Here is a 57,671-nt window from a genome sequence, read left to right as displayed (position 1 = left end):
CCCCGTCGGCCGAGAAGTTGGCGAGGGTGTTCTCCCGGTTCGTAAACTCGAAGCCGATCGTACGGTCGGAGTGCATGCGGATCGACGCATACCATGTGCCGGTACGGTAGATACCGCAGTCCGAACGGTCGTAATAACGCGGCCCGCGCAATCCGTCCGAGCGGTTCTCCGGCTCCAGTATCCTTTTGGCGAACCGCCTGAAAACCCGGTGTCCCGGTCTTTTCAGCGCCGCGATGTTCTCCGCGGCGACGGTTGCCGACGAAGCTTTTCCGGGACCGCTGTCGATAAACACCTGCCGGCCGCAGAAACTCGGGTCCATCACACCCCGCCAGATGCTCCGGCAAATACCCTCCCGCATCAGTTTTTCGATGACGGCGCACTGCACGTCCGAGAACATATAAGGCGTCCCGTCGAGAACCCGAAACCAGAACGAGAGGCCCTCGGCATAGGCCAGTCCGTAATTCCCGAACTGAATCTGGGGTCCGTGCTGGTGAAACGACCAGTCGTCCTGAATGCCCTCGCCGTCGGTGACGACGATCTCCTCGGCGATCTGATCCCGGGCCTCAGCGACGAGTGCCTCGTCGTCCGTCAGCAGCCCGCGCATCAGGTTGTTCCCGGCCAGCCATACCTTGTTCTGCCCGGTGCGGCCGAAGCGCGAACGCTCGATGATCCGCAGCCCCTGCTCCAGTTCCGGACCGGAAAGTTCGCCGCGGATCATCAGCAGAATCGCGGCGAGTTTCTTGGGAACCCCGATCTCCCCGTGCCACCAGTTCAGCGACGACGGCTTCTTCGCATACCAGTAGGCAAGTCCCTTGTGCAACAGGCCGCCGATACGCCTGTCGCCATACCACACCGACGCAGGGTCGGCATAAAGTTTCGCCAGGGCGTACATCCGCGTCAGGTGCAGCGACGGCTGCCACCGCCCCCTCGTCCGGTCGTCGTAATCGATGTCGGACCAGAATCCGCCCGCATCGAAAAGCCCGAGCAGGCGCCGCACCTCGTCATCCGGAAGGTGGACCGACGTGTAGAGTTGGAGCAGCAGCACGTCGTTCGCCCTCCCGTAATCGGAATAGCGGACGAAACGTTCGGTCGCCTCCCCGTCCGGGGCATAGGACATCACCGACACATCGACAAAGGCTTGCCTCACACGGTCGAGCGAACCGGCCGGGCAAGCGCGGGCCATCGTCAAAAAAAGCAGGGCGGCCAGAAAGGCCGTACGTAAACCATTCATAACAGTTACCAGAAACTTGTGAAACACCGCCGTTCCGAAGACAGGGAACCGACGCGGAAAGCGGCATGACAAATATAAGTCTTTTTAAACCAAATATCCCCCGACGACGACCCGGAGAAGCGACTTTGACCGGATTCTACTCCCCTTTGACCGGATCGAATCCTTCCCGGAAGAATACAAAATCTAATTTTGGATGACGGAAAAACCACCAAAAAAACTACTGTCTGACATGAGAACCCGAACCTATCGCACAGCATTGCTGTCGACCCTCCTTCTCGCGGGATGCATTCCCCGGGAGACAATGCCGGAACTGACCGATCGCGTCTTCGCCGTAGCCGCAGCCCAGTACGAACAGCTCGAAGGCCGGCTGACCGACGAGACGCTTCCGAAATCAGTGGCCTCCGACGGAAAATTCATCCCTTCCAACATCCGCTGGTGGTGCAGCGGATTCTATCCCGGCTCGCTCTGGTATATATATGAGTATACCGGCGACAAGACATTCCGCGAACTGGCCGAAAAAAACACCTTCAAGCTCTATCCCCTCAAACAGAAAGGCACGGACCACGACCTGGGATTCCAGATGAACTGCAGTTTCGGCAACGCTTACCGGATCACCGGCGAGCAGAAATACCTCGAACCCATCCACACCTCGGCGCGAGTCCTCGCCGGGAGGTTCTCGCCCGTGACGGGCGTCATCCGCAGCTGGGACTTCGTGCGCAAGGGCCGTGACTGGAAATACCCGGTAATCATCGACAACATGATGAACCTCGAACACCTCTACAACGCAGGCCTGCTCTTCGGGGACGACACCCTGAAGAGCATCGCGGTGACGCACGCCAACACGACCCTCTGCAATCATTTCCGGCCCGACTTCACGAGCTATCACCTGGTGGACTACGACCCCGCAGACGGCCGCGTCCGCCGGAAGGAGACCGTGCAGGGCTTCAGCGACGAATCCGCCTGGGCGCGGGGACAGGCCTGGGCGCTCTACGGCTACACGATGATGTTCCGCCTGAGCGGCTACGAATGTTACCTCAACCAGGCCGAGAACATCGCCGGCATGCTGTTGGAGCGGCTTCCCGACGACGGCATTCCCTACTGGGACTTCGACTCCGATCGCATTCCCGACGACCTGCGCGACGCTTCGGCCGCGGCGATCATGGCCTCGGCGTTCGTCGACCTGAGTTCGCTGACCAACAAGCCGGAGGAAAAAGGCAGATACCTGAAAATGGCTGAAAAGCAACTGCGCAGTCTCGCCTCCGACGCCTACCTCGCCCGTCCCGGAGAGAACGGGAACTTCCTGCTCATGCACAGCGTGGGGTCCCGTCCGGACAACCACGAAATCGACGTGCCGCTGACCTACGCGGACTACTATTTCCTGGAAGCCCTGCTGAAATACAGCCGTACAACCCAAACAAAACCTAATAACAACTAACACCGTGTGTAATTATGAAACAAAAACTGACCAAACTACTTTGTTCGGTGTTTCTCGTTGCCTTTGCGATCCCTGCGATCGCCCAGTCGTCCGGAGGCAGCAGCACCCGCACCATTACGGGAAAGGTGACCGACAGTGAGGGGGCGCCGATCATCGGCGCGGTCGTCATGGCGTCGCAGCGCGAAGCCACGACGACCAATTCCGAAGGCAGGTACACGCTGGCCGTCCAAAGTCCCGACGCAGTTCTCCGATTCTCCTGCATGGGCTACCGGCCCCGTTCGGAAAACGCAGCGGGCCGCACCGTCGTCGACGTCTCGCTGGAGACCGACAACCAACTGCTCGAAGATGTCGTGGTGGTAGGCTACGGCGTCCAGAAGAAGGTCAACCTGACGGGGTCCGTCGCGTCGATCGACTTCTCGAAGACCAGCGAGAGCCGCTCCATCATCAGCACTTCGGCGGCGCTGGCGGGCCTGGCGGCCGGTATGAACGTCACGCAAAGTTCCGGCCAGCCGGGTTCGGACAACGCGACGATTCGCATCCGCGGCGACGGCTCGTTCACCTCCGGCGCCAACGGCCCACTGGTGCTCGTGGACGGCGTGGAGTGGAGCATGGACAACGTAAACCCGAACGACATCGCGTCGATCTCGGTGCTCAAAGACGCCGCCTCGGCCTCGATCTACGGAACGCGTGCCGCCAACGGCGTCATCCTCATCACCACGAAAAACGGCTCGTCCGGGAAAGCCCAGATCAGCTACTCCTACAAGGGCATCCTGCAAATGCCCTACAACGACCTGCACTTCGTTTCGGATTACGCCCGGCACATGGAGCTTATCAACGAGTCGTGCGACAACATCGGGACCTCGCGCATCTTCTCCCAGTCGAACATCGACCTCTGGCGGGAGAAGTCGGCCGATCCCTACGGGGTCGGTGAAAACGGCGTCCCGAACTTCGCGCTCTACCCCAACACCGACTGGTTCGACGAGATTTTCGAGAACGGCTACTCCCAGGAGCACAACCTCTCGATCTCGGGCGGGTCGGAGAAGATCCGCTACCTACTCTCGCTGGGCTACCTCGACAATCAGGGCGTCATGGGGCGGTTCGGCATCGACTCCTCTACCCAGAAGGTAAACTTCCGCACCAACCTCGAAGCGGACGTCACGAAGTGGTTCACGGCAGGTGTCCGGCTGTTCGGACAACGCCAGGAATACGGGTTAGCCAACATCTCGGGAGCCTTCAACTCCCTGTACCAGACCACCCCGGGCGTCTATCCCGGCTCCGTCAACGCCTGGGGCCGTCCCGCCCTGGCCGCCGAGGAGTCCTCGAACGCCAACAACATCTTCGGAATGATGTACGGCTCGGGCGGCTACAACAACTCCACCCGCGTCAACGGCTCGGTCTACGCCACGATCCGCCCGTACAAGGGCGTGAGCGTCGAGGCCACGGTGAACTACTCCCCGACCTTCGGCGAACGGCACTCCTACGGCCGCGAAAACGGCTACTGGGACTACACCACCGACACGCGCTATTCCAGTTCCGACCTCTCGAACGCCGGGGTTTCGAACACCACCTCGCGGAACTACTACCTCTCCTCGGAGCTCCTCGCCCGCTACACGGCCACCATCGGCGACCACGACTTCGGCGTGCTGTTCGGCTATTCGGCCATGGAATACCGGACCTGGGGCTGGGGCGTGAGCAAGCAGGGAGCCACGGACTGGACGCTGAACGACCTGGGGACCTACGAAACGCTTTCGGGATCGTCGAGCACGGCCAAAAACGGCTGGGGCCTGCGCTCCTACTTCGGACGTATCAACTACACCTACAAAAACCGCTACCTGTTCGAGGCGAATCTCCGCGCCGACGGCTCCTCACGCTTCGGCAGCAACAACCGTTACGGCACCTTCCCCTCGTTCTCGGCCGGATGGAAAATCCACGAGGAACGTTTCATGGAGGGGACCGAAGACTGGCTCTCGAACCTCAAGCTGCGCGCATCGTGGGGCAAGGCCGGCAACAACCAGGGCATCGGCAACTATGCCTGGCAGGCGGTCTACGCCACACAGAACGTCGTGGTGGACGGGTCCGGCTCGAAAGGGCTCTACATCTCCTCGCTGAGCAACGCCGACCTCAAGTGGGAAACCACCGCCACGACCGACATCGGCCTCGACATGGGCTTCTTCGACAACCGGCTCACGGCGGAGATCGACTACTACCGCAAGAACACCACGGACATCCTCTACACCCCGACGATCTACATGACGATGGGCGAGGTGTCGGGTGTGCCCTCGAACTTGGGCAGCGTGGTGAACAAGGGCGTCGAGCTGGCGCTGAACTGGAAAAGCCGCATCGGCAAGGATTTCAGCTACTACGCCGGGGTGAATTTCTCGTACAACAAAAACCGGGTCACCAGGTTCAAGGGCAATCTGGTCAAAACGTGGACCGACGGGGTATACACCAACAACCTCTCCGACGTCACGGCCGGCTACGGCAGCGGTAAGCTATGCGAGGGGCACGCTCTGGGCGAGCACTACCTCCGGAGGCTCTACAAGGGCAATGGACGCGGTTACAGGGGCGGCGCCGTCGACGTCAACGCCGGACCGAAGGACGGCATGATCCGCACGCAGCAGGATTTCGAATGGGTGCAGGCCATGCTCGAAACGGGCTACACGTTCAACGGCGTGACGGCCCTCAGCAAGGACCAGCTCTGGTACGGCGACCTGATCTACGCCGACCGGAACGGCGACGGCAACTACGGCGACGACAACGACATGGACTTCAACGGCCGCACGAGCACGCCGTCGTACAACCTCGGCGTCAACCTCGGATTCGCCTGGAAAGGGCTCGATTTCAACATGACATGGTCGGGCGCATTCGACTACTACATCATCTGGAACGCCCTCTACTACAACGGAACCCAGACCACGAACGGACACGGCATCAGCGAACGGGTGGCCGACAACCACTACTTCTTCGATCCGGAGAATCCCGCAGACGCGAGGACCAACCTCAAGGGAGCCTATCCGCGGCTGACCTTCGGCACTCCCGGCGACAACCGCCAGGCCAGCGAGTTCTACGAGTACAAGGGCGACTACCTAAAGCTGAAGAACGTCCAAATCGGCTACACGCTCCCCTCCCGGATCACGAAGAAATTCTACATCCAGCAGTTGCGGTTCTTCGTATCGGGAGAGAACCTGCTTACCATCACCGACTACCCGGGCCTCGACCCGGAAAAAGGTTCCGCCATCGGCTATCCCCTCATGCGTTCGGTTACATTCGGAGCACAGATAACATTCTAACGACTATGAAAAAGCTATATTATACGATCCTTGCCACCGCAGCGGCCCTGACGACCGCTTCATGCGTGGACCTGCTCAACACGGCCCCTGAAAACCAGATCGCCAGCGAGAACATGTGGACCACGCCCGAACTCGCCTTGAAGGGCATGAACGGACTCTACGAGACGTTCTACAACCGCAAACAGAGCAACGGCACGCAGGTCCGCTCGGAGAACCTCGACGGACTCAACAAGTACGGCATCGAAGCCCTGGGATTCTGCACCGACTACTACGCCAACAACTACCCGATCTACCTGCTCTACAATCAGGCGAAGCGCGCCAACGACTGGCAGCTGGCGCACGAATGGAGGTTCTGCTACACGATCGTGCACGCCGCCAACGACGCCGTCACGAACCTGCACAAGGCCGGACTGGACGCCCCGACCTACGAGCGTTACCTCTGCGAGGCCCGGTTCCTCCGGGCCTGGGCCTACTCCCGGCTCAACAAGTTCTGGCAGGGCGTCCCGGTCTACCTCGAGCCCATCTCCAACGAGCAGTGCACGCGGACGCAGGAAAGCGCCAAATACGTGTGGCGCGAAGTGGTGCTGCCCGACCTGAAATACTGCATCGACAACGCGTCGTTCCCCGACAACACCCTCGGGGAGGGCAACTTCGGCCGCCCGTCGAAAGGCGCCGCCTACGCCCTGCGCGGCATGGCCTACATGTGGCTCAAGGAGTGGCAGAATGCCGCCAACGATTTCGAGAAGGTCGGCCAGTGCGGCTACGACCTCTGGCAGGGAGAGTACATCGACTTCTTCAGCCCCGACAACGAGCGCGACAACGAAATGATCTTCGCCATCCAGTACGACGAGGAGTCTGGCTACTGCGACAACATCCAGCAGGCCGTGGGTGCCCGCGACACCTACGGCGGCTGGGACGAGGTGAAGCCGGCGTCGGATTTCGTCGACTACTACCAGAACGACGACGGCACGAAGTTCAAATGGAGCCAGGTTACCGGGCTTGAGAACTGGGACCAGCTGACGCCCAGACAGCGGGCCGTGTTCTTCTGCCGCGACGGGCTGAAAAGCAACGCGAAGTTGGCGTCGCAGAAGACTCAGGCGATCGGCATCTGCGGACAGGACATCTTCGACCGCTACTACCTCGACAACGGCAACGAGGCCCGGATCAAGGCCGCCTACGACAAGCGTGACCCGCGGCTCAAGCAGACGATCGTCACTCCCTACGAACCGGTGGACTGCTTCACGGCGGGACTCAACGGCGACGAGAACATGATCGGCAAGCAGCTCCGCTGGCCGCTCTACCTGCAGGGAACCAGCGGCGGCGACTTCTGGCTCGACAAGCGCACCTCGGCCTACTACTGCTACCGCAAGTACGTGCGTTTCCTCAAGGGCGAACTGATCGACCGGCAGCGCTGCTACACGGACTTCCCGCTCATCCGCTACACCGATGTCATCCTGCAATGGGCCGAGGCGCTGATCGAGCTGAACGAGTTCACCCCGGCGAAGGACCTCATCGACCAGGTGCGCGCCCGCGCCCACATGCCGGGCATCACGATCGGCGACCTCAACGCTATGCGCGAGGCCGTACGCTACGAGCGCCGCGTGGAGTTTCCGGTCGAGGCGGTGAACTTCTTCGACGAAGTGCGCTGGGGGACCTATAAGGAGACCAAGTTCCAGGGACAGGACGTCCACGGCGGCCAGTCGTGGTGGGGCGACAACACGGTCGAGTACGCCTGGTACTGGGACGACTGCCTCTGGCCGTGGTCCGTACCGCAGGGCGAGTTGCAGCGGAACGCTTCGCTCACCACCCGCCCAGGCTGGGTCTATTGATTGTTTAACCTCAATCCGTTTATCGAAATGAAAAAAATTCTCATACTGTCGGCCGCGCTCCTCACCGGCTTTTTCGCCCTCTCCTGCGGGGATTCCTCGTCGGAACCCGAAGACGACCCCAACATGCCCGCCGTGAAGATCGAGGTCGGAAACATCGCCGACAACAAGGCGACCGTCACCGCGGCGCTGGAAAAAGGCAACTTCTACGGGGCCAAGATCGTGACGGGCGTCCGCGTCTCCACCCTCACGCTCGACTACACGCGGGAAATCCCGCTGATCAAGTACGTCGAGGCGAACGGCACGGCGGCCGAACTGCCCTTCACGACACAGCTCACCGACCTGATCTTCGAGCAGGACTACTTCTGCGCCGTCATCGTCTACGACCGCACGGGCCGCGCCTGCCACTCCGCCTACCTCACCTTCACGGCCGAGGGCGATCCGGAGGGAATCAGCAACGACAATTCGGCCGGAAACCTCGAAGACAACCCGCAGTAAAACCCAAAACGAGCAAACGATATGAAAAAGCTACTTTATAGCGTCTCAACGGCCCTGCTTCTCCTCTCCTGTAGCACGGAAGACCCGTCGCTGGAGGCCGAACCGGGCAAAGGCGGGAACGTGATCACGTTCGTCGGCCGGACCTTCCCCGAGACCCGGACCGAAATCGGCGTGAAGGACGGCAACTCCTACCCGGTCCTCTGGTCGTCGGGCGACCGGATCGGCATCATCTCCCCGGTCGAAACCCTTTTCCAAAACGCCAGCGCGACGCTGAACGCCAGCGACGCCGGCAAGAACAGCGGCATTTTCGTCCTCGAAACCGAAACCGCCGTGGAGAGCAGCATGGACCTGATCGTCTACTATCCGTACAGTTCCTACACGACCTACGGCGACGGCGCTCTCCATGCGTCCGTTCCCATGGAACAGCGTCAGACGTGCCCGGGTGACTCCTCCCACACGGGAAAATACACCCTGGCCTACGACAAGACCACGATCGACCCCGCCGACGCGGCCCCGGGCAAGTCCCCCTCGGCGTCGTTCTCGCTGCGGCACGCCGTGGCGTACGTCCGGCTCGTGATTTCGAGCACGGAATACGCCGGCTACAAACTCAACGGAGCGTCGCTGTGGTGTGACGGCGAGGCTGTCTCCGGCGACATCTCGGTCAACGTCGCCACGGGCGAAACCCGGACCGAGACCCCGCGCAACTACGCCACCGTCGTCGTGGAGGAGCCACAGGCCCTCTCCTCGGCGCAGGAGCTCTGGCTCGTGACGCTGCCCGTGAACCTAACCGGCAAGGAGGTTTACGTCTCCGTGGCCATGACCGACGGTACGAAAAACGTGACCATCCCCGTCAAGGTCGACGTAAAGGAGCTGAAGGCGAACGCCGTCAACACGATCACCGTGGCGAACGTCTCCCCGGCCGACAACCGGTTCGCCTGGTATCAGCCCGAAGAGACCCGCTACCTCGCAGAGGGCTGGGCCTACGGCGAGGCCAACACCTTCGTCACGAGCACCGACGGCGAGGAGATCACGGTCGATATCAGGGCGCGCGGCTTCTTCAACGGCTGCGAAGAGCCGAAATACGCCAAAATCATCTTCGCCAACAACCTCTCGGGCACCAACTACACGCTGGCGATCAACGGCAAGCGGAACAACCCCGACTCCCCGGCCGACTATGCCGAGGAAGTAGAGATCGGAAGCGACTACAAACTGACGCTCAAGACCACGAAGGGCAGCTATCTGGGATGGTTCGGCAAGGTGGGCCTCCTGAACGCCGAAAAGAAATTCATCTGGGCCTTCACCGTCTGGTATCTGCCGGGAGGCATCACAGGACACCCCTACAAGAGCGGAGTGGTCATGGACCGCTACATCGGCGACAGCTACGCCCCGAACTACAACAACTGGCACGGCGTGGGAGCCTACTTTCAGTGGGGCCGCCCGTTCAGTTTCTCCTGGGGCAGCATCACCTACACGGTCGCCTCGACCAACGTGACGGACCTCAAGATTTCGGCGACCAGTCCGGGCGTCTTCTTCAAGACCGACGGTTCCTCGAAGCACAACGGCGACTGGTGGCTCGGCGACTGGACCGGCAAACGCACCGACCGCAAGGATGACTTCTGGGGCAACCCGAACGACACGGCAGAGGCCGGATCGCCCGCGAACGGCACCAAGTCGATCTTCGATCCCTGCCCCAAAGGCTGGATGGTGGCCTCCCCGGCAGTCTACAAGGAGGTGCTCGCCGGCAAGGAAAACACATTCGAAAAGAATAACTCGGTACAGTCGATGATCTACAAATACGACGGCACGAACAAGGCTTACTGGCACTTCAGCGGCCTGAAATGGGCCTCGTCGGGCGGAAACCCGAACAACAACTCCAACGACATCCTGGGCGTCTGGTCCAATTCGTCCTACCACGGATACGAAGCCTCGGACCACAACGTTTACCAGCTCTACTACCGCACGTCGCAGGGCACATGGAACGACAGCGGCGGCCGTGCGGCCGGCATGTCGGTACGCTGCATGCAGGACACCGAAAACCGTTGACAACCGGAATCCGGAGGAGCGCCCGGCCGTCGGGCCGGACACTCCCCGGTTTGCGAACAAAATATTTTACAGCCATGAAGATATTGAAAAAACTGCTTTGGTTCGTCGCGGCGGCATGCGTTCTCTCCGGATGCGCCGACGACAGAATGATCTACAAACCCGGAAGCGGATCCGAGAACAGCGGAAACGGCGGCGGCGGAGAGCAGCCGTCCGGTCCGGGCGACTATTCGAAACTCACGGCGGCCAACCACCCGCGGATCATCATGACCGAGGACGACGTGACGGCCATCAAGGCGAAACTGGCCGCCGGGTCCGACGCCAACCTGAAGAAACTCCACGAGTGCATCATGGCCTACGCCGACAAGGCGCTCACGGCCAAGGATCTGGTTTACGAAGTCACCGGCAAGCGGCTGCTGTCGGTCTCGACCGAGGCGGCCAACCGGATCATCTCCTGCTCCTACGCCTACCGTCTGACCGGGGAGGACAAATACTTCGAAAAGGCGGAGAAGGACATGCAGACGGTCTGCGCCTTCAAGGACTGGAACTCCGCGACCCACTTCCTCGACGGGGCCGAGATGGCCCACGGCGTGGGCATCGGCTACGACTGGCTCTACAGCCGGTTGAGCGACGCGACGAAGAAGAGCGCTGAGAAGGCCATTCAGGACTACGCGTTCTACTGCGCCCTCAACGGCAAGTGGAACCTCAACTTCTACACCTCGGCGACCAACTGGAACCAGGTCTGCAACGGCGGACTGGTGGTGGCGGCGCTGGCCGTCTACGAAACCTGTCAGGACGACGCGAGGAGCATCATCGACAAGGCGATCAAAAGCAACGCCTCGGTCATGCCCGAGATGTACAACCCCGACGGCAACTACCCCGAAGGCTACGGCTACTGGGGTTACGGAACGGCCTTCGAGTGCATCATGCTCGCAGCGATGGAGTCGTGCACGGGGACCGACAACGGTCTTTCGGCCGTCGACGGTTTCAAAAAGACCGGCAAATGGATTCTCTTCATGGAGGGTATGAACAAAATGGCGTTCAACTACTGCGACTGCGCGCCTTCGAGCATCGCCTTCCCGCCGCTGTGGTATCTCGCCCACAAGTTCAACGACCAGTCGCTGCTGTACGGCGAGCTGATGAAGCTCAACGACGGCCGCTACACCTCCTACGACTCGCCCAAGTACTTCCCCATGGCGATCGTCTATGCGAGCAAGTTCGACCTGAACAGCATTGCGCCCCCGGAGGAGAAGGTGTGGAGCGGCAAGGGCATCAACCCCGTGGTGCTGATCCACGGCGACTGGACCTTCACCGACACCGACAAGTTCCTCGGCATCAAGGCCGGGCGGGCGAATTACAGCCACGGCCACATGGACGTCGGGTCGTTCGTCTACGACGCCTGGGGCACGCGCTGGTCCGCCGATCTGGGCCTCCAGAGCTACGGTACGGTCGAAAACATCAATCTGCCGGGCTACACCGGAGGTTTCGGAAGCTACGACCAGGGGGCCTTCCGCTGGGCCGTCTTCCGCTACAACAACTACAACCACAGCACCATCACCATCAACGACGCTCTCCACCGCGCCGGAGGCCGAGCCGAGATCTCGAGCGTCATCAACACCTCCGTCTCGAAGGGCGCCACGATCGACATGACGGACATCCTTTCGTCCGAATGCGAAAGCGCCACGCGGACCGTAACGCTCGAAAACGACACGGACCTCGTGGTGAAGGACATCGTCAAGGCCAAATACAACAAGGCGGCCGACGTACGGTGGACGATGGTCACGCGAGCCATACCGACCGTCGAGGGCAACCGGATCGTATTGCAGGGTACGTCGAAAAAACTCTACCTCAAGGTGACCAGCCAGAACAACGCCAAAGTCACCCTCAAGACCTGGTCCACTGTCGGCGAATCATACGACGCGAGCAACGCGGGCTACTACGAAGCCGGCTTCGAGTCCAAGGTGACCTCCGGCCAGACGGACACCTTCACCGTGACCCTCTCCCCGAACGAATAAACCGAAAACGATGAAAATAACCCTTCTGTCGATCTTCCTGTCGGTCGCGGCCCTGATCCGGGCCGCCGCCGGCAACGACGGTCTGAACATGCTGCAGGCCGAATATTCGAAACCGGGCATCGCCGAATCCTTCGCAGCGGGGAAAGCATGGTTCCCGTTCCCCGCCTACGAAGACCGTGCGGGCTGGGCCGCACTCTTCGGTCCCGACACCGAGAAAGTCATCCAGCGGGGCGAGCAGTTGCTCGACTACCAATGGCAGCACATCCCCGCCAGCGCCTACCTCGCCTTCGAGCGGACGGGCGACCGGCAGGCCATGGAGAGACCCGAAGGGGCCAACCGCGGCGCGATGATCGCCCTGACCCTGGCCGAACTGGCCGAAGGGAAGGGACGGTTCATCGACCAGCTCGCCAACGGCGTCTGGCTGGCCGCGCAGCAGCCTTCGTGGGTGCTCTCGGCGCACCAGGGGCGGCAGCGAAGCAAGCGGTCGCTTCCCGACGCCCGCGAACAGCTTATCGACCTCGCATCGGGGCGTTACGGCTCCATCGTCTCCATCGCCTATCACTTCTTCCACCGGGAATTCGACAAACTTGACCCCTCCATCTCGGTCGCCGCGGAGAACGCCGTCCGGCGAAACATCCTCGACCCGTACCTCGATCCCGGACAACGGCACGCCAACTGGTGGCTGGGACTGGCATCCAAGGGATCGATGCTCAACAACTGGACCCCGTGGTGCAATTCGGACGTGATCCTGTGCTTCCTGCTGATGGAAAAGGACCAGGAGCGGCTCGACCGGGCCGTGGCCCAGTCGGTTCAATCCATGGACCTGTTCCTCAACTACATCCAGAAGGACGGGGCCTGCGAGGAAGGCCCCGCCTACTGGGGCGCGGCGGCCGGAAAGGTCTACGACTACCTCCAGATCCTGTACGACGCCTCGGACGGCACATTCTCGCTGTTCGGCAACGAACGCATCCGGAAAATGGGCGAGTTCGTCTCCCGCTCCTACATCGGCAACGGCTACGTCGTCAACTTCGCCGACGCCGGAGCCAGGCTGAACAACCCCAGCGAACTGATCTGGAATTACGGTCATGCGGTGGGCAGCAGGGAGATGACCGATTTCGCGCTCTACTGCCTGGCCGACCCCGCGAGCGGGAAATTCCGAAACCCCGTCATCACGGGCAACGACGCCTACCGGGCGCTCGAAACGGTGCGGTTCAACCCGCTGATCCGCGAGGCCGCGGATTCGCTGAACCGCCTTGCGGCCGAAATCGCTCCGGCAGAGGTGCGCCGCAACCTGCGGCGCGGCGTACCCCCGGCCACGTGGTATCCCGAGACCGAAATGTGCTTCATGCGCAATCCTTCGGGATGGTTTCTCGGAGCGAAGGGCGGCTACAACAACGAGAGCCACAACCACAACGACGTGGGGAGCTGCGTCGTCTATGTCCGGAACATCCCGGTACTCGTGGACGCCGGCGTAGGGACCTACACCAAGCAGACGTTCAACCACGACCGCTACAAGATCTGGTCGATGCAGTGCGACTGGCACAATCTGCCGATGATCAATGGGACCGCCCAGCCCGCCGGCGCACAGTACCGGTCGAAAAACACGTCGTGCAACCTCTCCAAGGGGATGTTCTCGCTCGATCTGGCCGACGCCTATCCGCCGGAGTCGGAATGCCAGAAGTGGGTCAGGACCTACCGTCTCGCCCCGAAGGGCGCACCCTCGGTGACGATCACCGACTCGTTCGCGCTCGACGCGCGAACGCAGCCGGACGTGGAGCATTTCTTGATCAAAGGATCGGTCGTCCTGCCGGGCGGAACGCACGAAGGGCGGACGCTGCCCGACGGGGAACTGCTGATTCTCTGCGACGAGGGGCTGGTCGTGAAGATGACCTTCCCGGCGTCGCTGAAAGCCTCGGTCGACGTGATGGAACTCACCGACCGGAGGTTCTCCGGCGTGTGGGGTCCGAGCCTGTGGCGGATCAACCTCGCCTCGCCGCCCGACGCTCCGGCGAAGGGCAGCTATGAATTCCGGATCACCGAACTCGGCAAAAAGTGACGGCGATGCGACACCGGACCCTCCTCTTGATCGCCGCCGTGACGGGCCTGCTGGCCTGCGCCTGCGGCGGAACCGAGGCCGAACGGCTACACCGGGCCGCCATGCGGGAGTACCTCGATCCGATCCGGCCCGGATACGAAGGGCGAAATCCCTTCTGGAACGCCTTTGCGACGAAGTTCATCTACGCCCCGGCCTTCGGATTCGAACCGATGGAAAACGCCGTGAAATACCGTTTCACTGTCTCGCACCTCGGAACCTCGATGGTCGAGTCGCCCCGTTATCGCAAGGACACCCCGACCGAAGACCCCGAACCCCGGCGGGTCCTCGGGCCGGGCGTTCCGACGGGACGTTCGTGGAGTTTCGAGGCGGACTCCCCGCAGCAGAGCCTCGCCCCGGTATGGAACGACATTCCGGCAGGCCGGGTGCGAGTCACGGCGGAGGGGCTGGACGCCTCGGGACAGGTCCTGGGAAAGGCCGGGGAGCGGGAATTCCTGCGGGACTTCCCCTTCCGGCCGCCCTACAACGGCAACGTGAGGCCTTACGCCGAGGCGGCGCGCATGGCCGCCCTGTACATCCACGAACTCCCGGCGATCCGGCACTGGCTCACCGCCGCAGAGCCGGACATGACCTACCGCCACAACACCTACGCATGCAAAATCGTGGGGGCCACGATCCAACTGGAGGTGCTGGTCGCGAAACTGCTACCCGCGCACCGGGAGGAGGCGCTCGCCATCGCCCGGAACGCGGCCCGGTTCCTGATGGACCGAAGCCGCCCCGAAGGCGCCCCGCTGGCCTTCTTCCCGCCGACCTACTACTCCGACCTGATCTCCTCGTCGCGGGCCGAAAACCGGGGCAAGACGATGACCATGGAGGCCTGCGCCGCCGGAAACGCCTTTCTCGACCTCTACGACGCGACGGGCAACCGGATCTACTACGACCGGGCGCTGGCCATCGCTGAAACCTACTCCAGGCTGCAACACGCCGACGGCTCGTTCCCGATCAAGGTCGATTTCGAGACCGGGGAGCCGGTCAACGGCTGCAAGGCGATGCTCACGCCGGTCATGGAGTATTTTGGACGGCTTGAAAACCAATACGGCGTCACCCGCTACCGCGGCTACCTCGCCCGGGCGGCGGAGTGGATGCGCCGCAACGCGCTCGAAAGTTTCGACATGACCGGACAGTTTGAGGACATGACCGTTCTCGGGCAGCAGCCCTACCAGAACCTCACCAACTGCGCCTCGGCGCCCTACGCCTCGTGGCTGCTCAAAAAGCCCGGCCGCACAGCCGCGGAGCTGGCCGACGCCGTCGACCTGATCCGTTTCAGCGAGGACCAGTTCGTATGCTGGGACGTGCTGCCCGACGACAACGGCGTCCGGACGCTCTGCACGCCCTGCGTCTACGAGCAGTACGGCTACCGGGTTCCGGTCGACAACAGCACATGCGTGGTGGCGAACGCCCTGCTGGACCTCTGCGAGGCGACGGGCGACCGGCTGGCTTTCGCCAAGGCCAAAGCGCTAGCGGACAACCTCACCGTGGTCCAGAATGCGCTGGACGGGCTGATCCCCACGTCGCTCGACGTGCGCGAAGGCGCCAAGAACCGGATACGGGGTTTCTGGGTCAACTGCACCTACGCCTCCATTCTAACGCTGCTCCGGATGGCGGAACTCACCGGGGAGACCGCCGGTTTTCCCGCAGACGTCCCGCACGCACGCTAACGCAGGAAACGGGCCCGGAATTCCCGAAACCGGATATTTTTCGGTATCTTGTGCCATCAATCCGACGCTTTTCCGATGACGAAAAACTACATAGCGGCTCTGGTCCTGCTCCTGGCGACAACCCTTCCCGGGTCAGCGATCAATCCCTACCGGCGGTACGATGCAAGAAACGGGCTGTCCGACAACAGCGTGAAGGACATCTGCCAGGACAGCCGGGGCTACATGTGGTTCGCCACGAAGGACGGGTTCAACCGCTTCAACGGCTACCGCTTCGACGTTTTCGGCTCGTCATTCTCCGGCGAGCACCTCAACATAGACGTCATCTGCCCCCATTCGGACGGAATCCGCATCTGGCTGGGGTGTACCGAAGCCCTCATGCTTTTCGACCCGCGGGACGAGCGCCTCACGCGGTTCGACGCCCGGAACAGCGAGGGAAAGGGCATCCGGAACTGCATCAGCCTGCTGTACGACCCGCTGGGCGACCTGTGGATCGGAACCGACGACGGGCTGTTCCGCTGGGACGAACGCATCGGCCGCCTCTTCCGCTACGAACTGGAGGAGAGCGACGGCAGCACGTGCCGCGAGATCCGGACCATCTTCGAGGACAACGGCGGCGAAATCTGGGTCGGGACGACCGCCGGACTGTACCGCTACCACCGCAAGACGGACCGCTTCGGCCGGAACGCGAAGCCCAAGCCGGAGAGTTCCCTGCTGGGCGACAACGAGATCACGGCCATCGTCGAGGCCGAAGACGGCAAACTGCTGATCGGCATGCAGAACGGCTACCTCGGCGAATTCGACATTTACACGGCCCGGTTCACGGAATTCCCCGCCTTCGACGCCGAGGGAAAGCAACTCTCCGTCACGCGCATCCACACGATTTTCCGACGGGACATGAACCGCTACATGATCGGTTCGGACAGCGGACTTTTCTTCTTCAGCCGCAAGAACGGCCGCTGGTCGGTCTCCGGAGACAACCTCGCCGACGAAAGCATCTACCGGTGTTTCCGGGACCGCGAGGGCGGCATCTGGATCGGAACCTATTTCTGCGGCGTGAACTACCTTTCGCCCCGGCAGGACGAAATCCTGTGGTACTACGACGACGGCCATCCGGAGTCGCTCGACGGCAACGCCGTGAGCCAGTTCTGCGACGACGGCCGGGGAAACCTCTGGATCGCGACCGAAAACGGGGGGCTGAACCATTTCGACGTCCGCAACCGGAAATTCACCAACCACACCGCCCGGAGCCATAACAACCTGCATGCCCTCTGCATGGACGGGGACGACCTGCTGATCGGAACCTTCTCGCAGGGGCTTGACCTGATGAACCTCCGGACCGGAAAGGTCGTCAACTACCGGAACATCCCCGGGGATTCCGCCTCCCTGTGCAACGACTACGTCTACGCCATCTTCCGGGCAAGTGACGAAACCCTCTATGTCGGGACGATGTCCGGCATGTGCACCTTCGACAAACGCCGGGGACGGTTCTCCCGGGTGAAGATCACCGAAGGGAGATTCATCTACGACATCGCCGAGGATACCGGGGGCAACATCTGGGTCGCCAGCAAGGTGAGCGGGATATACCGCTATTCGCCCGGCGACGGGACCTGGAAAAACTACCGCCACGACGAACTCGATCCGCGTTCGCCCGCCGACGACAGGTACATCCGGGTCTACGTCGACACCGGAGGGCAGGTCTGGTTCTGCGGCGAAAGCGCGGGGATCTGCCGCTACGATCCCCCGACGGACGGTTTCGAGAATTTCGGCGCCGACGACAATCTGCCGAACGGCATCTACTACGGCGTGCTGGACGACAGCGCGGGCAACCTGTGGCTCTCCTCCAACCAGGGCATCCTCAAATACAACCCTCAGCTACACACCTGCGCGCGCTACACGATCGAGGACGGACTCCAGAGCAACCAGTTCAATTTCCGGTCGTCGCACAAAGCCGGGGAGGGAACGTTCTTCTTCGGAGGAATAAACGGCTTCAACTACTTCTCTCCGTTCAACATCTCGGTCAACAAGGTCCGGCCGGAGATCGTCATTTCGTCGGTCCGCATGCACCGGGCCGACAGTTTCTCGGTCGGTTCGGAGCGGCAGACCCTCCCCGACGGGAACCTGCGCATTTCCAGCAAAACGATCTCCTTCGACATCAATTTCGAGTGCCTGAGCTACGTGGCCCCGGGGCAGAACCGCTATGCGTGGAAACTGGAAGGGTTCAACAGCGACTGGGTCTACACCGACCAGCACTCCGTGTCGTTCATGAAACTGCCCGCGGGCCGCTACGTCTTCCGGGTGCGGGGCTGCAACAACGACGGCTACTGGAGCGATGCGACCCGCAGCCTGGAGATCAGCGTACAGCCCCACCCCTTTCTCAGCCCCGTCGCCAAGGGCGTCTATTTCCTGCTAGTTGCGCTGCTGATCGTCGCCGCAGTCCGAGTCATTCTCCGGCGGCAGGGCGAAAAGAAGGAAAAGGAGCTGATCCAGACCAAAATGGCGTTCTTCACCCAGGTGGCCCATGAGATCAAGACGCCGGTCACGCTGATCAAATCCCCGCTCGAACGAATCATCGAAACCGGCAAATGGAACAACGACGTAACTTCCAACCTCGACATCATGAAACGGAACGTCGACCGGCTGCTTGAACTCATCCGCCAGTTGCTCGATTTCCGGAAGGTAGATAACGAGGGATTCCGGTTGAGCCGCCGCGAAACCGACATCAGCCTGCTGGTCGAGGAGACCGTCGCACGGTTCCGCAACTCGACCGAAAAGATCACCATACGCACAGACTGTCCCGACGCGCACGTCCTGTTCTATGCCGACGGCGAGGCCTTCACCAAGATTTTGAGCAACCTGCTCGCCAACGCCCTGAAATACGCCCGCTCGACGGTCGTGGTCGTCCTCCGCATTCTGGACGACGACCGGGGACGAACGCTCCGGCTATCGGTCCGGGACGACGGGGACGGCATCCCGCCCCGCATCCGGGAAAAAGTGTTCGACCTCTTCTACCAGAAGAATCCCGATTCGGGCAAGGGCTTCGGAATCGGGTTGAGCCTGGTAAAACTCCTCGTCGAAAAGCACAACGGCCGGGTGTACGTCGACCGGCACACCGTCGTGGGCTGCGAACTTACAGTGGAGATCCCGGATTCCGGAGCATTTGCGAGGGGGGGGGTCCGCACCCCCGAACCGGCCGAAGAACCGGCCGATAACCCGGAAGACCGGCAGCCGGAAGCGAAGCCCTTCCACATCATGATCGTGGAGGACACTCCCGACCTGCGTGAGTTTCTGATCAAGAATTTCGAGGACACCTACGGCGTCCTTTCGGCGAAAAACGGCGCCGAGGCCCTCGCCATCCTCGAAAAACAGGCATGCGACCTGATCATCAGCGACGCCCTGATGCCCGAAATGGACGGTTTCGACCTGTTGATGAAGGTCCGTAACGACGAAATGCTGTGCCACATCCCGTTCATCCTGCTCTCGGTGGTCGACTCCGTGGACTCGAAGATCAAGGGACTGGAATACGGGGCCGACGTCTATATCGAAAAACCCTTCTCACTGGGTTACGTCAAGGCGATGGTGGAGAGCCTGCTCGAAAATCGGAAACGGGCCTTCCGCCACTTCGCGTCACGGCCCGGATTCCAGTACGAGAAAGACGATATGGGCCGCAACGACCGGCAGTGGCTGGACAAGCTGACGGGCATCGTCCGCGAGAACCTCACCTGCGAGACGCTCTCCGTGGACCTGCTCACCGAGAAAATGGCCTTGAGCCGTTCCAGCCTGCAACGGAAACTGAAAGGGCTGACGGGCGTCTCGCCCAACGAATACATCCAGCTGGTACGGCTGAAAACGGCCGCGCAGCTGCTCCGTAGCGGCGAATACCGGATCAGCGAGGTCTGCTACCTGACCGGATTCAGCAGCATGTCGTGGTTCGCCAAATGTTTCACGAAGCAGTTCGGTATGCGCCCGAAGGATTTCATCCGGCAGAATCAGGACGGGAAATCATCCGGATAAGAGTGCGGGAGCACTGTTTTTGAACAAAAATGCTCCCGCTCCTGCCGCTATCTGCGGAGAGTCCGGTTTTCAGGGTTTGGTTACACGCCACTCGCGGGGAGCCTTGAAACCCTCTTTGCCCTGACCGTAGGGCAGTTCCGGATGAGCCGGACGGATCGAGTCGTAGCGAATGATATAATTGCGCAGGCGTTCGGCCTCGGCCGCATGGTCCGCAATCTTATTCTGCCGTTCATAGGCGTCTTCGGGATAATAGACCAGAAAGTCCTCCCTGAGGTTCATCGGCCTGCTGCCCTCTTTGAGAATCAGCTTGTAGTCGCCGCTGACCGCCGCGCCGCAGCCGAGGTACAGATCGCGGGAGAACGAAGGAACCTTGCCCGTAAGCACGGGAAGCAGGTTCACGCCGTCGTACGGACGCGGAGGGTTCCCGGCGCCGACCAGCACGGCGATCGTAGGCGCCATGTCGACGAACGCCGCAAGCTGCTCCGAACGGACGCCTTCCACAAAATGCCCCTTCCAATATAGAACGGCCGGAACACGGACACCGCCGTCCCACTCGCGTCCCTTATGGCCGCGCAGCGGGGCACAACTCGACCCGCCGGGCAGGTTCGGGATTCCGCCGTTATCGCTCATGAAGAGCACCAGCGTGTTTTCCAACGCTCCGCTCTTCTTCAATTTTTCGAGGATACGGCCAACTCCTTTGTCCATCCGGGTCACCATGGCACGATAAGTATACGCCTCCTTTTCGCGGGGTTTCAGCGCGGCGAACTTCTCCGGCGAAATATGTTCGGCAATCTCGTCTTCGGGAGCCTGGAAAGGCGTATGGGGCGCATTGAAAGCCACGTAGAGAAAGAACGGCCCTTCGGGGGCATACTCCCCGATACAGCGCACCGCCTCATCGGCGATCAGATCGGTCGAATAGCCCTTGTCGTAACTCGACTCCCAGTCGTCGTGCCAGTCCAGTTCGCCTTCGCGTTCGTGGGTAAAATAGTCGAGGGCCCCGTTCAGGAAGCCGTAGAAACGGTTGAATCCGCGGTTGAGCGGATGGTAAGCAAGCCTGCCATGGCCGAGATGCCACTTGCCGACGATCGCCCGGTGTTCGTAACCGTTGGCGGCCAGCAGGTCGGCCAGCGTCTGCTCTTCGGGATCGAGCCCGTAGTCGCGCCAGGGCGGAATCACGGTCCGCCGGATACCGAAACGACTGGGATAACGCCCCGTCATAAGGCCCGCACGGGTCGGCGAACTGACCGGAGCGGTATAAAAACGGTTCATTTCGATGCCCTTGGCGGCCAGCGCATCGATGTTGGGCGTAGGGATGACGCTTCCGTGATAACTCACGTCGCCCCAGCCCAGGTCATCGGCTACGATGAACAGGATGTTGGGGCGTTCGCCGTTTCCGGCGGCCGCAGCCGGAAGTGCGGCGGCAAGACAGGCGCCTGTTCCGAGCAGGCTTCGGCAAAGCAGGGTTCGATTCATTGTCGGTTCTGGATTTAGTTACCGCTAAGGTATTCATTCCCGCGGGGAAACGGGGCCGTTTTTCGGCCAAAAAGTGTCGATATTTCGGCAAACGGCCTCCTGCCCCCCCCCGAAGCCCGCCCCGACCGGGATACCTGAACTCCGGAAATCCCTCCGGCAAGGTTCCGGTTTATGCCCTTCGGATGTATTTTGAACATTCCGTCGCCTTTTTTTGGCCAATTTTTTAAATTCCGGGACCTATATAATAACTATCTTGCAATCGGAAATCAACCGAAAAAACCGCTTACAAAAAAAACGATCCTCCTTGTCCCCGGCGCCGCGGCATACGCCCTCCCCGCAGCAACGTAAAACCGTGGTCCGGAGGCTCCGGCAACTGAAACGACATGCAAACCTACAAAACACCAAACCATGAATAACCGCACCATCCTCACCGGACTGCTGGGCGTCGGAACCGTCGCCTCGGCCACAGCCCAGGCTCCCGCAAAAGCCAAAGCGCAAGCGCCGCACGCCCGTCCCAACATCGTGATCATCTACACCGACGACATGGGTATCGGCGATCTCTCGTGCACCAACACGGGCTGGGTCGAAACGCCCGCCATCGACCGCCTGGCATCGCAGGGCCTCGTGCTGAACAGCTACTACTCCTCCGCCCCGGTCAGCTCGCCCTCGCGCGTAGGACTCACGACGGGCATGTTCCCCATGGAGTGGGGCATCAACACCTACCTCCAGACCCGCAAGGGCAACGCCGCGTGCGAGCAGGCCGACTTCCTCGCCGCCGACGCTCCTTCGATGGCCCGCATCCTCCACGACGCAAGCTACGCTACCGGACACTTCGGCAAATGGCACATGGGCGGCGGCCGCGACGTGAAAAACGCCCCGCAAATCACCGCATTCGGCTTCGACGAATACTGTTCGACGTGGGAAAGCCCCGATCCGGCTCCCGAACTGACCGCCACGAACTGGATATGGAGCGACAAGGACGACGTGAAACGCTGGAACCGCACGGGCTACTTCGTCGACAAGACGCTCGACTTCATGGTGCGCCACAAAGACAAGCCCTGCTTCGTCAACCTCTGGCCCGACGACATGCACACGCCGTGGGTTCCCGACGAAGAGTCGCAGCACAAACAGAAGGACTGGAACTCACAGCCCAACTTCACGGAGGTGCTCGCCGAGTACGACCGCCAGATCGGGCGGTTCCTCGCGCAGCTCGACCAACTGGGACTGAGCGACAACACCATCGTCATTTTCACCTCGGACAACGGTCCGGCGCCGAGTTTCCGCCAGTTGCGCACGAACGGCATGCGCGGCGTCAAGAACAGCCTCTACGAAGGCGGCATCCGCATGCCCTTCATCATCCGCTGGCCGGGCGTTATCGAGGCCGGCAAAGTGGACAACAAGACAGTCGTCTGCGCCGTCGACCTGCTGCCGTCGCTCTGCAAGATCGCCAAGGCCCGGCTGCCGAAAGGTTACCGTTCGAGCGGCGAGGACATGAGCAAGACCCTGCTGGGCGCGCCCTCCACCCGCAAAGGCGACCTGATGTGGGATTTCGGACGTAACGAAGCCTTCATATTCCCCCGCGACAAATACCACCGCAGCCCCTCGCTGGCGATCCGGCGCGGCGACTGGAAACTGCTCGTCAACCCCGACGGTTCGAACGCAGAGCTCTACAACATCGCCGAGGACATCGACGAAACGAAAAACCTCGCAGAGACGAACCCCGCGCTTGTCCGCGACCTTTCGAAGACCGTGCTGGCCTGGTGGGAGCGCCGTCCCCGCATCGGCGGCGGACAGCAATAACCCTCCGCGCGACCGACCCGAAACCGCACAGTATGAAAACCAAAACGATCCCTACCGGAAAAATCGGACTCGGAGCCTCGCTGGCCCTGCTCTCCGGCGGCGCCGCACAAGCCGCGAAACCCGCGGCCAAACAAAGCCCGAAGCGCCCCAACATCGTGCTCGTCATCGCCGACGACTGCCGCCATTACGACCTGGGGTGCTACGGAAGCCCCGACGCCATCACGCCCAACATCGACCATCTGGCCTCGCAGGGCGTTCGTTTCGAGCGGTTCTTCCAGGCGACGGCCATGAGCTCCCCGACACGCCACTGCCTGCTCACGGGGCTTTATCCCGTCCGCTCGGGCGCCTACCCCAACCATACGCGGCTCGACGACGGCGTCCGGACGCTGCCCGCATACCTCAAGCAAGCCGGCTACCGCGTCGCCCTGCAGGGCAAACGGCATATCGCGCCGATCGAGGCCTTCCCGTTCGAGTATCTCTCGGAAGAGTCGCTGCGCAGCGTACATCCCGAAAAGATCGAACCGTTCCTGGCCGACGTTGCCCGAACGGGCGAACCGTTCTTCCTCTACGTCGCCTCGACCGAGCCCCACGACCCGTGGACGCTCGGCGACCAGAGCCTCTGGAACCCCGACGAACTGACCCTGCCCTCCAACCTCGTCGATACCCCCTCGACGCGCAAGCAGTTCCGCAACTACCTCGCAGAGATCAACGTGCTGGACAACCAGGTCGGGGCGGTCGATTCGCTGCTCCACAAATACGGGCTCGACGAAAACACCGTCTTCATCTTTACCAGCGAACAGGGCTATTCGTTCCCGTTCGCCAAGTGGACCTGCTACGACGAAGGTCTGCAAACGGGCTTCGTCATCCGCTGGCCGGGGGTCGTCAAGCCCGGCACGACGACCGACGCCATGTGCGAATACGTCGACGTGACCCCGACAATAGTCGACATTGCGGGCGGAAAAGTCCCCGAAGGGCTCGACGGCCGCAGTTTCCTGCCCGTCGTCAAAGGGAAAGCCAAGGATTTCAAACAGGAGGTCTACGCCATCCAGACCAGCCGCGGCATCCACGCCGGACCGGAATATTACGGCATCCGCTCGGTGCGCAACAACCGCTTCGCCTACATCCTGAACCTCACGCCCGAAGCGGCGTTCAAATGTATGTCCACACACCCCAAACGGAACTGGTGGGTTTCATGGAAGGAGAAGGCCTCGACCGACGAATTCGCCCGCCGGCAAGTCGAGCGCTACCAGCATCGCCCCGGCGAAGAGCTTTACGACATCGTAAGCGACCCGTTCCAGACCCGTAACCTGGCCAACGACCCGCAATATGCCGGGGAGAAAGCCGCGCTGCGCGCCAAGCTGCTCCGGTGGATGGAGCGCCAGGGCGACCGGGGGCAGCAGACGGAGATGGAGGCCAAGGAACACATGTTCCACAAGGAAGTAGCGACCGCACCCGGGCCCAAAAAGAAAAATCCCGGAAAAACAAGGCCGCAAAACTCCCGGAATGATTAACTTTGCATGCAAGAACCCAAAAACACATCCATGAAAAGAAATTTCATCGCATTATGCACCCTGCTGCTGGCCGCCTGCGGAAGCCAGGAGCCTAAAATTACGCTCTTCAGCAACGAGGCCTTCCAGACGGAGGTGGACGGCAAACCCGTCGGACTCTACACGCTCCATGCCGGCGACGTGACCATGCAGGTCACCAACTACGGCGCCCGCGTCGTCTCGCTCTGGACCCCCGACCGCGAGGGTAACTACCAGGACATCGTACTCGGCTACGAGACGATCGGCCGCTACATCGACAACACCGGCGAACGTTTCCTCGGCGCGGTCGTAGGTCCCTATGCCAACCGCATCGCCAAGGGCTCCTTCACGCTCGACGGCGTGGAGTACACCCTCCCGATCAACAACAACGGCCAGACGCTCCACGGCGGACTCAGCGGACTGGACCGCGTGGTCTGGGACGTGGTTTCCGCCTCCGACACCCAACTGGTGATGAGCTACCTGCACGCCGACGGACAGGAAGGTTTCCCGGGCAACCTGCAAATCGAGATGACCTACTCGCTCACGCCCGAAAACGAATTCCGCATCGACTACAAGGCCACGACCGACAAGCCGACCGTGGTGAACCTGTCGCACCACCCCTTCTTCAACCTCAAGGGCGAGGGTAACGGTACGATCCTCGACAACGTGCTGACCATCAACGCCAGCCGAACCACACCGGTCGACTCGGTGCTGATTCCCACCGGGGAGATCGCCGACGTGACAGGTACGCCGTTCGACTTCCGCACCCCGCACGCCATCGGCGAGCGCATCGGCGCCGACAACGAGCAGTTGCGCAACGGCGCGGGTTACGATCACAACTGGATCATCGACCGCAAAACAGCGGACGGCATCGAGCCCATTGCCACGGTCTGGGAGCCCGCTTCGGGCCGCACGATCGAGGTGCTGAGCAACCAGCCGGCCCTGCAATTCTACAGCGGCAATTTCTTCGACGGCGCAGTGAACGGCAAATACGGCAAGCCGCTGCGTTACCGCGAATCGCTGGCGCTCGAAACGCAGAAATACCCCGACAGCCCCAACCACGACAACTTCCCCTCGACCGTACTGCGTCCGGGCGAAGAGTATACGCAGGTCTGCATCTACAAATTCGGGGTGAAATAACCCGCCGCTCCGGCAACACGAAAAACGCCTTCGCAGGTAAATCCCTGCAAAGGCGTTTTTCATTTACTTCGGGTAAGGGTCCGAAGCTACCGGCAACTGAACACGACGCTTTTGGAGGCTCCGTGTTCGTCGATCACCGTCAGGCGATGCTGCCCGGGTGCAGGCCTTACCGACAGTTTGTGCTCCAGCGTGGTGGCGCCGAGGTATTCATCGTCGATGTGCCAGAACAACACGGCATTGCGGTCGCGGTGGACGGCCGTGAAGACAAGGCTCTGCGCCTCCCCTTCGAGCGACTTCGGGGCCACCAGCACACGTCCCGGCTGGGGATAGATGATCTCGATCGGATCGCCTCCCGCTTCCGCCCCCGACAAACCGGGATGCAGCGGCGGCAGCGGCTGGTAATCCGTATGCTGTTTTTTGTAGTACCACTCCTGCGCAGGAGGCAGGATAAACATCGGTTTGCGAACGATCCGGGCCGCATCGCAGCAGTCGGTCGTCACCCGGTATTTCAGGTCGGGGCTCAGGTTCACGATCCGGTGGTAGGGGCAGACCTCGCCCGCGGCAGCCGACTGCGGAATCATCACCGTATCGCGGTCAGGACACACCTGCGAAGCCAGGAAACCGCTCTGCCGGCAGACTACGGCCGGTTCGAGGTCGCCGTAAGGCTCCGAAAACCAGCTTCCCCCGGGCAGCAGGCCGAACACTTCGAACAACACGGGCGCAGCATAGCCGACACCCGTCATCAGCGGACGCCCCTCCCCCGAACAGTTGCCGACCCAGACGCCCACGGCGTAATCGGGCGTCGCCCCGACGGCCCACGCATCGCGGTTGCCGTAACTCGTCCCGGTCTTCCAGCCGATCTTTTTCGACGATGTGAAATACTGCCACTCGCCCTCCTCCTCGGGACGCGTGACATGGCTGATCGCTTCGAACATCAGCCACAGCGCACCCCGCGAAAGGGGAATGTCGTCGGCGCTGACGACCGCCGCATTGGCCGGATCGTAGTGCGGGGCATGGATCGTATCCTGGTCGTTGAGCTTGGCCGCCATCAGCATGTAGGCCGCCGTAAGGTCCCACAGCGTGATTTCCGCGCCGCCCAGGATCAGTGAAAGTCCGTAATGGCCGGCGCTCCGGTTGATCGTTCGGAATCCCAGGCCGCGGACCAGCGACAGGAAATTCTCCCGCCCGTATTTGTCGAGCATCCTCACCGACGGAACATTCAGCGAACGCTCGACGACCCGGTTGGCCGGAACCGCGCCGTCGAACGTACGGTTGTAGTTCTGGGGCGTGAAATCCTTGTAATAGGTCGGCACATCGGGGAACAGCATCGTCGGGAGTGCCGTTCCGTTGTCCAGCATCGCAGCGTAAAGAATCGGTTTGAGCACACTGCCGCTGCTGCGTGGCGCGGGGATGACATCGACGCTGGTTCCGGTGCTCCGGTCCGCTGGGTCGTAAACGTTGCCGACATAGGCGAGCACCTCGCCGCTGTGCACGTCCATCACCACGACGGCCAGGTTGTTGATCTTGTTGCCGCGGTACTGGTTGTTGCAGCGGCGGGCCAGTGCATTTATCCGGCTCTGGAGATCGGCATCGAGCGTCGAGCGCAACGCCCCTTTCTTCATCTTGCCCAGCAGATACATCGCTTGCATCGGCATCGGCTCGGGAGCCTCGGGCAACGGCTCCTGCCTGGCCAGGGCGCACGTCAGGGAGTCGATGTGCCCGCTGCGCCAGATGCGGTCGAGCAGTCCGTCGCGCTTCTCCCGCAGCCGTTCGCGGTTCCGTTTTATGTGGATGAGCGACGGGGCGTTGGGCAGCACGGCGAGCAGGGCGCTCTCGCCCCACGAAAGCTGCCGCGCGCTGCGGCCGAAATAGTACCACGAAGCGCTCTCCAGCCCTACGACATTGCCGCCGAAAGGCGCATGGGCGGCATACAACGCAAGAATTTCATCTTTGTCGCAGCGCAGTTCGAGCCGCAGCGCCAACACCATTTCGATCAGTTTCTCGCGCAACGTCCGGGGCTTTCCGTCGCGACTGAGGCGAATGGTCTGCATCGTGAGCGTACTCGCCCCGCTCGTTATCCGCCCGGCCGAGAGATTCTGCCCCACGGCGCGCCCCAGCGCCAGCAGGTCGACCCCGAAATGGTCGTAAAAACGCTTGTCCTCGTAGGTCGTGATGGCCGTCCGGAACTTGTCGGGCACGCTGTCCGTCGGAAAAAAGCGCCATTGCCCGTCGGGAGCGACCTTCGCCGACAACAGGCGTCCGTCGCGGCTCCACACCGTCGCGGAAAAAGGCTCGTCGAAAAGCGTCCGCGGCAGGGCGAACAGGAATCCCGCAGCCAAAATGACCGTGAGCCCCACCGAGAGGAAACATATTGTCTTTGCCGACGCTTTTTCTGACATTTTTTTACGTATCTTTGGAGGAGATATGCACACCTCCGTCGTATCGTTGACAAAGTTACCTAAAAATCTTCACCATGAAAGCAATTCGCGCCGCATTATTTGCCGCCACCGTCCTGCTGCTCGCCTCGTGCGGCCACCGGCCGAGCAACATCATCGAATCATCGACCAATGGTTTGTCAGGCGTCAAGATGCCGCTCCAGGTGACATTCCGCGAGGATGTCGAACTGACGAAAGACGATCTCGGGAACGCCGTTTCGTCCTCCCCTTCCGCCGATTTCGACGTTTCCCGCCTCGGAATGCGGATGCTGCGCATTGTCCCGAAGTCGCCCCTGAAAAGCGATACCCGCTACAAGATATCCCTCGATGCATCGAAACTCACCGACGGAAAATTCAAAGGCACTGCGGAATTCGAATTCTCGACACCGAAACTGCGGTTTTCCTGCGACGAATATTGGTTGCAGCACAGCGAAGACATGCTCTCCTACGTGCTGGTGGGCGAACTCACCGCCTCCGACTATGCGGACAGCGACTACGTGGAACGGAATTTCAACATCAAGGGCGCCCAGGGGACTTCGACGACGTGGGAACACTCGCAGGACGGCCTCACGCACCGCTACACGGTCGAGAACATCGCGCCCCGCAGCGACGAAAGCTATACGCTGACGCTCGGATTCGATTACGCGGAGCAGAGGACCCTCGAGGTCGAAGTTCCCAAAAAGGACGACTATGTCGTTATGGACCACACCGTCATCGAGGAGCCGCTGGCCATCGTCGTCACCTTCTCCGAGCCCCTCAAACCTAACCAGGATTTCAAAAACCTGATCCGGTTCGAATCGAAATTCCGGACTTCGGTCGACAAGAACCGGCTCTATATCTACCCTGAAGCACGCCTCACGGGCAACTACGAGGTTGAAATCAGCCGGGAGGTGCAGAGCAAATCGGGGCGGCGGCTCGAAGAGCGTTTCGCCTTTGAGGCGACGCTGCCTTCGCAGACTCCCTCGATCCGTTTCACGGGCAAAGGCTCCATCCTGCCCTCGTCCAACCGCATGAGCCTGTTGTTCGAATCGGTGAACTATGCGAAAGCGCGCGTACGCGTACGAAAGATATTCGCCAACAACCTGCTCCAATTCTTCCAGCGAAACTATTACGGCGACTCCGATTTTTCGGACATGGAATATGTATCCCGCATCGTCCGCGACACGACCATCGACCTCGGAGGCAAATCGTCGACGCGGCTCGACCGGACCAACACCTACTCGCTCGACCTCAGCCGCCTGATCACCGACAGCCGGAAGTCGATGTACATGCTCGAAATCAGGGGTGTCGATCCGCTGATCCCCGTCGACGACGACTATGATTACGACTACTATTTCGGCGATTACCGGACCTACTCCGAGCGGTCGAAGATCGTCCTTCAGTCCGACATCGGCATCATCTGCAAAAGCAACGGCGACGAGGAACTGATCGTCTACACGACCGACCTGGTTTCGGCACGCCCGAAAAGCAACTGCAAGGTACGCGTTTACGACCGCCAGAACCAGCCGTTGGCCGAAGCGACCACCGACTCCGAAGGACGGGCCGCATTGAAGTGCAGGCAAGCCCCCTACATGATCCTGGCCGAAGCCGGCGACGATGTCGCATTCGTCAGGGCCGAGCAGGGTGCGGCGCTCTCGCTGAGCAATTTCGACGTAGGCGGCACGACCGATGCCAAAGGCATAAAAGGCTACCTGTTCGGCGAACGCGGCGTCTGGCGCCCGGGCGACGAAATCTACCTCACGCTGATCGTCACGGCGGACAATCCGCTGCCGGAGAACCATCCGGCGTCACTGGAGTTCTACAACCCCAACGGCCAACTGGTGCAGTCGCTGGTCAGCAACAACTCCTCGGACGGCATCCACACCTTCAGATTGCAGACGACGCCCGCCTCGCCCACCGGCATCTGGCGCGCCAAGGCGAACTTCGGCGGAGCCACTTTCGAAAAGAACATCCGGGTAGACGCCGTCAAACCCAACCGGATGAAGATCGAGATGCACCTCGGCGACGGACAGACGATCGACGCCGGAAACTTCACCGGCCGCCTGACCGCCCGCTGGCTCCACGGGGCCCCGGCCGCCGGAACCAAAGTCACGCTCCAGGCCCAACTGACCCAAATCCCGACACGCTTCAAGGGCTATGCCGATTATTCGTTCGACGACGCTACAAAAGAATTCGACCCCGAAGAGCGCGAGATCGCATCGGGCACGACCAACGAACAGGGTTCACTGCAACTGACTACCGACCAGCTCTCGTCGCTGGAGGGACTGAGTCCGGGCCTGCTGAGCGGCAAATTCACCGTCAAGGTCTTCGAAAAGAGCGGCGATTTCAGTGTCGATCAACAAATTACGACCGTCTCGCCCTACGACGCCTATTTCGGAATCGCCGTAACCGAACAGCAAAGCGAATGGGGCGACGAATACCTCGACAGCAAACGCGACCATGCCTTGAAAATCGCACTCGTCGACGCCAAGGGCCGCCCCGTAACCGGCTCGGAAGAGGTGACCGTATCGGTTTATAAGATCACCTCCTACTGGTGGTGGGACGCCTCGTCGGCCACCTCCCAGGCCCGTTATGCCAAGAGTGCGCTCAATGCCAACTACAAAACCCTCCAAACCACCCTTTCGGGCGGCAAAGGGCAGGTCACGATGCGCTGGAGCGCAGGCGACTACGGCTATTACCTGATCCGCGTGACAGGCGCCCGGCAGGCGCATTCGGCGACGCGCGTCGTCTGCGTATCGTCGTCCGACTACCGGGGCGATGTCTCCTCGGTGACGGATGCCGCCACACGGCTCGCCATTGCCAAAGACAAGGATAAATACGTCCCGGGCGACAAGGCCAAGATCACCATTCCCTCCTCCCCGGGCGCACGGGCCCTGGTAAGCGTCGAGAGCGGCAACTTCGTCCGCGAAAGCTACTGGATCGACTGCACCGCCAAGCAGACCTCCTTCGAAATACCGGTCAAAGAGGGCATGGCCCCGAACGTCTACGTATCGGTAACCCTCGTCCAGCCCCACAACAACACGCTCAACGACGCGCCGATCAGGCTGTTCGGCGTACTGAGACTCCCGGTCGAGGACGCCGGCACGCGCCTCACGCCCGTCATCGAAATGCCCGAATCGGTGAAACCCGAATCGGAGATCACGATCAAGGTCCGCGAGCAGAACGGCAAACGGATGAGCTATGTGCTGGCGCTGGTCGACGAAGGCCTGCTGGGGCTCACGCGCTTCAAAACACCCGATCCATACCTCTATTTCAATGCGACCGAGGCGCTGGGCGTCCGCACCTGGGACCTGTTCGACTATGTCATCGGCGCTTACGGCGGCCGCATCGAGCAGTTGTTCGCCATCGGCGGCGACGCGGAGCAGCCGAACACCGGGGCGCTGCGGGCACAGCGGTTCAAACCCGTCGTGCGTTTTATCAATGCGCAGAAACTGGGCGCCGGAAAAACGAACACCCACAAAATCACGCTGCCGCCCTATTTCGGGTCGGTACGCGTGATGGTCGTCGCCTCGAACGGCCATGCCTTCGGCTCCTCGGGGAAGGAAGTCGCCGTGAAAAAGCCGCTCCTGGTACAGGCGACCCTGCCCCGCGTAGTATCTACGGACGAGGAGATCGAACTGCCCGTCACGGTCTTCGCCCTTGAAAACGGGGTCGGCAAGACCGATATAAAGGTCACCGCCAACGAGTCGTTCACCATCGTCGGCCCGCAAAGCAAAAGCATCGCCCTCAGCAGCGAAGGCGAACAGATCGTCGCCTTCCGGCTGAAGGCAGGCAAGCAGACCGGAATCGGAAAGGTCCGCGTCACGGCATCGTCGTCGGGCGACAGTTCCGTCTCGGAGATCGAACTCGACGTGCGGGAACCGAATCCCTACGTAACGACCACCGAGGACCGCATTCTCCAGACGGGTCAGACGGCTGCGGTCAAACCCCTGAAAGCCACCGGATCGGCCAAGCTGGAACTCTCGTCGATACCTCCGATCGACCTCTCCCGCCGCCTCGAATACCTCGTGCGCTACCCCCACGGCTGTATCGAACAGATCACTTCGGGAGCCTTCCCGCAGCTTTACCTCCCGGCCATCGTGGAGTGCGACAACCAGATGTTGCAGGACATCGACCGCAATATCAAGAGCGTCCTGCCGCGGCTGGGAGGCTACCAGTTGTCCAACGGTGCATTCGCTTACTGGAGCGGCGGAACTTCGCTTTCGGAGTGGGGCACGGTCTACGCAGTCCATTTCATGACCGAGGCTGCGAAATACGGCTATGCCGTAGACCGTACGATCTTCGACCGGGCGCTCAAATACCTGCGCAACAACACTTTCGACAACCCGCTGACACAGGCTTACGCCCAGTATGTCCTCGCACTCGGCGGCTCTCCCGACCGCGGCGGCATGAACCGGCTCCGCGAGAAATCGGCGCAGGCGGGTAACGACGTGAAATGGATGCTGGCCGCAGCCTACGCCCTCGACGGCAACCGGAAGGTCGCCGAAGAGTTGATCGGCCAGGCCGCAAATACGGCGGGCCAGAAGGTCAATCCCTACGACGGAACCTATAACAGTTCCGAACGGCAGATGGCAATCGTCCTGATGACGCAAACGCTGCTCGGACACCGCGAAGAGGCGTTCCGCACGGCCATGCGGATGTCCGACATCCTGAAAAAAGACAAATGGCTGAGCACCCAGTCGACGGCATGGATGCTCAATACGCTGGCGAACTTCGCCTCCACGGGACAAACGGGCATCGACGCCAAAGTCGGCCGGGAAGAGCTCCGGACTGCCAAATCGATCGTCAGCATGCCCCTCACCGCCGAGACCGAAGTGAAGAACAACGGCACAGGCAGCCTCTATGCGGTCGTGAGCCAGAGCTACACGCCGGGCAAGGGCGAAGAGACCGAAGCCGCGAACGGCATCCGGATCGATGTCCGGTACAAGGACATGAACGGCGCCGCGATGGACCCGCGGTCAGTTCCCGTATCGACAGACTTCTACGCCGTCGTGACCGTCACGAACACCAGCGGTTACGAGCGCTATGCCGACCTCGCCCTGACGCACATCGTCCCGGCGGGATGGGAGATCACCTCCGAACGCGACCTCACGTCGGTCACCTACCAGGATATCCGCGACGACCGGGTGCTGAGTTATTTCGACCTTCGCAGCGGCGAGAGCAAGGAAATTCCCATCAAGCTCACCGCTACTTACAAGGGTCGCTACTACCTGCCCTCGATCTACTGCGAGGCGATGTACGACAACTCGGTGCGGGCGCTCAAAAAGGGCGAATGGGTCGAAGTCGTGGAGACGGCCCCGGCTGCAAAATGAAAAAAAGACGATTTTATTTGATTTTTCCCACAAAGTCCCTATATTTGCAACCAATGAATCCGATTATGAAAAGTTTTTCGATCAATAACGCATGGTGGTGGCGCTTACAATTTTCCGTTGTGAGTGACTTGCCGCGTGTAGTTGTTGAACGATAAATCAGCGATAAATTCGAAAAGGCCTGTTGTACTCACAACAGGCCTTTTTTCATGTGCAATATTCTAAAATCAGAAAATATGAATTACCAGGTTAATGAGAAAGGTTATTACGGACGCTTCGGGGGCGCATACATCCCCGAAATCCTGCACAAATGCGTCGAGGAGTTGCAGCAGAACTACCTGCGGGTGATCGAAAGCGAATCGTTCCGCGAGGAGTACCGCACCCTGCTGCGCGACTACGTGGGCCGGCCCTCGCCGCTTTACTTCGCCCGCCGGCTGAGCGAGCGCTACGGCTGCCGCATCTACCTCAAGCGCGAGGACCTCAACCATACCGGCGCCCACAAAATCAACAACACCATCGGTCAGATACTGATCGCCCGGCAGATGGGCAAGACCCGCATCATCGCCGAGACGGGAGCCGGACAGCACGGCGTCGCCACGGCTACGGTCTGCGCGCTGATGAACATGCCGTGCGTGGTCTACATGGGCCGTACCGACGTGGAACGCCAGCAGGCCAACGTCCGGAAAATGGAGATGTTAGGCGCGACGGTCATCCCCGTTACTTCGGGCAACATGACCCTGAAGGACGCCACCAACGAAGCCATCCGCGACTGGTGCTGCCACCCCGCCGACACGTTCTACATCATCGGCTCGACGGTGGGTCCCCACCCCTACCCCGATATGGTGGCACGCCTGCAGTCGGTCATCAGCGAGGAGATCCGCGTGCAGCTGCAGGAAAAGGAGGGCCGCGACTACCCCGACTACCTGATGGCCTGCGTCGGCGGCGGCAGCAACGCCGCAGGAACCGTCTACCACTACCTCGGCGACGAGCGCGTACGGATCGTGCTGGCCGAAGCCGGAGGTGAAGGCCTCCTTTCGGGGCGGAGCGCGGCGACGATCCAACTGGGGCGCGAGGGAATCATCCACGGCGCACGCACACTGGTCATGCAGACCCCCGACGGACAGATCGAAGAGCCTTACTCGATCTCCGCCGGCCTCGATTACCCCGGCATCGGGCCGATGCACGCCAACCTCTCGCAGACGGGACGCGCGAAGGTGCTCTCCGTCGACGACGACGAAGCGTTGCGCGGGGCATTCCTACTCACACGCCTCGAAGGCATCATTCCCGCCCTCGAAAGCGCCCATGCCCTCGGCGCACTGCCTAAAATGGAGTTCCGTCCTTCGGACGTAGTGGTGCTGACCGTCTCGGGCCGCGGCGACAAGGATATGGAGACCTACCTCGAAAACATAGACCGTCCGGAAATCGCCGGCAATTTGTAAAATCCGAAAAACAGCCATCACGATGTATCAATTCACAACGGCAAGCAAAAAACTGCTCGGAGACCTCCATACCCCCGTCAGCCTCTACCTCAAACTCCGCGACGTATACCCGCAGTCGGCCCTGCTCGAAAGTTCCGACTACCACGGCAACGAAAACAGCCTTTCGTTCATCGCCCTGCGCCCCATCGCCCGCATCGGCGTCAACAACGGCGAAGCCGTCATGGATTTCCCCGACGGCCGGAGTTCGGCAAAACGCCTCGGCGGCGATTACACCACGGCGGATGCGCTGAAAGAGTTCCTCGCCGGCTTCCGCATCACGGGCGACGGCAGCGAACACTGCGGACTGTTCGGCTACACGGCGTTCGACGCAGTCCGCTACTTCGAAAACATCCCCGTCAAAGAGTACCACCACCAGGATTCCGACGCCCCCGACATCTGCTATATACTCTATAAATACCTGCTGGTTTTCAACCATTTCAAAAACGAGCTGTCAATTATCGAACTGTGCGCCGACGGCGAGGAAAACCACCTGCGCGAGGTCGAAACGCTGATCGAAGACCGCAATTTCGCCTCGTACAATTTCCGCACGACAGGCGAGCGCCGCTCGAACCTTACCGACGAAGCCTACAAGGCAATGGTGCGCGAAGGCGTACGGCACTGCCTGCGGGGCGACGTGTTCCAGATCGTGCTGAGCCGCCGCTTCGAACAGCCTTTCCAGGGCGACGATTTCAAGGTCTACCGCGCACTGCGGAGCATCAACCCCTCGCCCTACCTTTTCTACTTCGATTTCGGAGGCTTCCGCATCTTCGGTTCGTCACCCGAAACACACTGCAAAATCGAAAACGGCCGCGCCACGATCGACCCCATCGCAGGCACGGCCTTCCGGACCGGCAATTCGGCCCTCGACCGCGAACGGACCGAACGGCTCCTGGCCGACCCCAAGGAGAACGCCGAACACGTCATGCTGGTCGACCTGGCGCGCAACGACCTGAGCCGCAACGCCCACCATGTGAAAGTAGACTTCTACCGCGACGTACAGTATTACAGCCACGTCATCCACCTCGTCTCGCGCGTCAGCGGCGAGATCGACGCCGACAGCGACTCCATCCGGACCTTCATCGACACCTTCCCGGCCGGCACGCTGAGCGGCGCCCCCAAGGTACGCGCCATGCAGCTCATCTCGGAAATCGAGCCTCAGAACCGCGGCGTTTACGGCGGATGTATCGGCTTCATCGGCCTCGACGGCGACCTCAACCAAGCCATCGCCATCCGCACCTTCGTCAGCCGCAACAACACCCTCTACTACCAGGCCGGAGCGGGCATCGTCTCGAAAAGCGATCCCGAACGCGAATTGCAGGAGGTATCGAGCAAACTGGGAGCGCTGGACAAAGCCATCCGCGAGGCCGGGAAACTGATCAATTAACCGCTAAAAAAACCGAAACCATGAAATGTTTGCTTTTCGATAATTACGACTCGTTCACCTACAACCTGCGCCACATGCTGCTGGAACTGGGCCTCGAAGTCGACGTGCGCCGCAACGACCGCATCGCGCTGGACGAAGTCGCCGCCTACGACCGGATCGTGCTCTCGCCCGGCCCCGGCATCCCCTCCGAAGCAGGACTGCTCCTGCCGCTGATCGGGCGTTACGCCGCCGCCAAGCCGATACTGGGCATCTGCCTCGGCGAACAGGCCATCGGCGAAGCCTTCGGCGCAAAGCTGGAAAACCTCGCCGAAGTCCACCACGGCGTCTGCTCGGACATCCGTGTCGTGGCCGACGAGCCGCTTTTCGACGGACTGGGCTCAGGCTTCCGCGCCGGGCGTTACCACTCGTGGGTAGTCTCGGCCGAAGGGCTCCCCGACTGCCTGGAGGTCACGGCGACCGACCGCAACGGCCTCATCATGGGCCTACGGCACAAAACCCACAACCTGCGGGGCATTCAGTTCCACCCCGAATCGGTCCTTACGCCGCAGGGCAAAACCATTCTCGAGAACTGGATCACGAAATGCAACCGATAAACGCGCATAAGCTATGAAAGATTTACTATACCGCCTCTTCGAACACCAGTACATGGGCCGCTCGGAGGCACAACAGGTACTGGCAGGCATCGCCGCCGGGAACTACAACCCCGAACAGGTATCGGCACTGATCACCGTCTTCCTCATGCGCAGCATCTCGGTCGAAGAACTGGCCGGATTCCGCGATGCACTGCTCGAAATGCGCCGTCCGGCAGACCTCTCGGAGTACGAACCCATCGACATCGTCGGCACGGGCGGCGACGGCAAGAATACCTTCAACGTCAGCACCGCGGCCAGTTTCGTGGTAGCGGGCGCAGGCTACAACGTCGTCAAGCACGGCAACTACGGCGCCACCTCCGTGAGCGGCGCAAGCAACGTCATCGAACGCCACGGCGTGCGGTTCACCGACGACCGCGACCGCCTGCGGGCTTCGCTCGACGCATGCGGCATCGCCTACCTGCACGCCCCGCTGTTCAACCCCGCGATGAAAGCCGTGGCGCCGATCCGCAAGCACCTCGCCGTGCGCACGTTCTTCAACCTGCTGGGGCCGCTGGTGAATCCCGCACTGCCGAAATACCAACTGCTCGGCGTCTACAACCTCTCGCTGTTCCGCCTCTACAACTACGCCTACCAGTCGGGCGACACGCGCTTCGGCGTGGTTTACAGCATGGACGGCTACGACGAAATCTCGCTCACCTCGGAATTCAAGGTCGCAACGCCCGAAAAGGAGCAGGTTTTCACACCCGAACAGATCGGGCTCAACCGCTGCCGCCCCGAAGAGCTTTCGGGCGGCGATACCCCCGAAGAGGCTGCACGCATCTTCGACGCCGTACTGCACAACACCGCAACTGCCGCCCAGCGCGACTGCGTCCTGGCCAACGCCGCTTTCGCCATCCGGGTGATCTGCCCCGACAAGGAGGTCGCGGAGTGCCTCGCCGAAGCACGCGAATCGCTCCTGGGCGGAAAAGCCGCGGCGGCATTCCGGAAATTCGTGGAAATCAACAGCTAAAAGATATGGATATCCTGGAAACCATCACAGCCAACACGCGCCGGGAGGTCGCCTGGCAAAAACAGACGCTTCCCGTCGATGCGCTGCTCCGCCTCGGTTCGCCATGGCTGGCCGAGGCGCCCCGCTCCATGCGCCGCGCACTGGCGGAATCCGAAACGGGCATCATCGCCGAATTCAAGCGCCGCTCCCCGTCGAAAGGGTGGCTGCACGAGGATGCAAAGATCGAAGCCGTCGTCCCGGCCTACGAAGCGGGAGGTGCTTCGGCCTGCTCGGTGCTGACCGACAGCGAGTTCTTCGGCGGTACGCTGGAGGATTTACAGCAGGCCCGCCGCCTTGCGGCCCTGCCCCTGCTGCGCAAGGATTTTATCGTCGACGAATACCAGCTCTACCAGGCCCGCACGTCGGGAGCCTCGGCCGTACTGCTGATCGCCGCAGTGCTGTCGCCCGACGAGTGCCGCCGCCTGGCCCGCACGGCACATGAACTGGAACTCGAAGTACTGCTCGAAGTGCACACGCCCTCAGAGCTTTCCCAGCTGAACCAATACGTCGACATGCTGGGCGTGAACAACCGCGACCTCGGGACCTTCCATACCGACGTTGAAAATTCGCTGCGGATGATCGACCTGCTCCGGCGTGAAACCGGCGGCAGTGAAGGTCCGCTGCTGATCTCGGAAAGCGGCATTTCCGACCCGCAGACCGTCCTGCGCCTGCGCGAAGCGGGCTTCCGGGGATTCCTGATGGGCGAAGCCTTCATGAAAACCGGCGATCCGGGCCGCGCGCTGGCGGAGTTCGTCACACGGCTCAAAACCCCGCAGCCATGATCGTCAAGGTATGCGGGCTGCGCGAACCCGCCAACATCCGGGCCGTCGACCGGCTGCCGGTCGACCTCTGCGGCTTCATCTTCTACCCCCGTTCCCCGCGCTGCGTACCCGACGACGAACTCCATGCCGAAGCCGTGCGCAACTGCCGCAAACCGGCCGTCGGGGTCTTCGTCGACGCCCAGCCCCGAGAGATGCTCCGCACCGCCGAACGGTTCGGCCTCAGGTGGCTCCAACTCCACGGCGACGAATCGCCCGAGACCTGCGCGGCGTTACGGCAGCGGGGTTACGGCATCATCAAGGCCATCCGCATCGCGACGGCCGCCGACCTGGCAGCCGCCCGGGATTACGAAGGATGTGCCGACTACCTGCTGTTCGACACCCGGTGCGACGGTTACGGCGGTTCGGGACGGCGGTTCGACTGGACGGTACTCGACGCCTATACGGGCAACACGCCGTTCCTCGTGAGCGGCGGACTCGATGCGGAGTGCGCCGAAGCCGTGAAACGCTTCGCCCATCCCCGGTTCGCAGGCGTAGACCTCAACAGCGGATTCGAAACGGCCCCGGCGGTGAAAGACGCCGGAAAACTCGAAAAATTCATTCCAAAAATCCAGCAATCATGAACAGAATCAACCAGTTATTCGTTTCCGGGAAGCGCGACATACTCTCCATCTATTTTTGCGCCGGGTATCCCGATCCGGACAACACCGCCGAAGTGATCCGCACGCTCGAACAGAACGGTGTCGGGATGATCGAAATCGGCATCCCCTTCAGCGACCCGATGGCCGACGGCCCGGTTATCCAGAACGCGGCCCAGCAGGCACTGCGCGGCGGCATGTCGCTCCGAAAACTCTTCGCCCAACTGGCGGACATCCGCCCCGGCGTGCGAATTCCGCTGCTGCTGATGGGCTACCTCAACCCGATCATGCAATACGGATTCGAGAACTTCTGCCGATCCTGCCGCGACTGCGGCATCGACGGCTGCATCATCCCCGACCTGCCGTTCGACGACTACCTCGCCGAGTTCAAGCCCGTCGCCGACCGCTACGGCGTCAAAGTCGTCATGCTCATCACGCCCGAGACCTCCGAGGAGCGCATCCGCCAGATCGACGCCCACACCGACGGTTTCATCTATATGGTCTCCTCGGCATCGACGACCGGGGCCCAAAGTGCATTCGATGAACAGAAGCAGGCCTATTTCCGCCGCATCGACGCCATGTCACTGCGCAGTCCGCGCATGGTGGGATTCGGCATCAGCAACCGCGCAACCTTCCGGGCCGCGGCGGACAATGCCTCGGGCGGCATCATCGGCAGCCGGTTCGTCACCCTGCAAGGCGAAACCCCGACCCCGGAGGCAGCCATCAAAAAACTGCTGGAGGATCTAGAACGCTGATCCGATCCGAAAAAAACAGTTCCCGGAATGCCTGTGCATTCCGGGAACTGTTTTTGGAAACCGGACGGTTATTCGTCCTTGCCTTCGAAGAAATAGGTAGCGTAGTTCAGCCCCGCGGCATCGTAACACTTGCGCAAAGAGTTCATGCGGTGTTTGAAATCGTCGAAATCCTTGCGGTCGTAAGCCCAGCCGACCTCGGCGATAGCAGCCAGGCGCGGCAGCAGCATGTGTTTCAGATGCGGAAACGTGGCGATATACTCCGTCCACAGGTTGCCCTGCACACCGAGGATATAGGTGCGTTCCTCGGGCGTAAGCTGGTCGTAGGGATCGAGTTCATAAACCTTGCGCATCGGAACGTATCCGCCGATACCCATCGGCTCCTTTACAGGATCCTTCGTCTGGTAATAGTCGAGGTAACAATGGACATTCGGCGTCATAATAACATGATTGCCGGCCTTGGCCGCGGCGATACCGCCCTTCGAGCCGCGCCACGACATGACGGTCGCCGTCGGCGAAACGCCTCCTTCCAGGATTTCATCCCAGCCGACGATCTTCCGGCCGTGTTCGCGGAGCCACTTCTCCATGCGGCGCACTGTATAGCTCTGGAGTTCGAATTCGTCCTTCAGCCCTTCGGCCTTGATACGCTCCTGGCACAGCGGGCACTGTTTCCAACTGTCCTTCGGGCACTCGTCGCCGCCGATGTGGATAAACTCCGAGGGGAAGAGATCGAGCACCTCTGCAAAGACGTTCTGCAGGAACTCGAACGTCGTCTCCTTGCCCGGGCAAAAAACCTCCTTGCTGATGCCCCAACGCTTGCGGACCTCATAACCCTCGCCCTTGCAGCCCAGCCACGGATAGGAGGTGAGCGCAGCGACGGCATGGCCCGGCAGTTCGATTTCGGGAATCACCGTGACGTAGCGGTCGGCGGCATATTTCACGATCTCGCGGATCTCCTTCTGTGTGTAATAACCGCCGTGGGGCGTCTTGTCGTACTCGTTCGAAGTGTGATGGTGGCCGACGAGCGTCTCTTTGCGCACCGATCCGACACGCGTCAGCTCGGGGTATTTCTTGATCTCGATACGCCAGCCCTGGTCATCGGTCAGATGCCAGTGGAACTTGTTGAGTTTGTGCATGGCGAGGATGTCGATGTACTCCTTGACCTCGTCTACCGTCCAAAAGTGGCGGCAGGGATCGAGCATGCCCCCGCGGTGTCCGAAATAGGGTTTGTCCTCAACCGTTACGGCGGGCAGCACGCCTTGGCCGTCGACGATCAACTGGCGCAGGCTTTGCAGGCCGTAGAACACACCCTGCGGTGTACCGCCGTTCACCTCGACACCCGAAGGAGTCACCGTAAGTTTATAAGCCTCGGCTTCCAGCGAGCCGTCCACCGACAGGCGGATGTCACCCGCGGCGGCAGCCTTCATAACGCCGCCGAGGACAGGCTCAACCTCTTCGGCAAAAATCCGGGCCGAACGGCGCAGTTCGGCATCTTTTCCGACACCGATCTTCGTCGACGCGGTTACGGTAAAAGTTCCCTCGCCGGGCTTCACCGAGAGGGGTTTGGGAACGATGTTGGCCTCGGGTCCCGCTCCGAAGGCCGCGCACGACAAACCGACGGCGCACAGCGACAAAAAGAGTTTTTTCATTTGCATTCAGGTTATAGTTAAAATTGTCGTTTCAGCGGAAATTCGTGCACATGCGCGACCTTTTCGCGGAGACCTACAACCTGCACACGAATCAGGCTGTCCGCAACGTCGCAGCGCACATAGCTTTTGTTGTCGTTGACCACGATCGGGAACTGCGTACCCTGTTCCCCGGCCGGCCGGAACGAATAAGCGTGGTCGTGGCCGCAGAGCATCAGGTCGATCCCGGCCTCGTTGAGCACCGGCACGAAGAGTTCGTTGAGATGGACGCTCCCGTGCCACGCCTCCGCCATGGGCGGAATGTGGAGCAGGACGATCCGCGCCGATGCCGAAAGGAACTCGTCCGAGCGCACGGCCCTTTTCAGCCATTCGCATTCCTCGGTGCGGTAAGCGTCGTAGTCGGCCAGCCCGTTATACTCCGCATGGTCGTCGGGTTTGTCCTCCCCGCAGTCCAACAGCAGGATGCATACGTCGCCATAGCGGTAGATGCCGTAAAACCGTCCGTCCTGTCCGGGGAAATAGTCGCCGAGGCTGTCGGCAAAAACGCCGCGCGTCTCGTGGTTGCCGCGGGTAAACAGAATCGGGGTCCCGGTGGCGAAGAGCGACACCGAAGCGTCGAGGTATGCTTTGAAAAGCTGCTCCCCGCTCTCGACGCTGCTCGACATATCGCCGTTGAAGGCTACGAATCCCAGTTTCGAAAAATCCACGCTCTTGCAGAGCCGGGTCATGTAGTCGGCTTTGCCGTGGATGTCGTTCAGCACGATAAACGAGCAGCCGGAACCCGCCTGCGGGAAGGTCCGAAATTCATAAGCCCGGCGGCGGGAAGCGTCGGCGTCAAGGGTTTTTCCGTAAGTGACGTTGTTGACATCGGGCCACGACTGCACCTCCTGCGAAAAGATGCGGTAACGGTAATCGGTCCCGGGCTGCAATCCCCGGACCCGGACCGCATGCAGGGTCCTGCAAGCCAATTTGCGGCCCGCGACGGTCTGGTAATACCGCGCCTGTCTCAAAGCAGGGGCGTTCAGGCTGTCGGCGGGCGACGCCTCGACCCACGAAAGCGCAGGCTTGCTGGTGGTCCAGACCACCGTCACCCCGTCGTGCGTCATGTCGCACAGGTAAGGACCATGTGTAATTCGAAGTTCCTGGGCGACAGCCGTCCATGCGAAGGCCACTCCCGCCAATACGAAAAGCAGTTTTTTCATTCTATTTTCAGTCGGTTGCCTTGTCCGGCAAATGGTTCGGGATCGCCCGCGATTCCTGAACCGGAAGTCATGTTACGAAGGTAGTGATTATTCCCCAAACTGCCGCATTAACGCCAAAAAAAGGAGGCAAATCGGTTTCGATTCGCCTCCTTTTTGTTGTTTTACAGGTTTACTTTATCCGCTTCAGGAGTTCCTGCTTGCGGTCGGACTCCTTGAGCATCGCCACGAAATAACGGGCATCGGCCCGGTTTGCCGCCGTCGGGTCGGCCTCGTAAACCTTCACAAAATGTTCGGCGTGTTCGGCCAGGGCATGCCGGCAGTCGATATTGATCGCCAGCACCTCGGTAGCATCCCCGGCCTTTTCGCCGGGTCCCCACGAAAGACCCGTGACCGTTTCGCCGGACTCGACTGCCGTGCAGGCAGACGGATCGGCGCCCGAAACATTGAGCGTCAGCGACGGATAATAGAAATAGAGCCCGCCGGGCAGATTGACCGTCAGTGTCAGCGTATTTTCCGCGACCCGGCACGTCACCTCCGCATGGCGGCGCAGGTAGTTGTATTCGAAATATTCCTCCGGCGCGGGCATCCACAGGCAATCCTCTCCGTCCTTACCGCAGGTATTGTTGAGCCACAACAGCATTTCGGACCAGGAACGGTCGGTTCCGTGCGCCCCGATATTGACCGCCTCGCGCTCGGCGACAGGACGGGCCAACTGCGCCTCGATCACCCCCGGAATCGCCTTCGGCTGCCAGAATCCGCGCTCAAGGATTTTCTTCGTCAAATCGCCTTCCACGGCAAAGGGACGGAGTTTTTCGCCGCCCGACTGTACGAAAATAGTTTGAATCGGGTCATAGTCCTGCGCCGCAGTCACATAGGCCTTGTTGCCGTCGGGTTCGGCCAGCATCTTGCACCCGCGGCCCGAAAGGCGGTCGAGGATGATTTGCTGGGCGAGGCCGTAATGCTTCAGGATCGAGTCGGGCAGGTCGACCGACGGGGTGTTCATATCGTGGAAAGCGATGCCGACGCCATAGCTGAGCATTTCGGCCACGTCGCCCCACATCAGCCCCTTCTGCATGAAGAACCGGTAATAGTTATCCGTATATCCGGGCTTCACGGTCGCTTCGGCGTCCATGTACTCCCATTCGGGGGAGATCGTGGTGGCGAAGGCGAAACGCACTTCGCGCCCCGTGCCGTCGGTCGAGCCGAGCGTCTTGCCGAAGCTGTACGTGTCGGGCGGCATGTCCCCGCCGCGCAGGTGCGCCGCCGTATAAAAATAGGTATCCGAAAGGGGCCGTCCGTTGATTGCAGCCCATGTCGTCGAGAAGGCGGCCTGCTTGCAGTCATCCTGCGTCAGCAACACCAGCAGCGACTTGTTGTATTTCAGGGGAGGAATCTCGATCTGCACGCCGGAAAGGTCGGTTCCGGGATCGAACGTCAGCGTAACTTCGGCCGTTACCCGGCGGGGTTCATCGCCGAACGGATAAATGTATTCCGCAGGGGGGGGGAATCGGGATTATCCGGACCCTCCGGTCCCTCGGGCTCCTCGCCTCCCGTTTTCGGCATTTTGATACAACCCGCCAACAACAGCGCGGCAGCCGAGGCGAATAGCACAAAAGATGGGATGAGCGCTTTTTTCATAAATACAAAGATAGCGAAAATCGGGAATATCAGCGTTTTTTCGCCGCCTTTTTCTTTTTGCGGACCGACCAGCCGAAATGCCCCAGCGCCTCGCCCAGCGCGAAATATTCGCCGTGGGAATAGACGATCGGATCGGCGCGTTCGAGGCAGAAACGGCCCGTCGCGGGGTCGATGTAGGCTTCGTCGGCCTGCACGCCGACCACCTCGGCCAGAAACATGTCGTGCGTTCCGAGCGGCAGCACCTGCGTCACACGGCACTCGATATTGACAGGGGCCTCGGCAATGACGGGAGCAGCGACCTTTTCGGACGGAACAGGCGTCAGGCCCATCTCGCGAAATTTGTCGTAATCGCGCCCCGAGCGCACCCCGCACCAGTCCGCAGCACGCGCCAGGTCGCGCGTCGTAAGGTTGATGACAAATCCGCCCGCCCGGCTGATGATCGCATGGGAATGGCGTCCGGGCCGCACCGAGACATAGCACATCGGCGGGTCGGAACAGATCGTTCCGGTCCACGACACGGTCAGCATGTTATACTCTTCGGGCGTTGCACCACAGCTTACCAGCACCGCCGGCAGCGGATAAAGCACGGTCCCGGGTTTCCAATTCTGTTTCATAGCAAATTCTATTTGGCAATCATAGACCTCCATATACCAGCCGCCGCCGAACGCCACGCCGTCTTTGCCGCCTGCGGCGTCATCTACCAATCCGACCCCACCCCTCCCTGAGGGAAGCAGCGGCCGCAGCTTCCGGTTCACACAGCCAAGTCTATGATCGCGTTTATTTTTCAGAACAAAGGTAACGGTTTTGGCAATGGGAACCAACACCGCCGCGGATCATTCTGCCGTATTACGACCCGAAATTGAACAGAATTAATTCGACAACCTCAGCCATTTTTGCCTATATTTGTCAAAATGATTTCCGATTTCGTCCAATACCTCGAAGCCGAACGCCGCTACTCGCCGCTCACGGTCCGCAACTACCGCCACGACGTGGAGCAGTTCCTCGCATGGCTGGGAGTCACGGACGCGGATTTCGAGCCGCGGAGGATCACGACGGAGGATATCCGCGAGTGGATTCTCCACCGCACCGAGCAGGGCCGCGTGAGCGCCGCTTCGATGAACCGCGAGGTTTCGTCGCTGCGCGCGCTGTTCCGCTGGCTGCTCCGCACGGGAGCCGTCGACCGCGATGTCGTGCGTCCGATCTCCTCGCTGCGAACCTCACGCCGCCTGCCGGCATTCGTCCCCGAAAGCCGCATGAGCGGCATCGTCAGCGAATGCGAATGCGACAGCGAGGATTTCATCCGCGAACGCAATTCGCTGATCATACTGCTCTTCTATGCCTGCGGCCTGCGATTGGCCGAACTGGTCGGCATCGACCGCGGCGACTTCTCGGCAGACTTCACGTCGCTGCGCATCCGGGGCAAGGGAGACAAGGAGCGGATAGTCCCGATCCTCGAATTCGTACGCGAAAAGATTTTACATTACGCCGGGTTAATTGAGAGGCAAAATATTTGCATTTCATCGGAAAAAGCACTATTTTTAACACTCGAAGGAAAACGCATATCCCGGACGGCGGTATACCGTACGGTGCAGGAAGAGCTGGGCAAAGCGGGCGTACAGGGCAAGAAAAGCCCCCATGTGCTGCGGCACACATTCGCTACCCACCTGCTCAACGGCGGCGCCGATATGCGCGAAATACAGGAACTCCTCGGGCACGCCTCGCTGCAGGCCACACAGGTCTACACGCACAACAGCATCGCCAAGCTCCGGGAGATTTACGCGAAGGCCCATCCCCGCGAAAAGGGAGGCAAATGATTAACTTTTATAAACTGTAAGGCTATGAACGTACAGATTCAATCCGTGAAATTCGACGCCGACAAACGGCTCGTCGAATTCGTGAATGCCAAAATGGCGAAGTTGGACCGCTTTGCGGAGCGCGCAACCAGCGCCGAGGTCATTCTGAAACTCGATAAAGACCACGAAAAGGGAAATAAATTCGCAACGATCACGTTGCACATGCCCGGCGAAGACCTGGTGGCCTGCCACCAGTCGAAAGCCTTCGAGGAGTCGGTAGACGAAGCCATCGACGCACTGAAACGCCAGTTGGAAAAATTCAAGGCAAAATCGGAAAAATAAAACCCCACCAACCTTAATACCTTAACTAACCAACGCCGCTACGGCCGCCTTATCACAAGGCGGCCGTAGCATTTTTCGGGAGCAGGGCGAAGAAGGGAGAACCCGGAACCGATTAACCCAGCCTACTCACTGCCCTGCTCCCTATGGGCATCGGTCCGGGTATGTTTTTTCAGATCAGTATACCCACTCGAAGTCGTCGACCTGCATTTCGTTCGTCGAACAGCCCGTCAGGTAATCGCCGCGTACGCTCGTAGCGCACGAAATCACCAGCGAGAATTTTTCCGGGGCAGGCTTGGCAGCATTCTCCGCATACCAGTTGAACGGAAGCGTGGCCTCGACCCAACCGGCCGCAGTCTGGGTAATGATCAAATCCGCGTAACCCAGAATCGCGCCTTCATCAAGACTCTTCGTCGCTGCCGGGTCCCACATACCGGTGGGAGCCGTCATGCCCGAAGTTACACCGTGCTGCGCCGTCCAGTCGACGACAGCCGCGAAAATACGCGAGCGGTCGGGCTGATCCTTGTATTTATCCGCTTCCGGGTCGTTCGAACCCAGTTTATCGATCGTGCCGACCTTCGCCTTGTAGCGTACTTTCAGCGCACTCGGACGGGCCGTCCAGGTATAGGCTTTGCCGAAATTGACCGTACCGGAGAAGCCCGAATAATTGAAATCGCCGGTGAACATGTTTCCCGGGGCGAACACGAATCCCATAACCATCCGGGCCGAAAGAAGGGCCGTCCCGGCTTCCGTTTCGCTCTCCCGGCAAAGCGGCGTAAAAATCGTAGGCGCACCGCTTTCGTCATATTGTTCAAGGAATGCGTTGTTACCGCTGTCCCAGAGCTTCAGGCCTGCGGGATTGGGATAAGTGATCGGCCACTCCTTCTTGCTGTCGTCGATCCACATTCTTTTCGACCATCCCGACATGTCGCCGTTGGGAATCTTATCCCCGGCCGCCGTCGTAAACTCACCGCTGTCGAGCACCTTCTCGCCATCCAGCATACGGTATTCGTAGGTTGTGGCGGCAAAAATGCCCGTACCGGCCTTAATCGTATAAATATCAAGTTCCGCCTCGTTTTTCGACGCTTCATAAACCGGAGCGATATTGAAAACGGTCCCGTCCGCGGACACCGCATCGGTCCATGCCTCGGCATCCTTCACACGATACTGTACCTTTGCACCTTCGGGCTGATTCTTCACCGTCAGCGTCGCCGTATTGGCCCACAGGTCGGCATCGTTATTATAAGTAATCGTTTGGGGACCCGACAGGTGGAATTTCAGGGTCTCGGTCGCCCGCTGCGCCTTGGCATCGGTTACCGTCAGCGTAAAGTCGTGATTCGAAGTCTGGTCGTAAAGCTGCGCGATCAGCGGAATCAGCGACGAGATATTGAACGTCAACGCCGTCTTACCCTTCACATCGTCGCCCACCGGGAAACCCAGTCCTTTCAGTCCGGCAGCCATCTGGCTCGTAGCCGGAGTCACCAGATTCATCTCCGCAGCGAGGCCCAGGGCACTCAACTCCTCAGGAGTCAGGAACGGCGAATCAATACGGATCGTAAAATCGGCGACACCGCCCGGCGCAGCCACATTCACGACAACCGACATCCCCGACTCAATTTCGTGGGTAGCTTTGATGTCGCCGTCCTTAAGCGTTATCGTCGGTGCGGGGGGGGGAGTTTTTTCGTCCTCGCCATCATCCCCGCATGCTACGAAGAGCGACGCAGTCATGGCCATAGCCACAGTCATACACACTAATCTTTTCATGATCAAGCTAATTTAAATGAGAAATTCTGTTTGCTGTTGAAACAAAATTAGAACCCTGCCGCGACGACGACAAATAAATTCAACGGACACGGAAAGAATGATTATTAAAAGTCGCTTTTTCATCACGAAAAATCAGCGGTGCAGGCTAAATCCGCGAAACAGGGACTCCCGTCTCCGCCGGATACAACAAAAAACGGCCGCACTTGCGTGCAGCCGTAGCTTCGTAGTGGATAGGGGATTCGAACCCCTATGTCGTGCGTGAGAGGCACGTATCCTAACCCTTAGATGAATCCACCGGTTTAGTTTTGTGGTGCAAAGATAACGCCTTCTTTCGAAACTCCAAAATTTTCCTGTAAAATATAGTTTTTTTTTCGTTTTTTGCCGCCGCAAATGCTTTTTACGCTATCTTTACATAGATACTGAAAAACATTTGCCATGAAATTCCGCACACTTACGATCCTGGCCGTCGCTGCAACGCTGACGGTCGGTTCCTGTACAAAACGTCCCATACAACCCCAATTCTCCGTTATAACCGCAGATACGCTGATCGACGGAAACAGTTTTACCTGCAAGATCGAATACCGCTTCGCCTCGATCGGCAACGCCCAGGCCTCCCCTGCGCTCGCAGCGATCGAGCAGGCGAACATCGGCCGCTTCTTCGAACTGGAAAACTTCGAGGGTACACCCCGGGAAGCCATCGAAGCTGCGGTCCGCCAGGCCGTGAATGACATGATGCCGCCCGAAAATACGCCGGAAATGTCGGAACACCGGTTGTGGGAAGGCGAAATCTCCGCCGAATCCGAAGGATCGGTCGTCGACACGCTCCTCTGCTACATCATCACACGTTCGAGTTACACAGGCGGCGCACACGGCATCTACGGCACGGAGTGTTACACCTACTCGCTGGCAGGCGGTTATGAGATTACAACGGCCGATCTGTTCACCGAAGCGCAACTGGAGCGGCTCAACGAGTTGATCCGCAAGGATATTTACGAACAATACGAAGCGAAGAATGACGACGAGCTGTCGGAAAAGGGATTTTTCCCGGAATACATTCGCGCAACGGAGAATTTCCGCGTCACGCCCGAAGGCATCACGTTCTACTACAATCCCTATGACATCGGATGTTACGCGCTCGGGGCCGTCGAAGTAGAAGTGAGCCGCGAAGAATTGGCCGAACTCTGACGCACCGGCCGGGCAAAAAAAAGAAAAAAGGTCCGAGTCTCACGACTAGGACCTTCTTTTTTGGCGGGGAACCACCCCCTCCAAAAATGAGGTTCAATCGGAGGTATTCGACCGCGAAACGAGTACCGTTCCTCTGGTCTTAGTAACGGACATTCCGTTACAACCTGCCGATTTCCTCAACCAACCTAAAACTACTAACCTAAATGAACCTTAAAACTTCTCTGCAAAGATAAGGGGCATTTTTCAATTACGCAAATATTTTATGAATATATTAAATATATTTAACAATTTGGTAACATTGGCAGACCAATAAACCTACTTACCCGATTAAGTAAACCGTCTCGCAAGTATTTAATCCTAAATAAATTCAGCATACAAATGAGGCCGGCAATATCCATCCGGCAATATTTCCGGAAAAACCGGCCAGGTTAACACGAAAAAGTTGGAACCCGGAGCAACCGGAGAAAAACAGGACGGAAAAACCGGAAAAAGGCTTTTCAAGAACCCGGAGACAAAAAGTAAAGACCGCCGAAACCGGACATAAAAAATGCCTTCCGAAAAAGGCACAAAAAAAGGAAACCTGGAATCGGAGCATAGTCCGTCTTTCCCAGTTTCCTCACCAACCTAAAACTACTAACCTAAATGAACCTTAAAACTTCTCTGCAAAGATAAGGTGAAAAAACCATCTGCGCAAGCTTTTATTAAAATAATTTTCAAATTTTTTGATATTTTTTAATATTGCCCATGGTTGATAAAATACATATTGTTGAAAATCAACGATATAAACCGTAATCAACAACTTTTACAAAAAACTTTTCACCCCGCGCGTGCAGTATCGGCAAAAACGTGCATTTATATATAAAAAGCACGATATGACGATAGTAACGGATAAATTGCTACTTTTGCAAAATGATTTTAGCAACACCCTCTACAGTCAACCCTTTCCCGTGCAAAACCTCGGCAGAGATTTTGCATCTTTTTCATTGCCTATCCTCAAACTCCGAACCTAACCAATAGTTTTACATTGCGATGACAGTATCGTTGATTATTTCTACTTACAACTGGCCTCGAGCGCTTTATTTATGCCTCGACAGCGTGATGCAACAGACCGTCATGCCCTCCGAAATCCTGATTGCGGACGACGGATCGGGTATGAGCACCCGCGATGTCGTAAAGCACTTCGAGAATATTTCGCCAGTTCCCGTACGCCACATCTGGCATGAGGACAACGGGTTCCGTCTAGCGGCCATCCGCAACAAAGCCATTGCCGCCAGCAAAGGAAAATACATCATTCAAATCGACGGCGACCTGATCCTGCATCGGAATTTCATCCAGGACCACATGATGTTCGCCCGCGAGGGGTGTTATGTTACCGGTTCCCGAGGCATCGTTACCGAACTGCTGACCCGCAAGGTGCTCAGCGGCGAGATCACGTCGTTATCCCCGCTGATGAAAGGTATTCGCAGCAGCAACAACGTCGTACGTATCCCGATCATGTCGATACTCTACCATACGTTTGGTCCCACGAGGGGTCCCAGAGGCTGCAACATGGCGTTCTGGCGTAACGACCTGATCCGCGTCAACGGATACGACGAATCGTTCAAAGGCTGGGGATTCGAAGATGCAGAACTATGTATACGGCTTAACAACAACGAAATACAACAACGCTGCATGAAATTCCGCGGTATCGTTTTCCACCTGCACCACGGCAATGCCGACCGAGAGGGCAGCGAGGACAACAAGCAGCGTCATCTGGACAGCATCCGCGAACACCGGACCCGCTGCGAAAAAGGCCTCGACAGGCATCTTACGCCCAAGATCTCCTACGAGACCGAGAGGGGCTCAGCGATTGCGATCGGTGGCTGATCGGCTGTTTTGCATCCGGCGCGCACGCTATTTTTCAAACGATGACTTCCGCGGGAAACGGGCTTTGAGAAATTCCCGGACCCGGGCACGGTCTTCATCGGTCATCCGGGCGTCGTCGTTCAGGCAGAACAGCGACGGATCGTACTTCCTCATAACAGACTCAATATCCGGCACATAAGCCGGAATGCAGCGCGAATCGCTCCCGCAGCCGGAACCGAACGCCGCGCAAAGCAGCCGCAGCGGATTGTGCAGCTTGTTGTACCGATTCACCCTACGCAGCGAAGCACGCCCTTCCTCAAGGGCATAATAATGTACCAGCGAGCGCTGCCAATCCCCGAACGAGCGGAATCGGCTGCGAAGATTCCCGGCCAATGCCTCCTGAAACACTTCACAGCATTCCAGGTAATCGCTGCGACGGTAGGCGTCGACATTGTGATGCGGAGCCAATGGGGTGCACTTGCCGTACCGCTTCTTCACGAGCTCCTGCATCCGCAGGATCGTATAGCAATAAATATCGTCGGGATGGCGTTTCAGCGACTGCTTTTTCAGCCGGACAATCGGCAGCCCCCGGGCATCGAAGAAAAAACCGGGATCGACCGGAGCGCTGAAAAACATATCGTCGTTGGCGTAAAGGAAATGCTCCGACAATCCGGGAATCCGCGCCAAGAACAACTCGATCACCGTCGAATTGAAAACAGGCAGAATCTCCGCCGGCAGAATCTCCCGGTGCGACACCACCCTGATCCGCGGATTCGACGTATCGAGCCATGCCGGCGTCTGGTCGTCAGTTACGATGTAAATACGGCGCACCCAGGGCACATACAACTCCACCGAGCGCAGTGAGTAGCGTAATTCGTCGTTCTCCGCATAGCGGCACTCCCCCGCAGCCTGGGGGTCTACCTGCTTGTCTGCCGGGAGAAACGCATTTTTCCGCGCCAGCCACTCGGGGTCGTTTCCGTCGACCCAAAGGTATACCAGATCAATATCCATCGTATTTCGCTTATTTATCGGTTACACGTCTCCGCCACACCGGAATCAGGTCGAACAAACGGTACGTCGCCCGATCACCGCACTCCTTGACCTTCAGCCACGTAAGCCCCCACCGATCGTATGTACGACGGGTAATGCGGCGAAACCGCGCGTCGATACGGATTCCACGGGCATCCGCATAGGCCACAAATGCCTTGTGGGCCAGATATTTGTCCTGCTGTTTCTTAGGTGTCTGGCGGCTTTTGGTAATCGAGGCCCCGTTGACTACATAACGGTAGACCACATCGGGAACCGTCACCAGACTCTCCGATTCGCCCAGCAGGCGCATCGTATACTCCACATCCTCGTAGCAGACCCGTTCACGGAAACGCAAACCCATCTGCAGCAACATCTCCCGCCGCAGGAGTTTATTCATCACATAGAAGTCGGGCGGACAATGGGCCGCGAGAAACCGCTCCTGAACGGCCGTGACCAGTTTCTGTTCCGTATAATGAACCGTCCATTTCGAATAGGACGGTCGTATTTTCAATATCGACGCACAGGCAATATCGGCCCCCGACTGCCGGGCGGCTTCATAAAGGCGTTCGCAATAGGCCGGATCGATCCAGTCGTCGGAATCCACATAAAGGACGTATTCGCCCGTCGCAGCGTCGAAACCCCGGTTGCGGGCTCCGCCCAGGCCGCGGTTTTCCTGCGAAATAACCCGGATACGGCTGTCCTGCGCCGCATAGCGGTTCAGGATGTCGATCGATCGATCGGGGCTTCCGTCGTCGACGCAGACGATTTCGATCTCGCGCAGGGTTTGCCCCACGATGCTGTCCAGGCAGCGAGCCAGAAACGGCTCGACGTTGTAGACCGGAACAATAACGCTAACTTTCGGTTCCATCGGTTATCGAATATAGTTTTTTACCGCTTCGGCGATTCGTTCGCCGTCGAGTGCCGCAGAAATAATGCCGCCGGCATAACCGGCTCCTTCTCCGGCGGGGAATAACCCCTTCGTTTCGGGGTGCATCAGCGTCTCCCGGTCGCGCGGAACACGCACAGGCGTCGAAGTGCGCGACTCCACCCCCACGACCACCGCCTCGTTGGTCAGATACCCGCGCATCCGGCGGCCGAAGGTCCCCAGTCCCTGCCGCAGCCCCTGGGCAATAAAGCCGGGCATCCACTCGTCCAGGCGCGACGGCGTAATACCGGGAATATACGATGTACGGGGCAGCGACCCGCTCGCGCGACCCGCCGCGAAATCGGCGACACGCTGTGCCGGAGCGATCTGATGCTCTCCGCCCTGCTGCCGCGCCAGTTCCTCGAACTGCTGCTGGAATTTCAGCCCCGCCAACTCGCCCCATTCGGCGCGCAGGTGGCCGAAGTCCGCAAGCCGAACCTCCGTAACCAACCCCGAATTGGCATAGGGCGACGTACGCCCGCTGGGCGACATGCCGTTGACCACCGACTCTGCGGCATCGGTCATGGCCGGAACGATGAAACCGCCCGGACACATGCAGAACGAGTAGACGCCGCGGCCATTCTCCTGGCTCACGAGCGAGTAGGAGGCCGCCGGAAGGTATTCACCACGCGTCTCCTGGTGATATTGAATCGAGTCGATCAACGCCTGCGGATGTTCGATACGCACACCCATCGCAAAGGGCTTGGCCTCGACACGCACACCCCGGCGGTGGAGCAATTCATAAATATCGCGCGCCGAATGGCCCGTCGCCAGCACAACGGCGGCGCCTTCGATGAGTTCGTCGCCGCACCAGACCCCGCAAATACGGTCATCGGCGATTTTCAGGTCCGTCACACGGCTCCCGAAACGAAATACACCGCCCGCCCCGACAATCGTCTGCCGGATATGCTGCATGATGCCCGGCAATTTGTCGGTTCCGATATGGGGATGCGCTTCGAAGAGAATTTCAGGCGTAGCACCATGAAATACCAACGTCTGCAACGCCTTGTTATAGTCGCCGCGTTTCTTGCTGCGCGTGAAAAGTTTGCCGTCGGAGAAGGTCCCGGCCCCGCCTTCACCGAAGGCGTAATTCGAATCGGGATCCACGGCCCCGTTGCGATTGATCTGCGCGATGTCACGCTTGCGGGCCGATACGTCGCGACCGCGTTCCAGGATCACAGGACGCAGCCCCAATTCGATCAACCGCAGCGCAGCAAACAGCCCCGCCGGCCCCGATCCCACGATCACGACCTCCGTACGGCCCTCGACCGACGGATAATCGAAATACACCGGCCCGGGCTGCGGCTCACGGTCGACATACACTTCGAGGGTCAGATTCACTTTCACCTGCCGCTGCCTGGCGTCGATCGACCGCTTGACGACTCGCACCAATGCAACGTCGGCTTCTACGATACCCATACGGCGCGCCGCCTGCGAAGTGTAAAACTTCGCATCTGCGGCCTGCTTGGGCGTGAGTTGAAGGGTAATAAGCTGCGGCATGTCTAAAATTTACAGACAAAAGTAACCAAAAAAGCCGGATAATGCCCCGTGTACGTTGTGTTTTGTGAATTTTTACCTACCTTTGTCCTACCAATGCGGATATGGTGTAATTGGTAGCCACGTCAGACTTAGGATCTGATGCCTCACGGCGTGGGGGTTCGAGTCCCTTTATCCGCACTTTTCAGTCCTCTTTTGAGGACTTTTTTGTGAGCGAATCTGCGCAAACAAGAGAATTTCAATCTGTATATCAACACCTTACAATCGAATTTACGATCTTCCTCCGGAGCAAAGCTGTTCCGATAAAAGCACATTTCGCGTGTGCCAAACTGTGTGCAGAGGCATTTGGGCCGATTCTCGGCACACGATTTAGGACATAATGCACTGATAAGCATTGTTTTGCTGCAAACCTTTCAGGCTTTTCAATCGTAGTATTAACAATTAAAGCAGGTTGAAATGAACAGGAAAACATTTTGCATCTCGTTCTTTTTACGACGAGTACGCACCGTCAAAGGGATGGCGCCGATTCTGGCGCGGATTACCGTAAACGGTATTTCTAAAGAAGTTTACACCCAATGCCGCACCCCGGTCGATAAATGGGATACAGCCAAAGGGCGGGCCACCGGACGCGACAAACTCGCCTACGAGGTAAATGTTTATATCGACGACTTCCGGGCAAAGGTCGTCGAAATATATCGCACACTACAAGCCGAAGGCTTCGAAGGCAACGTTCTGGAAATCAAGGAACGCCTGCAAAGTCCCGGCAAACAGGCGAAAATGTTTCTGGAAGAACTGACACTTTACTGCGAAAAGCGACAGAAAGAGGTCGGAGTGCGCATTACGCAACTTACATCCAACAAATATTACCGTCTTTGCCGCTACCTGCGTGAGTACACCAAACAGGAGTGCAAAAAAGACGATATTCGCCTGTCGGCTGTTTCCTATGGCTATCTCGACGGCTTCAATACCTATTTACAGACCGCCCACCGTTGCCACCACAATGGCGCGGTCAATATCTTGGACTGTCTGCGCAATTTCATGCTCTATTGCCTGCGAAACGAGTGGATCGAGAAAAATCCGTTTAAAAACTACAAACTGAAAGAAGTTGCCCCACCACCCAAAGAACACCTTTCCAAGAAAGAAATCGAACGGTTGATGGAAAAACCGATGCCGAACCTGCGGCTGGAAAACGTGCGGGACATTTTCGTATTCTGCTGCCTGACCGGGCTGGCGTTCGCCGATGTCAAAGAGTTGAAACGCGAACACCTTACGACTGATGAACAAGGCAATATGTGGATTCGCAAGCCCCGCGAAAAGACGGCGGTAATGAGTACGATCCCACTACTAAAACAACCCAAAGCTATTTTACAAAAGTATGCGTTCGACCTGCATTGCATGGAATCCGGCAAGCTACTGCCCGTACCGAGCAATCAGAAAATGAACGCCTATATGTCCGAGATCGCCACGATCTGCGGGCTAAACAAAAAATTGACGACACATTGCGCCCGCCATACATTCGCCTGCCTTGCCGTGGAATACGGGATGCCGATAGATGTACTGGCGAAGATTCTCGGCCACACCAATACGAACATGACCCGCCATTACGCGAAATTCTCCGAACAGCTTATCGGACGGGAGATGCAGAAGATCGGCGAGGTGTTCGCCGCCGCGAACTAATCTGTCCCGACAATGAAATGCCGCCTTTGAACCATGCACAGTTCAAAGGCGGTATTTCATTATTCATCGCAAAGTCTTGTATTCATTTCATCGGGCCTTTGCACCCAGCCATATTGTTTCAGTAATTTATCGTACCCGTCGAAATCCATCAGGTCGAACGATTCCACCCGCTCCCCCGCTTCCCGCCGGGCGGCTATGATCTCCAACAGTTGCCGGAATTGCCGGAACCGTCTTATCGCGTCGGCTCCCGACGGGGTTTCCCGGCCTCCCGCCCACATATCATGCCTTACGGCATAGGCGTATGCGAACACCTTGAGCGAAAGATGATCGTGGCGCGGCGTTTCCCGCAGGCGGAATATCGCGTCCATATCGTCCGGAGTCGTCAGGTAATGATACCACCCCGGCGGCGGCTCGGACTGCCATTTGCGCACAAAGACCGTCGGCAGATGGTCCGCCCGGATCACGAAATTATTGCGCCGCAGGTAGGCGACGCTCTGCCGAATCTCCTGACAGGGATCGTAATAAGGGCCTCCGTATATTCGGTACTGCTTCCGGTCGGCCGGATAATGCAGGCTCGCATAACCGGGATGGAGCAGTTCGTATTGCACGGGCAGCGGCACGGCCATATCCGTCAGCAGTTCGCGCAGCAGTCCGACCAT

36 protein-coding genes, 2 tRNA genes and 1 pseudogene (1 of these 39 running past the window's edge) are annotated in these 57,671 nt (G+C 59.6%); 26 read left to right on the top strand and 13 right to left on the bottom strand.

Annotated features, from left to right (window positions below; genetic code table 11):
* Positions 1-1,231, bottom strand: partial view of a polysaccharide lyase family 8 super-sandwich domain-containing protein gene (locus tag I2E69_RS14520; RefSeq protein ID WP_195461942.1) — the 5' portion only. The gene continues 815 nt to the left of window position 1, outside the view; the window shows 1,231 of its 2,046 coding nt (coding positions 1-1,231); its start codon is at positions 1,229-1,231; its stop codon lies off the left edge, out of view.
* Positions 1,232-1,460: 229 nt separating this feature from the next.
* Here I2E69_RS14520 and I2E69_RS14515 point away from each other — a divergent pair, with 229 nt between their 5' ends.
* From I2E69_RS14515 to I2E69_RS14475, 9 genes are all read left to right on the top strand, one after another.
* Positions 1,461-2,666, top strand: a complete 1,206-nt coding sequence (locus I2E69_RS14515; RefSeq protein ID WP_195461941.1) for a glycoside hydrolase family 88 protein — start codon at positions 1,461-1,463, stop codon at positions 2,664-2,666.
* A gap of 14 nt (positions 2,667-2,680) precedes the next feature.
* Positions 2,681-5,956 carry a SusC/RagA family TonB-linked outer membrane protein gene (locus tag I2E69_RS14510; protein ID WP_195461940.1) on the top strand — a complete coding sequence of 1,092 codons (3,276 nt, stop codon included), beginning with the start codon at positions 2,681-2,683 and terminating at the stop codon, positions 5,954-5,956.
* Positions 5,957-5,961: 5 nt separating this feature from the next.
* Complete coding sequence (locus I2E69_RS14505; protein WP_195461939.1) at positions 5,962-7,785, top strand: RagB/SusD family nutrient uptake outer membrane protein; 1,824 nt, start codon at positions 5,962-5,964, stop codon at positions 7,783-7,785.
* A 27-nt stretch (positions 7,786-7,812) separates the two neighbouring features.
* Entirely contained in the window at positions 7,813-8,280 is a 468-nt protein-coding gene (locus I2E69_RS14500) for a hypothetical protein (protein ID WP_195461938.1), read from the top strand.
* A 21-nt stretch (positions 8,281-8,301) separates the two neighbouring features.
* Positions 8,302-10,323 carry a hypothetical protein gene (locus I2E69_RS14495; protein WP_195461937.1) on the top strand — a complete coding sequence of 674 codons (2,022 nt, stop codon included), beginning with the start codon at positions 8,302-8,304 and terminating at the stop codon, positions 10,321-10,323.
* Positions 10,324-10,397: 74 nt separating this feature from the next.
* Entirely contained in the window at positions 10,398-12,335 is a 1,938-nt protein-coding gene (locus tag I2E69_RS14490) for a DUF4962 domain-containing protein (RefSeq protein ID WP_195461936.1), read from the top strand.
* Between the two features lie 10 nt (positions 12,336-12,345).
* The gene (locus I2E69_RS14485; RefSeq protein ID WP_195461935.1) at positions 12,346-14,391 is read left to right on the top strand and encodes a heparinase II/III family protein; all 2,046 of its coding nucleotides are present in this window, start codon (positions 12,346-12,348) and stop codon (positions 14,389-14,391) included.
* Positions 14,392-14,396: 5 nt separating this feature from the next.
* Positions 14,397-16,106: a hypothetical protein gene (locus tag I2E69_RS14480; RefSeq protein WP_195461934.1), complete on the top strand. Its 1,710-nt coding sequence runs from the start codon at positions 14,397-14,399 to the stop codon at positions 16,104-16,106.
* A 75-nt stretch (positions 16,107-16,181) separates the two neighbouring features.
* Positions 16,182-20,117 (top strand): hybrid sensor histidine kinase/response regulator transcription factor, encoded by a 3,936-nt coding sequence (locus tag I2E69_RS14475; RefSeq protein WP_195461933.1) that lies wholly within the window; start codon positions 16,182-16,184, stop codon positions 20,115-20,117.
* 69 nt (positions 20,118-20,186) lie between these two features.
* Here the strand turns inward: I2E69_RS14475 and I2E69_RS14470 are convergent, their stop codons facing one another.
* Positions 20,187-21,590 carry an arylsulfatase B gene (locus I2E69_RS14470; protein ID WP_195461932.1) on the bottom strand — a complete coding sequence of 468 codons (1,404 nt, stop codon included), beginning with the start codon at positions 21,588-21,590 and terminating at the stop codon, positions 20,187-20,189.
* Between the two features lie 408 nt (positions 21,591-21,998).
* On the opposite strand from I2E69_RS14470, the gene I2E69_RS14465 reads away from it, so the two are divergent.
* Genes I2E69_RS14465 through I2E69_RS14455 form a run of 3 tightly spaced genes read left to right on the top strand, consistent with a single transcriptional unit; the run spans position 21,999 to position 26,056 of the window.
* On the top strand, positions 21,999-23,390 hold the full coding sequence (locus tag I2E69_RS14465) for a sulfatase-like hydrolase/transferase (RefSeq protein ID WP_195461931.1): 1,392 nt from the start codon (positions 21,999-22,001) through the stop codon (positions 23,388-23,390).
* Positions 23,391-23,422: 32 nt separating this feature from the next.
* The gene (locus I2E69_RS14460; protein WP_195461930.1) at positions 23,423-24,901 is read left to right on the top strand and encodes a sulfatase; all 1,479 of its coding nucleotides are present in this window, start codon (positions 23,423-23,425) and stop codon (positions 24,899-24,901) included.
* Between the two features lie 30 nt (positions 24,902-24,931).
* Positions 24,932-26,056, top strand: coding sequence for an aldose epimerase family protein (locus tag I2E69_RS14455; RefSeq protein WP_195461929.1), 1,125 nt, complete (start codon positions 24,932-24,934; stop codon positions 26,054-26,056).
* Between the two features lie 86 nt (positions 26,057-26,142).
* Here the strand turns inward: I2E69_RS14455 and pbpC are convergent, their stop codons facing one another.
* Entirely contained in the window at positions 26,143-28,455 is a 2,313-nt protein-coding gene (pbpC, locus tag I2E69_RS14450) for a penicillin-binding protein 1C (RefSeq protein WP_195461928.1), read from the bottom strand.
* Positions 28,456-28,529: 74 nt separating this feature from the next.
* Between pbpC and I2E69_RS14445 the strand changes: the two genes are divergently transcribed.
* The 8 genes from I2E69_RS14445 (at position 28,530) to trpA (ending at position 40,475) form a co-directional block, all read left to right on the top strand.
* A complete protein-coding gene (locus tag I2E69_RS14445) occupies positions 28,530-33,803 on the top strand; it encodes an alpha-2-macroglobulin family protein (protein WP_195461927.1) in 5,274 nt (1,757 codons plus the stop codon).
* Positions 33,804-34,036: 233 nt separating this feature from the next.
* Positions 34,037-35,239, top strand: a complete 1,203-nt coding sequence (gene trpB / locus I2E69_RS14440; protein ID WP_195461926.1) for a tryptophan synthase subunit beta — start codon at positions 34,037-34,039, stop codon at positions 35,237-35,239.
* A 22-nt stretch (positions 35,240-35,261) separates the two neighbouring features.
* The gene (locus I2E69_RS14435) at positions 35,262-36,662 is read left to right on the top strand and encodes an anthranilate synthase component I family protein (protein WP_195461925.1); all 1,401 of its coding nucleotides are present in this window, start codon (positions 35,262-35,264) and stop codon (positions 36,660-36,662) included.
* Positions 36,663-36,682: 20 nt separating this feature from the next.
* Positions 36,683-37,255, top strand: coding sequence for an anthranilate synthase component II (locus I2E69_RS14430; RefSeq protein ID WP_195461924.1), 573 nt, complete (start codon positions 36,683-36,685; stop codon positions 37,253-37,255).
* A gap of 13 nt (positions 37,256-37,268) precedes the next feature.
* Positions 37,269-38,264, top strand: coding sequence for an anthranilate phosphoribosyltransferase (trpD, locus tag I2E69_RS14425; protein WP_195461923.1), 996 nt, complete (start codon positions 37,269-37,271; stop codon positions 38,262-38,264).
* 5 nt (positions 38,265-38,269) lie between these two features.
* A complete protein-coding gene (gene trpC / locus I2E69_RS14420; RefSeq protein WP_195461922.1) occupies positions 38,270-39,085 on the top strand; it encodes an indole-3-glycerol phosphate synthase TrpC in 816 nt (271 codons plus the stop codon).
* A complete protein-coding gene (locus tag I2E69_RS14415) occupies positions 39,082-39,705 on the top strand; it encodes a phosphoribosylanthranilate isomerase (RefSeq protein WP_195461921.1) in 624 nt (207 codons plus the stop codon). Before trpC ends, I2E69_RS14415 begins: the two co-directional genes overlap by 4 nt.
* A complete protein-coding gene (trpA, locus tag I2E69_RS14410; RefSeq protein ID WP_195461920.1) occupies positions 39,702-40,475 on the top strand; it encodes a tryptophan synthase subunit alpha in 774 nt (257 codons plus the stop codon). Before I2E69_RS14415 ends, trpA begins: the two co-directional genes overlap by 4 nt.
* Before the next feature lie 68 nt (positions 40,476-40,543).
* On the opposite strand, the gene I2E69_RS14405 is transcribed toward trpA, so the two are convergent.
* The 4 genes from I2E69_RS14405 to I2E69_RS14390 form a co-directional block, all read right to left on the bottom strand.
* Positions 40,544-42,121, bottom strand: a complete 1,578-nt coding sequence (locus I2E69_RS14405) for a beta-N-acetylhexosaminidase (protein WP_195461919.1) — start codon at positions 42,119-42,121, stop codon at positions 40,544-40,546.
* A 17-nt stretch (positions 42,122-42,138) separates the two neighbouring features.
* On the bottom strand, positions 42,139-43,320 hold the full coding sequence (locus tag I2E69_RS14400; RefSeq protein ID WP_195461918.1) for an FN3 domain-containing metallophosphoesterase family protein: 1,182 nt from the start codon (positions 43,318-43,320) through the stop codon (positions 42,139-42,141).
* Positions 43,321-43,489: 169 nt separating this feature from the next.
* Entirely contained in the window at positions 43,490-44,758 is a 1,269-nt protein-coding gene (locus tag I2E69_RS14395) for a hypothetical protein (RefSeq protein WP_229095551.1), read from the bottom strand.
* 229 nt (positions 44,759-44,987) lie between these two features.
* A complete protein-coding gene (locus tag I2E69_RS14390; protein ID WP_195461917.1) occupies positions 44,988-45,572 on the bottom strand; it encodes a flavin reductase family protein in 585 nt (194 codons plus the stop codon).
* 297 nt (positions 45,573-45,869) lie between these two features.
* Here I2E69_RS14390 and I2E69_RS14385 point away from each other — a divergent pair, with 297 nt between their 5' ends.
* Both I2E69_RS14385 and hpf read left to right on the top strand, forming a co-directional pair.
* The gene (locus tag I2E69_RS14385) at positions 45,870-46,772 is read left to right on the top strand and encodes a tyrosine-type recombinase/integrase (protein ID WP_195461916.1); all 903 of its coding nucleotides are present in this window, start codon (positions 45,870-45,872) and stop codon (positions 46,770-46,772) included.
* A 24-nt stretch (positions 46,773-46,796) separates the two neighbouring features.
* On the top strand, positions 46,797-47,093 hold the full coding sequence (gene hpf / locus I2E69_RS14380) for a ribosome hibernation-promoting factor, HPF/YfiA family (RefSeq protein WP_195461915.1): 297 nt from the start codon (positions 46,797-46,799) through the stop codon (positions 47,091-47,093).
* A 174-nt stretch (positions 47,094-47,267) separates the two neighbouring features.
* Here hpf and I2E69_RS14375 read toward each other — a convergent pair whose 3' ends face one another.
* Complete coding sequence (locus I2E69_RS14375) at positions 47,268-48,854, bottom strand: PCMD domain-containing protein (RefSeq protein ID WP_195461914.1); 1,587 nt, start codon at positions 48,852-48,854, stop codon at positions 47,268-47,270.
* A gap of 224 nt (positions 48,855-49,078) precedes the next feature.
* Positions 49,079-49,150 (bottom strand) — tRNA-Glu (locus tag I2E69_RS14370).
* 139 nt (positions 49,151-49,289) lie between these two features.
* Here I2E69_RS14370 and I2E69_RS14365 point away from each other — a divergent pair.
* The gene (locus tag I2E69_RS14365) at positions 49,290-50,039 is read left to right on the top strand and encodes an RsiV family protein (RefSeq protein ID WP_195461913.1); all 750 of its coding nucleotides are present in this window, start codon (positions 49,290-49,292) and stop codon (positions 50,037-50,039) included.
* 1,029 nt (positions 50,040-51,068) lie between these two features.
* Positions 51,069-51,905 carry a glycosyltransferase family 2 protein gene (locus I2E69_RS14360; RefSeq protein ID WP_195461912.1) on the top strand — a complete coding sequence of 279 codons (837 nt, stop codon included), beginning with the start codon at positions 51,069-51,071 and terminating at the stop codon, positions 51,903-51,905.
* A 27-nt stretch (positions 51,906-51,932) separates the two neighbouring features.
* Here I2E69_RS14360 and I2E69_RS14355 read toward each other — a convergent pair whose 3' ends face one another.
* The 3 genes from I2E69_RS14355 to I2E69_RS14345 are packed head-to-tail and all read right to left on the bottom strand — an operon-like array spanning position 51,933 to position 55,338.
* Positions 51,933-52,895: a Stealth CR1 domain-containing protein gene (locus tag I2E69_RS14355; RefSeq protein WP_195461911.1), complete on the bottom strand. Its 963-nt coding sequence runs from the start codon at positions 52,893-52,895 to the stop codon at positions 51,933-51,935.
* 10 nt (positions 52,896-52,905) lie between these two features.
* Entirely contained in the window at positions 52,906-53,781 is an 876-nt protein-coding gene (locus I2E69_RS14350; protein ID WP_195461910.1) for a glycosyltransferase family 2 protein, read from the bottom strand.
* Between the two features lie 3 nt (positions 53,782-53,784).
* On the bottom strand, positions 53,785-55,338 hold the full coding sequence (locus I2E69_RS14345) for an NAD(P)/FAD-dependent oxidoreductase (protein WP_195461909.1): 1,554 nt from the start codon (positions 55,336-55,338) through the stop codon (positions 53,785-53,787).
* 95 nt (positions 55,339-55,433) lie between these two features.
* On the opposite strand from I2E69_RS14345, the gene I2E69_RS14340 reads away from it, so the two are divergent.
* A tRNA-Leu gene (locus tag I2E69_RS14340) sits at positions 55,434-55,515 on the top strand.
* Positions 55,516-55,791: 276 nt separating this feature from the next.
* On the top strand, positions 55,792-57,012 hold the full coding sequence (locus tag I2E69_RS14335; RefSeq protein ID WP_195461908.1) for a site-specific integrase: 1,221 nt from the start codon (positions 55,792-55,794) through the stop codon (positions 57,010-57,012).
* Positions 57,013-57,071: 59 nt separating this feature from the next.
* On the opposite strand, the pseudogene I2E69_RS14330 reads toward I2E69_RS14335, so the two are convergent.
* A pseudogene (locus I2E69_RS14330) lies at positions 57,072-57,671 on the bottom strand (hypothetical protein); the annotation flags it as partial.

This window comes from Alistipes sp. D31t1_170403_E11, assembly GCF_015553985.1.
GTDB classification, from domain to species: Bacteria; Bacteroidota; Bacteroidia; order Bacteroidales; family Rikenellaceae; genus Alistipes; species Alistipes montrealensis.
Note: the sequence above shows the minus strand (reverse complement) of the source record. Positions and strands in the feature narration are given on the sequence as shown.

What these genes read in the sequence shown, in the direction of transcription:
- I2E69_RS14515 (WP_195461941.1), top strand. Translation starts at nt 1,461, where the DNA reads ATGAGAACCCGAACCTATCGCACAGCATTGCTGTCGACCCTCCTTCTC.
- I2E69_RS14510 (WP_195461940.1), top strand. Translation starts at nt 2,681, where the DNA reads ATGAAACAAAAACTGACCAAACTACTTTGTTCGGTGTTTCTCGTTGCC.
- I2E69_RS14505 (WP_195461939.1), top strand. Translation starts at nt 5,962, where the DNA reads ATGAAAAAGCTATATTATACGATCCTTGCCACCGCAGCGGCCCTGACG.
- I2E69_RS14500 (WP_195461938.1), top strand. Translation starts at nt 7,813, where the DNA reads ATGAAAAAAATTCTCATACTGTCGGCCGCGCTCCTCACCGGCTTTTTC.
- I2E69_RS14495 (WP_195461937.1), top strand. Translation starts at nt 8,302, where the DNA reads ATGAAAAAGCTACTTTATAGCGTCTCAACGGCCCTGCTTCTCCTCTCC.
- I2E69_RS14490 (WP_195461936.1), top strand. Translation starts at nt 10,398, where the DNA reads ATGAAGATATTGAAAAAACTGCTTTGGTTCGTCGCGGCGGCATGCGTT.
- I2E69_RS14485 (WP_195461935.1), top strand. Translation starts at nt 12,346, where the DNA reads ATGAAAATAACCCTTCTGTCGATCTTCCTGTCGGTCGCGGCCCTGATC.
- I2E69_RS14480 (WP_195461934.1), top strand. Translation starts at nt 14,397, where the DNA reads ATGCGACACCGGACCCTCCTCTTGATCGCCGCCGTGACGGGCCTGCTG.
- I2E69_RS14475 (WP_195461933.1), top strand. Translation starts at nt 16,182, where the DNA reads ATGACGAAAAACTACATAGCGGCTCTGGTCCTGCTCCTGGCGACAACC.
- I2E69_RS14470 (WP_195461932.1), bottom strand. Translation starts at nt 21,590, where the DNA reads ATGAATCGAACCCTGCTTTGCCGAAGCCTGCTCGGAACAGGCGCCTGT.
- I2E69_RS14465 (WP_195461931.1), top strand. Translation starts at nt 21,999, where the DNA reads ATGAATAACCGCACCATCCTCACCGGACTGCTGGGCGTCGGAACCGTC.
- I2E69_RS14460 (WP_195461930.1), top strand. Translation starts at nt 23,423, where the DNA reads ATGAAAACCAAAACGATCCCTACCGGAAAAATCGGACTCGGAGCCTCG.
- I2E69_RS14455 (WP_195461929.1), top strand. Translation starts at nt 24,932, where the DNA reads ATGAAAAGAAATTTCATCGCATTATGCACCCTGCTGCTGGCCGCCTGC.
- pbpC (WP_195461928.1), bottom strand. Translation starts at nt 28,455, where the DNA reads ATGTCAGAAAAAGCGTCGGCAAAGACAATATGTTTCCTCTCGGTGGGG.
- I2E69_RS14445 (WP_195461927.1), top strand. Translation starts at nt 28,530, where the DNA reads ATGAAAGCAATTCGCGCCGCATTATTTGCCGCCACCGTCCTGCTGCTC.
- trpB (WP_195461926.1), top strand. Translation starts at nt 34,037, where the DNA reads ATGAATTACCAGGTTAATGAGAAAGGTTATTACGGACGCTTCGGGGGC.
- I2E69_RS14435 (WP_195461925.1), top strand. Translation starts at nt 35,262, where the DNA reads ATGTATCAATTCACAACGGCAAGCAAAAAACTGCTCGGAGACCTCCAT.
- I2E69_RS14430 (WP_195461924.1), top strand. Translation starts at nt 36,683, where the DNA reads ATGAAATGTTTGCTTTTCGATAATTACGACTCGTTCACCTACAACCTG.
- trpD (WP_195461923.1), top strand. Translation starts at nt 37,269, where the DNA reads ATGAAAGATTTACTATACCGCCTCTTCGAACACCAGTACATGGGCCGC.
- trpC (WP_195461922.1), top strand. Translation starts at nt 38,270, where the DNA reads ATGGATATCCTGGAAACCATCACAGCCAACACGCGCCGGGAGGTCGCC.
- I2E69_RS14415 (WP_195461921.1), top strand. Translation starts at nt 39,082, where the DNA reads ATGATCGTCAAGGTATGCGGGCTGCGCGAACCCGCCAACATCCGGGCC.
- trpA (WP_195461920.1), top strand. Translation starts at nt 39,702, where the DNA reads ATGAACAGAATCAACCAGTTATTCGTTTCCGGGAAGCGCGACATACTC.
- I2E69_RS14405 (WP_195461919.1), bottom strand. Translation starts at nt 42,121, where the DNA reads ATGAAAAAACTCTTTTTGTCGCTGTGCGCCGTCGGTTTGTCGTGCGCG.
- I2E69_RS14400 (WP_195461918.1), bottom strand. Translation starts at nt 43,320, where the DNA reads ATGAAAAAACTGCTTTTCGTATTGGCGGGAGTGGCCTTCGCATGGACG.
- I2E69_RS14390 (WP_195461917.1), bottom strand. Translation starts at nt 45,572, where the DNA reads ATGAAACAGAATTGGAAACCCGGGACCGTGCTTTATCCGCTGCCGGCG.
- I2E69_RS14385 (WP_195461916.1), top strand. Translation starts at nt 45,870, where the DNA reads ATGATTTCCGATTTCGTCCAATACCTCGAAGCCGAACGCCGCTACTCG.
- hpf (WP_195461915.1), top strand. Translation starts at nt 46,797, where the DNA reads ATGAACGTACAGATTCAATCCGTGAAATTCGACGCCGACAAACGGCTC.
- I2E69_RS14375 (WP_195461914.1), bottom strand. Translation starts at nt 48,854, where the DNA reads ATGAAAAGATTAGTGTGTATGACTGTGGCTATGGCCATGACTGCGTCG.
- I2E69_RS14365 (WP_195461913.1), top strand. Translation starts at nt 49,290, where the DNA reads ATGAAATTCCGCACACTTACGATCCTGGCCGTCGCTGCAACGCTGACG.
- I2E69_RS14360 (WP_195461912.1), top strand. Translation starts at nt 51,069, where the DNA reads ATGACAGTATCGTTGATTATTTCTACTTACAACTGGCCTCGAGCGCTT.
- I2E69_RS14355 (WP_195461911.1), bottom strand. Translation starts at nt 52,895, where the DNA reads ATGGATATTGATCTGGTATACCTTTGGGTCGACGGAAACGACCCCGAG.
- I2E69_RS14350 (WP_195461910.1), bottom strand. Translation starts at nt 53,781, where the DNA reads ATGGAACCGAAAGTTAGCGTTATTGTTCCGGTCTACAACGTCGAGCCG.
- I2E69_RS14345 (WP_195461909.1), bottom strand. Translation starts at nt 55,338, where the DNA reads ATGCCGCAGCTTATTACCCTTCAACTCACGCCCAAGCAGGCCGCAGAT.
- I2E69_RS14335 (WP_195461908.1), top strand. Translation starts at nt 55,792, where the DNA reads ATGAACAGGAAAACATTTTGCATCTCGTTCTTTTTACGACGAGTACGC.